Genomic DNA, 55,923 nt, shown 5'->3' with positions numbered 1-55,923 from the left:
GGATGCCCGTGAGAACCGTCTCGACCTAGAGTTGCCATGTGCGATTCAAGCGTCAGGGGCAGCTGGACCAGATGAACGCCGCGGTGGCCGATCTGGAATTGCCCGTTGCCGTGTACAAGACCTGCCCCTGGCAGCCACGGGATCTCGTGACCGAGGGCCTGCGGCAGTGGTTGCGGTGCTGCGGCGCGGCCATGCGGGACGGTCAGGTGATCGGTATGCCGTCGCACGCCGTCGACGAGGCCTGGCATGGCCTGATCCTCTGCACCGCAAGGTATTCGGCGTTCTGCGACAGCGCCTACGGCCAGTTCCTCCACCATCATCCCGAAGGCGGGGCGCCGGCCGATGCGGTGGCCGAGCCGATGCACGAGCAACTTCGGCGCACGGTCATCGCCTGGGAAAAAGTCGCCCGCCCCGATGAGGAATGCGTGCTGTGGGACCTCGACGAACGCGTCGGTGTCGATAAACCGTGGGGGATCCCCGGGGCGCGGGTCGACGAAATCAGATCGGCGTATCGGGATTTGCGCGTCCGAACGAGATGACGGGGACCGGTACACGCGATAGCCTGACCCGTTACGGACGCCGGTGAAAGGACAGACGAGCATTTTGAAGACCGAGCGACAGCGTTTCCAGCCGCCAGCGATCGTCGGCGGCATTCTGCTGGCCGGTGCGCTCGCTGCGGCCGGTCCGGCTGCGGCGGACCCTGCCACACCGACGACACCCGCACCCGGCCAGCCGGTAGTGGAGCCCGCGAGCGGTGCCAGCGGCCCGGTGGCCGCGCCGCCGATCGGCGCCCCGACCGTCCCTGAGATCGAGAACCCGCAGTACGGCGCGGGAAGCACGCCGGGCCAGCTTGGTTACCTTCGGGACATCTGGCACACCTTCCACAGCGGCAACCCGATCGAAGCGCTCACCATGCCGCCCGAGGAGGCACCCGGACCACCGCCCGGTGCCGGGCCGGCGCCGAAACTGCCGCCAGGCTTCATCTCGCTGACCGATCCGGGGTCATCGAACCCCATCGTCGACACCGGGCCCAAGGCCGGTGGACCGGCGCTGCCTCCGGGCTACTACCCGCTGAACGGCCCGCCGCCCCCGGGGTACTACGACGCCCCGGGTTCGGCGCCGGTGACTCCGGCGCCGGGTGGTCCCGGTGCGCCGCCGCCACCGGCCGCCGGATTTGCGCCCACCCCATCGCACTGAGTGCACGGGGTAATGTGATTACATACGCTAAGTAATCGCAGAGGAGCATGCATGTCGACCGTCAGAAAGACCTTGTCCGCCGCTGCCGTTGCGGGTTCGCTCGCCGCGGCCGCGCTCGGTTGCGGTATGCCGCTGGCCGCCGCCCAGCCGCCGCCACCGGCGCCCGGGCTGGGCGAGGAGCCGCCCCCATGGGCCCCGAAGAAGCCGGCTGAGGCGTGGGACGGTCAGCCCGTCGTCTGGACCTCGGCATGGGGTGGTCGCTGGGGCATCTGGATCAACGACGGCTTCATCCCGCTGACGTCGAACCCGGTCACCAACGGCGGGTAACCGCCGCAGTCACCATCGCGCCGCGACGTTGGTGCCGATCTGGTTGGCGATCTGGACCGCCGTGTCCGCCGGATTGGGACTGCACGTATTGACGTCGATGATGACGTTGTTCTTGTGTGCCAAGGCGCGGCCGCACGCCCAACCGGGTGCGGCCGCGTCTTGTTCTGTCGAGACCACGCTGAGGGTGTCGTGCGCGTTGGTGATCGGCCCCACGGTCCACTGCGACTGACTCTGGGTGTGCGTGTACTGCTTGCACGCCGGCCACAGCTGCGCTGACGTGTTGAAGAATTCCTGTGCCTTGTCCTGCGTCGGAAACAGGACCACAGCCTGCTTCAGGTAGTGGGTGAATTTGTCCCCGTCGTTCATGCTCTGCTCACGTTCGGCCCAGAAGCCGCTGCCCGCGTACACGACGGCCTCCGCGGCACCGTCGATGACGAGGCACTCGGGCGGCGCCATCGTGGTGCTGTTGTCCGACATGGTGGACTGGGCGCTGAGCACCGTCATGGCCGCCGACCCCATGGTCGCGTTTACCTGCTCGGGGTTGAGCAGCAGACCGTCCAGTTCGCGTTCGACGAGGGGCCGGGCCACCAGCGGCGGCGTGGTGACCGGCACCGCCGTGCCCGCGGTGCTACCACATCCTGCGGTCAGAACCGCGACCACGACGACCGTGACAGTGCCGACAGAGCTGCGCATATATCCTCCCGTCGCGGCACCGGCGACCTACTGACATGCTGCGCTGTCCTCCCCAGCGCGGCACTCCGACGTTTCCATTGTCGCGTCAGTTGAGGTCGGGGTCACCTTTGCTCGACGGTGTTTCGCGGTAACGATGAACCAAGTTCTTGATAACAGGTTCGGCGCAGCGCCGCAGCACGATGATCAGTTCGACACGTCGAGGATCTTGATCGCGAAGACCAGTGAGTCACCCTTCTCGATGCCCGCGCTCGGCTGGCCATCGGGGTAGCCGTCGGCCGACGTCATCGCGACGGCGACGGTGGACCCGACCTTCTGGCCGGCGATGGCCTTCTGGAAACCGGGCACGACGCGCATGAGAGAGAAGGTGGCCGGCGCACCGCGGTCGTAGGCACTGTCGAACTTCGAGCCGTCCCGGCCGTTGAAGCCCGCGTAGCAGACCGAGACCGTCGCGGTTTCCGGGACGACGGGTCCGGTGCCGGCCTTCAGCGTCTGCACCTGGGTCTGGTTCACGCTGAACGGCCCCTTGACGGTGACGACCGGCGCGGCGGTGTCGGTGGATCCGGTCACCGCAACGCTGCCGGTGGCGCCATTGAGCGTCCACTCGGGTGAGCCGGCCTGTCCTTCTGCCGTCGGGCAGGTCCGGGCGGCCGCGGTCGAGGAGTTGTCGAGGGCGGACACCGCGCTCGGGGTCGTGGTCACCAACGGCGCCTGGGTCGTCGTCGCCGCCGGCTTTTCATCGGAGCCACACGCGGTGAGGGCGACGGCGAGTGATGCGGCGCAGGCGGTCAGTGCAACGGTGGAAGACACGCGAGAGAAGTTCACCGGTGTCACGCTACCCGGACGGGATCGGGATGAGGACCGCGACCAGGAAGTCGGATTTGTCGGTGAACACCCGCAGATCCCAGGTGGACAGCAACACATCCGGGGTGAGGCCGGCCTGGCTGGCGTCCCGGAAGAACTGACCGAACTCGTAGTCGCGGCCCGCGCCGAAACCGATGACCACGCGGCCGTTGTCGGCCAGGTGGGCCCGCAGCCGGGAGAGCACCTGGACCCGGGTGCTCGGGGCGACGAACGTCATCACGTTGCCGGCCGACACGATCAGGTCGAACGGCTCCGGAATGCCACGGGACGGCAGGTCGAGTTCGGCGAGGTCGCCCACCAGCCAGCGTGGTCCCGGGTGATCCTCCTCTGCGGCTGCGATGAGAGCGGGGTCGACGTCGACTCCGACCACATCGTGTCCGGCCGCGGCGAGGTAGCCGCCGATGCGGCCGGGGCCGCAGCCGGCGTCGAGGATTCGCGCGCCGCGGGCGGCCATCGCGTCGATGAGGCGGGCTTCACCGACGAGATCCTCACCCGCGCGGGCCAACGCCCGGAACCGTTCGATGTACCACTGCGAGTGGCCGGGATCGGCTTCGACTTTCTGCATCCACAGGCTCTGCTCGACCATGCGTCCATTGTCGCAGCCCGGAATTCACCGGCTGCCCACCACGCTCTTGGCGATCAACATCGTCGCGGCCTCACGGATGTGGTCCGCGTCGATGCCTGCCCAGCCGAGCAGCTCGCGGGACGTACCGGACCCGGGCATCCCGCGAACCGCCAGATGCGCGAGACGGATATCGGCAACATCGTGCGCGGCGAGCGCATCGAGAACTGCCGACCCGAGACCGCCTTCGGGATGGTGATCCTCGGCGACGACGACGCGGCCACCGGTGGCGCCCACAGCCGCGGCGACGGTGGCCGCGTCCAGCGGTTTGATCGAGTAACAGTCGATGACCCGTGCGGCGATGCCTTCGCCGGCGAGTTGGTCTGCGGCGCTGAGGCATTCGTGTACCGTCACGCCGGCGCCGACCAGGGTGACGTCGTCGGTCTCGGATACCCGCAAGAGCTTGGCGCCGCCGACGGGAAACTCCTCGGTGGCGTCGTACAGCACCGGGTAGGCGCCGCGCGTGGTGCGCAGGTAGCAGATTCCAGGTGTCGCGGCCATCGATTGCACCAACGCTGTGGTGCTGGTGGCATCACTCGGGTACAGCACGACGGCGTCGTGGACGGCACGCATCATCGCCAGGTCCTCGAGTGCCATCTGCGAGGGGCCGTCCGCGCCGATTTCGACACCGGCATGGGAACCAACAAGTTTCAGGTTCGCATTCGATATCGCGCCCATGCGAATGAAGTCGTAGGCGCGTGTCAGGAACGCCGCGAACGTGGAGGCGAACGGGATGTATCCGCGGACGCCGAGGCCGGTGGCCGCGGCGACCATCTGCTGTTCGGCGATGAACATCTCGAAGTAGCGGTCGGGGAATGCCTGCGCGAATTCGCCTGCGTGGGTGGAATTTCCGACCTCGCCGTCGAGTGCGACCACGTGACGATTGCGACTGCCGACGGATACGAGCGCAGCACCGTATGCCTTTCGCGTCGCGACGTCGTCACCGAGTTGGTAGCTGGGGAGGTCGACGGGCTCGACCGCGTCCCAGTTCTCGGTCGGCGCGGGCGCCGGTGGCTCGAGGCCGCGCACGATCACCCGGCGCCGGCCGCCGAGTTCGGCGATCGCCCGTTGGGCCATGTCCTCTGGGAACGGTTTGCCATGCCAGTCCGGGCTGTCCTCCACCTCCGAGAACCCTTTGCCCTTGATGGTTCTGGCGATGATCACCGTCGGCCGGTCCTCAGCTTCTGGAGCGGTCACGCTTGCCATCGCTTCGTCGATCGCGGTGAGGTCGTGTCCGTCGACCACGAGTGTCCGGGCGCCGAAAGCCTGGCAGCGCCGCGCGTAGGCAGCGACGTTCCAGCCGAGGTCCGTCGCGCCCCGTTGTCCCAGCCTGTTCACGTCGATGAGGGCGACGAGGTTGTCGAGTTTGTAATAGGACGCCTTGTCGAGCGCTTCCCACATGGAGCCTTCAGCCATCTCGCTGTCGCCGCACAGTACCCACACCCGGTAGGAAAGACCGTCGAGGTACTTACCGGCGAGCGCGAGTCCGATGCCGTCCGGCAGTCCCTGGCCGAGTGAGCCTGTCGCGACATCCACCCACGGCAACACCGGGGTGGGATGGCCTTGTAGGCGCTGTCCGAACCGGCGATAGCCGTCGATCAACTCGTCGTCGGTGATCGCACCGACGGCCGCGAACGCCGAATACAGCAGCGGCGACGCGTGGCCCTTCGAGAAGACGAGGTGGTCGTTGGTGACGGCGGCCGGATCGCGCCAGTCGTAGCGCAGATGGCGGGTGAGGAGGACGGCGATGAGATCCGCGGCCGACATGCTCGACGTGGGGTGACCGGACCCGGCGCTGGTACTGGACCGGATCGAATCCACGCGCAGCCGAGCGGCAAGTTCGGCGACGGTGTCGATGGGGGTAAGCGGCGGCGGAGCTGGTGGTGTCGTGTTCACACCGAGCACATACCCGGTGTCACGGTCGGTACACGCGGTTCACGGCAGGCACCGCGTGGACTCGACGATATCGGCGTCCATATTCCGGTGCATCATGGCGAGTGCCGCCTTACCGAGTTCTGGGTCGATGTGCGCGACCGCGTCGGCCGGCACCACGACGTTGTAGTGCCGCAGGTAGCCGTCGAGCGCGCTGTAGAGGATGCACTGTTCGGTGACCTGGCCCGTCAGGATCAGCGTGCCGACGCCGCGCTGCCGCAGCAGGTAGTCGAGTGCGGTGGCATAGAAGACGCTGTGCCGCACTTTGGTCAGGAAGGTGCTTCCGTCCGTCGGGACCAACGGCCTGACGAGCTCGGGGTGGCGTCCGGCGAGCGCGATGTCGACGATTTCCTGCCGGCCGGCACTGAAGTCTTCGTGGTTGTCATTGACGTACAGGACATCGACACCGTCGTGCTCATGTGCCTCGGTGAGGAGCCGTTGCAGCGGATCGAGAATCTCGGCGACGTTCCTCGCGAGGTCTTGGCCGTCTTCGTGCCGGTAGTCGTTGAACATGTCGATGATCAGCAGAGCGGTCTCACTCATCGATGGTGCATACCCGGACGTCTCCGCGGGCACACCTGCCGTCGTCACTGCGCCGCATCGCGCAGGATTTGTTGCAGCCCTTGCATCGGGTCCGTGGCATCAGGCGGCGGCAGGGGTGGTGGAAGTGTCGACGTGGCGTCCCCGGATACCGGTGGTGGTGCCGGTGGTGGTGCCTGCGGAGGCGGTGGTGGCGGTGCGGCCGGCGGCCGGCCCGTCGCCGCGAGCTTGGCATCCAGTCGGGGCATGGCTTCCGCGCGGATCCGGTGGCGCTCGGAATCGGTATCGGTATTGCCCGCAAAACAGTTGGCGGGCGCGTGTTCGACCACGTCTCTGGCCGCGGTGTACTGACGGGCAGCAGCGTCGCGGTCGTCCGATGCGGCAGCCTGGTCCCCGAGGGTTTCCCGAACCAGCTCGAGGTTGACGCGGACCGGGCACGATCGTTCAGCCGGCGTCCGAGCCAGGGCGTCGCCGAATTCGCTGTCCGCGTCGCGGAGCCGGTGCTGCAGCACCGCGAGGCTCCCGCCGGCATAGGACACCCGGGCAGGTTCGATGACGTTGAACCGCCGCAGGATTGAGATGTCGGCGGACAGCGCCGCGGTGTCGCGGTTCGCGTAATCGGTGACCACCGAGTCGCCGACCACGGCGACCGACGCGAGCTTCGCGGCGAGGATCAGTACACCCGCGACGACGGGTGCCGAGCCCAGGAGGAGCCGGCGACGCAGCTGCGGTCGGCCGGTTTTCACAGCCGGACTCGATCCAGTCGGGACCGGGCGGCTTCCCGCATCGTCAGAAACAGCTCGATGAGCAGGAGCACGGCGGCAAGCCCCGAGAGCGCCCAATAGAGTTCCGTGCCGCTGCGGGCGGAGCCGGTGGGCTGTTGGACGGGGCGGGTGACGTCGGTGAGCGTGTCGGCCGGCAGCCCCGCGTCTGCGCGCTGTACGTACGGCACCCCGATCTGTTGCGCGACGGCACGCAGGGTGGGTACCGCGTCGTCGCCGTAGCCGATCACCGCTCCGCCGGTGACCACACCCTGCGGCAGGTCGAATTCCCTTTGTGGGGTGGCGGATTCCGGTGTTCCGGCGCCGAGGTAATAGACGAGGTTCTTGGCATCCGGGTACTGCTGGACTGCGCTGAGCAGCTGATAGCGCAGCACCGTGCTTGCCGCGCCGGCATCGGCGGGCGGCAACTCGGGTGCGCGAGAGGTGACTGGCGTCGTCACGACGGGCTTCAGGCTCCACGCATCGGCCGACAGCGGCCATTCCAGCGCTGGGCCGGAAGCGAATCCGATGACGGCGAACCGGGCCGACGGGTAGCGGTCGATCAGTTGCGTGATGTCGGCGCTCGCCTCGGCGGCGCGTCCGCGCCCGTCGGGTCCCGGTGCCGCCATGTTCGACGAGCGGTCGACGACCAGGAAGATGTTCGGCTCGAGCGCACCAGCGGTCTCGGGCGGGGGCACCGTCGCGCCGATGGTTGGGCGGGTTGCGGCAGCGATCAACAGCAGCACGGTCACCCCGAATCCGGCCCAGCGCCACGTCCGCCAGCCGGCGTGTTCGGTGCTCCGGCGTCGCCACCATGCCGCGCCGAACACTGCCAAGAGGGCCACCAGGAGTGGAACGTCCGGCGTCTCGGTCGGTTTGGCGGCAACGTTTGTCCGATCCGCCGGAGGGGGATGGCGGGTGATGTCGCGCAACGACGCACCGACATCGGTGGCGGAGTGGGACCTGCCGCCGGAGTCGTGTACGAGCCCGGAGACCGTGCCTGCCCCGTCGCCGATGAGGAGTGCGTTGACCTGGATCTTGCCGGCGGCAGCCAGGTCCCGAAGCGCGGCGCCGCCGAAGAGCCGGCCCGGTTCACCATTCGATGCTTCCGGTCCGACGTAGATGAGTGACCTGCGTGGTGTCGAGGTGGCAGCGGACGGCGGGAACCCGGCCATGCACAGCGCGAGCAGGTCGTCGATGTTCGGGGTGTAGCCGGCGTACCGCACCGGAGCGACAAACGGTCTGGCGTCGCTGCTCTTTGTCTGACGGGCGTAGGCGGTGAACTGCGCGGCAACGTACTGGTAGTCCCGGGTCAATGGGACGACACGGCGATTGGCAGACGTCAGCCCGATCCGTTCCGTGGTGAATTCGCGGGCGGATTCGGCGAAGAACTGCAGCGCCGCGGTCACGGGGGCATCGGAGACCGGAGCTCCGACACAGATCATGATGTCCTGCGGCGCAGCAGCTTCGGAGCGGCGCTCCAGTGTGGGCAGTCCGGTCGGTCGCGCCGTGGCCACGACGGTGGCGCCGAATCCCACCACGAGCAGCGCGACGGCGGACCACACCGAGATCGTGTTCCGGCGTTGTGCCCGCCGATATTCGGGCAGGCGCGTCAGGCGGCCGGTGTTGGCGAGCGGCCGCATGTCACCGGGTCGATGGCGGTGCGGCCAGAGCACGGCGAATGCCACGCACGCCGCGAGCGCGACGCACCCGATGATCGCTGCAAGCCGCCAGATCAGCTCCATCGCATGACCAGCGCTTCGGCAGTCGCGCAGGCTTGGCCGACATCGACATCTGAGCTCGGATTGAATTGCACGTCAACGAGTTCGGACAGCAATGGTGCGGCAGCACTCGCTGGGCCGGCCGCGATGGCGCCGACGTGCATGTACTGGACGCCCAGCCCGGTCGCCGCATGCAGGAACCGTCGGACTTCCCGGCTCAGCGCCGCCCCGGCAGCCGGCGCGGAGAGGTAGCCCGATCGATGGCGCCTGGCAATGCCGCGGATGTCCCGGACCGCGCGGCGCTTGATCATCTCGTCCCGCACCGTGCGGATCAACCGCACGTCGCCGATCCGTTCAGAACTCGACGTCGCCATGAAAAGCCAGGCATACCAGGCGATCACACCGAGTACGAGCGCGCCCGAGAGCCACGGCCACCACGCGGAGTAGGGCTCGGGACCGATCACGTAGCGCAGGAGATCGTCATCTGGCACGTGCGTAGACCCCCGTCATCGCCGTCAACGCCGATTTGATCTGGGCGCTCGCGTCGATTCGCGCATGTGGCACGCCGGACACGGTCAAGAACTCCGAAAGATTCTGTCGGCGTTCGTCTTCCGACCGCCGGTATGCTGCGGCGACACTGCGGTCGAGTGCGGACGGCGGCAAGAGGAACTGCCCGTCAGCGGCGTCGTAGCTCCGGCCGGTGTCGGCTTCCACCGGCGGCATGTCGGTCACCAGCGCCCACAGCACGTCGTGCCGGGCAGTCAGTGATCGCAGCACATTTCCCAATGCGTCACTGATGTCAGGCTCGTCGGACACGATGAACACCAGCAGCCGGTGGCGGTAATGCGTTGCGAGCCAGCGGAGTTGGACGAGTAGATCGCTGCGTGCGGGCGATCCGTCGGTCAACTGCAGGTAGTGGTGCAGCATGCGCTCGATGTGGGTCTCGCCGCGGCGCAGCCGGGTGTCGATGCAGCCACGGCGGTCGCCGGTGACCAGGCCGATCTCGTCGGATCGACGCAACGTCATGAGTCCGATCGCGCCGATGACATGCACGACGATGTCCTTCTTGAACTCTCCCGATGGGGCGAGCGCCGTCACGTTGCGGCCGGCGTCGGCGACCACCACGATCTTGTGGTGCTTCTCGGATACGAATTGTTTGATCAGGGTGTGTCCGGACCGGGAACTCGCCTTCCAATCGATGTCCCGGACATCGTCGCCCGGGACGTAGGGACGCAGTTCGTCGAACTCGAGGCTCCGGGTGTGGATCAGCGCGTAGCGGCCACCTTCCAGGAGGCTGCCCGGGTCGCGGCCGATGTGAATTCTCGCGGCGTCGAGGTGTTTTCCCATGTCGGCCTCACGGCACCGGGACCGTCTGCAGCACCGCGTCGACCACGGCGTCAGGCGTGATCCGGGCGCTCGCGGCCTCGAAGCCGAGAATCAGCCGATGGCGCAGCACGCGGTGAGCGAGAATCGAAATGTCCTCGGGTACAACGTGTCCGCGGTCGTGGATGACGGCGAGTGCGCGTGCGGACCGGCAGAAGGCGATGGTGGCGCGGGGGCTCGCGCCGTATTCGATGAGTCGGGCGAGGTTGGACGGCAGGTGTTGGGCCGGGTCACGCGTGACCGCGACCAGTCGGCTTGCGTAGGCGACGAGTGCGCGGTCCAGGTGGACCGAACGAACGATCTCCTGCGCGCGGCGAACGTCGTCGAGGGATACCACCGGGGCGGGATGACGATCGCGGTCGTACCGCCCGGCGTCCATGCGGTCGATGATCTCGATCTCGTCGGTGATCGATGGGTAGTGCACGAGCTCTTTGAGCATGAAACGGTCGGTCTGGGCCTCCGATAGGGGATAGGTGCCTTCCTGGTCGACTGGGTTCTGGGTCGCGATGACGAGAAACGGCTCGGGTAGCGGGTATTCGACGCCGGCGATTGTGGTCTGGCGTTCCTCCATCGCCTCGAGCATTGCGCTCTGCGTCTTGGCGCTCGAGCGGTTGACCTCGTCGAGCAACACGATATTGGCGTGCACCGGGCCCAGCTGGGTGGTGAACGAGTTGGTGTCCGCCTCGAAGATCTGTGTGCCGATGATGTCGCTGGGCAACAGATCCGGCGTGCACTGGATGCGGCGGAAGCTGCCGCCGACCGATGCGGCCAGGACCCGCGCCGCGGTGGTCTTGGCGAGGCCGGGCACGCTCTCGATCAGCAGGTGACCACCACCGAGCAGGGCGACGAGCATCGTTTCACGCAGGTGCTGCTGGCCTACGACCTGATGCGAGAACGCCGATGCCACGGCGCCCACGATGTCTCGAGCTTCGGCGATATCACTTTGGCCGGGCTGCATGCGAGGTAGCGTCATCGGTCCTTCCGGTTTGCAAGAATCGAGTTGTGGCTACCCCGACTCCGGTATCCCAAAACCCGAGGCCAGGACCGGTGATGACACCAGACAGCGCATTTGACGATTTCATCGACTTGCTCGACTACCCGATGTTCGTGGTCACGGTACAGGCCGAAGACCAAACCGGCGGTTGTCTGGTCGGTTTCGCCACGCAAGCCAGCATCGACCCACCGCGATTTCTGGTCGGGCTGTCCACGTCGAATCGCACGACGTCGATCGCGCGGACGGCCACGCACCTGGCCGTGCACCTGCTGCCGCGCGAGCAGTTGAAGCTGGCCGAACTGTTCGGCAGTGAGACGGGTGATGACGTCGACAAGTTTGGGCAATGCGACTGGCACGTCGGGCCGGCAGATACGCCGATCCTCGATTCCGCGGTGGCGTGGTTCGTCGGCGAGATCATCGGGAGATTCGATATGGGCGACCACGTCGGCCATCTCCTGGCACCTGTCGCCGGCGGTACCTCCGGAACCGAACGCCGGCCGGTGTACTTCGACGATGTAAAGGATCTCAGCCCGGGGCACGGCGCGTAGACAGGGATGAAATGACCGGTATCGCAGGCAAAGTCGTCGACATCACCATCCGGCCGACCGTGCAGGGTTAGCGGCGCTAGCGCGCCGACAACCGCCGGGCGATCTCGCCGTAGCGCTCGAAACGGTCGGAACCACCGAGAGCGTTGTAGAGGACGACGCGGGTGGCAACACCCTCGTACTTGGCAATCAGCTTGTCCGCCAGTTCATCCCACGTGGATTCGGTGGCGAACGCGGCGATGTGGTCGTCGGTGATCTGCGCCATCATGCCCGCCATATCGCCCGCCTTCTGCTTCTCGCGCAGTCGTGCGGTGGTCCCTTCGAAACCGGCTTCGTCCCAGATGAACGCGTAATTCGGCGTGCTGCCGTAGAAGCTCATGCTGGCGCGGACGAACTCGCGTTCGTTGTGGCGTTCCTCGTCGGTGTCGCCGACGATCGTCATGGCCGGGATGATCGTGTCGATATCGGCGGGGGAGCGGCCCGCTTTCTCGGCTCCGGCAGCCACATTGGGCAGCACATGGCGCGCGACGTAACCCGGCTCGCCGAGTGGGTGAATGTGCACGCCGTCGGCGACCTCACCGGCCATGCGCAGCATCCACGGATTCACCGCGGCGATGTCGACCTTGGGATCGGGCGCATCGATGGGCCCGGGGCTCCACTGGGGCGTGATGAAGTCCATGTCATAGAAATCGCCGTGATGGTCCAGCTTGCCGGTGCGGAACGCTGTGAAACAAGCCTTCACCGCACGAACGTAGTCGCGCAGTCGCGGGCCCGGCTGCTCGAAGGGCATGCCGTAGCGCCGCACCACATGTGTCCGCACCTGGGTGCCGAGACCGAGCCTGAACCTGCCGCCGGTGGCTTCCTGCAGTTCCCACGCCGACGCCGCCGTGACGAAAGGGCTGCGTGGAAACGCGACGGCGACACCGGTGGACAGCTCGAGTCCGGGAGCGGCCTGCGATGCGACCGCCGCACTCAGGTATGCGGTCCGTCCGGTCTCGGTCAGTAACAGGCCGGAGAATCCGGCTGCCTGAGTGCGCTGGGCAAGTACGCCCATCTGAGCCAACGGCTGCGGAACGGTCATCACGTCGATGTGCACAGCGGCAGCCTACGGATCGCGGCACGTGTCAGGGGTCGGGTGTACATTCGAACGTATGAGCGAAGCCTTCGAGCCTGGCGCCGACGAGGCGGCGTTGTTGGGTCGCATGGCTGAGCTCGAGCAGGCGAAGGGGGCTGCGGCGGCCGAGCAGGCGCGGTTGGCGGCGGCGTTGGAGGCTCGGCGGGTCGAGGCCGCACGGGCGGGTGGGCCGCGGGTGTCGCGGGCGGCGCTGGGTTCGGAGGTGGGTTTGGCTCGGGGCGAGTCTCCGCACCGGGGCGAGCGGTTGATGGCGATGGCCAGGATTCTGGTCGCGGATATGCCGAGCACGCTGGCGGCTTTGGAGTCCGGCGTGTTGTCCGAGCATCGGGCTGAGCTGATCACCAAAGAGGCGGCGTGCCTGTCGGTGTTGGATCGCCAGCTTTTGGATGCGGAATTGTGCACCGACCCTGCCACCATCGACGGAATGGGCGACGCCGAGATCGCCGCCCAGGTCAAACGGATCGTCTACCGGCTGGATCACGACGCTGCACTGGAGCGGGCGCGCCGGGCCCCGGCCGGGCGACATGTCCGGTTCCGTCCCGCGCACGACGGCATGGCCACCGTGAGCGTGCGACTGCCCGCCGCCGAAGGCCGCGCCATGCACACCGCCCTGTCCGACGAGGCGGCCACCACGCTGGCCTCGACACTGCCGGGCCACATCGCGCGGATCCACCCTGCGGCCTGAGGGCAGGTACTAGCGTCTGGACAGCGGCAGTTCACTTCGGAGGGGGAGGCGTCATGCGGGTGCTGGTCACGGGCGGTACCGGTTACGTCGGCGGCTGGAGCGCGAAAGCCATTGCGGACAAGGGACATTCGGTCCGGTTCCTGGTGCGCAACGCGGACCGGTTGCAAACCAGTGTGGCCAAATTGGGCGTCGACATCTCTGACCATGTGGTCGGCGACATCACCGATCGCGACTCGGTGCTGCGCGCGCTGGACGGATGCGACGCCGTGCTACACGCCGCGGCGCTGGTCGCCACCGACCCGAACCAGACGGCGCAGATGCTGAGCACCAACATGGACGGTGCGCGCAACGTGCTGGGTGGCGCCGCGGAACTGGGCCTTGATCCGATCATCCACGTGTCGAGCATCACCGCACTGTTCAACCCCGACGTGGACAAGCTGGAGGCCGACCTCCCGGTGTTCGGCGGCACGGACGGTTACGGACGGTCCAAAGCCCAGGTCGAGATCTACGCCCGCGGCATGCAGGACGCCGGGGCTGCCGTGAACATCACCTACCCCGGCATGGTCATGGGTCCACCCGTCGGAGACCAGTTCGGCGAAGCCGGCGAAGGTGTGGCCCAGGCACTTCAACTCGGGGCGATTCCCGGGCGCAGTGCGGCGTGGACCGTCGTCGACGGGCGGGACCTGGCCGATCTCCACGCGGCATTGCTGGAGCCGGGCAAGGGACCCCGCCGCTACATGGCCGGCGGCCATCGCATCCCGGTGGACGAGTTGGCGCGCCTGCTGAGCGAGGTCGGTGACAAGACCATGCTCTCCGTTCCGATTCCCGACACCGTCCTGCGGATGGCCGGTCAGGTACTTGATCGGCTCGGACCATTGCTGCCGTTCCAGACGCCGTTCACCGAGGCGGCGATGCAGTACTACACCCAGATGCCCGACTCGGACGACACCCCGAGCGAGCGCGACCTCGGTGTCACCTACCGTGATCCGCGCATCACCCTGGCCGACACCGTCGCCGGCTTGCGCAGCCTGGGCCGCTGAGGCGAATGATGGCTGAGGTCAAGAAGTTTCAGGTCACGTTCGACTGCGCGGAACCTGAGCGCGTGGCGCGGTTCTGGTGCGATGTGCTGGGCTACGTCGTACCGCCGCCGCCGCGGGGATTTGCTTCGTGGGACGACTTCGATCGCGCTCTGCCACCCGAACACCGGGGCTCGAAGTTCGCCTGCGTCGACCCCGGAGGTGTCGGCCCGCGCCTGTTCTTTCAGCGCGTTCCCGAAGGCAAGGCGGTGAAGAACCGGGTGCATCTGGACGTGCGCGTGGCCACCGGGCTGGTCGGGGACGACCGCCTCGCGGCGCTCGAGGCGGAGTGCGAGCGGCTGCTCGCGCTCGGCGCGGTCCGCGTGCGATTGCTTCCCGCCGACGACATCAACGAGTCGTGCATCGTCATGCAGGACGTGGAGGGAAACGAGTTCTGCCTCGACTGACGGCAGGCGCTCGTTCAGCGATTGCCAGGAACTGCTGATACCTTGCGGGCCGTGTCCGTGCTGAACCGAAGAGCCTTCTTGGCCGGCCTCGGGGCAGCCATCACCATTCCGCCCGTCGTGGCCACCATCGAGGTGGCACGAACGGCGCTGGCCACCGCTTTGACGGCGCCCCGGGCCGCGGCCGCCCCGCACGCGCCGGAACTGTTGGGAGCGGCGGCGACAACCAGGCCGGCGCTGCTGCCGCCGCCTCCGGCCGCAGCCCGCATCGCCCTGCCCGGGACCGGTGTACTGAGCGTCCTGCCGGGCCAAGGTGACCTGCTGGCCCTCACGGTCGACGACGGCGTCGACAGCAACGTCGTGCGGCTGTACACCGAGTTCGCGAAGGCCACCGGCGTCAGGCTGACGTTCTTCGTCAACGGCACGTACCGGTCGTGGACCGACAACGCGTCACTGCTGCGACCGCTGGTCGAATCAGGCCAGATCCAGCTGGGCAACCACACCTGGTCGCACCCGGACCTCACCACGCAGTCACCGGCACAGATCGCCGACCAGATTCAGCGCAACCATGCCTTCCTGTCCAGCACGTACGGTGTCGACGCGCGGCCGTATCTGAGGCCGCCGTATGGCCGGCACAACGCGGCTGTCCGTGCCGTCGCCGCCGACCTCGGCTATACCGTCACGACGATGTGGACGGGCTCCCTGGCCGACTCGACGGTCATCACCGAGGACTACATCGTGAAGATGGCCGACACGCATTTCCGGCCGCAGAGCATCGTCCTCGGCCACCTCAACCATGCCCCGGTGACCCACGTCTTCGACCGCCTCGCCGACGTCGTCCGCAACCGAAACCTGCGCACCGTCACCTTCAACGACGTGTTTCTCCCGAGCCACCCGACGCCGTAGGCCGGCCGTCGCATCTGAAGAAAAGAAATGCGGCGACCGGTTCAACGGCGTAGATGTGGTGAAGCGGGTTGGCCACGACAAGAGGGGTGCCAGGGTGAGGCAACAGGTTGCGATCGGTGCGGTGGGTATGGCGGTTGTGCTGGGGGTCGCCGGCTGTAGTGGCGAGAAGCCACCGTCGGAGACGACGAGCTCGACCAGCAGCACAACCAAGACCACGTCATCATCGGCATCGACTACCACGACGACGGCCTCGCCCACGCAGCCGCCGACAGGCAATCCCCCGGCCGGTCAGGCCGAGGTGACCGTTGATGGGGTGCGTCAGAACATCACGGGAAATGTGGTCTGCACCAACGCGGTCGGCAACTTCAATATCGCCATCGGACAGAAGGTTTCGGGAGTGGCGGTGGTGTTGACGCCCGACGGCGCGACGGTGCACTCGGTGATCCTGGGCAACGTCAACGGCGTCATCCTCGGCTACCAGCAGGGCATGTCGGGCGGTCAGGCCACTGCGTCCAAGGACGGCAACACGTACATCATCAGCGGTAGCGCGACCGGGGTGACGGCAGCGCTACCGCCCGTGATGGTGACCAAGCCCTTCGAGATTCGCGTTACCTGCAGCTGAGGGTCACGCCGCGATCTGGGTGACGTTGAGGTGCTTGTGCGCCTCAGGCCGGGGCCGCCCCATCATCGAGTGCGATCGGCCGTAGGCGAAGTAGAGCACCACGCCGATGACCATCCAGACGAGGAACCGCAGCCAAGTCTCCACTTCGAGGTTCAGCATCAGCCACAGGCAGGACAGCGCCGCCAGGATCGGGACCACGGGGACGAAGGGCACGCGGAAGCCGCGCTTGAGATCAGGCCGGGTCCGGCGCAGGATCGGTACGCCGATCGCCACCAGGATGAACGCGACCAGTGTGCCGATGTTGACCATGCCCGCGAGTGTGCCGAAGTCCACGAACGCCGCCAGCACCGCGCACACGACACCCACGATGACGGTCAGTCGCACCGGGGTGCCGTGCTTGCCGGTGTGTGAAAGCCGCTTGGGGAGCAGGCCGTCGCGGGACATCGCGAACAGGACGCGGGTCTGGCCGAGGAACATCACCATGACGACCGTCGACAGGCCCGCCAACGCGCCGATGGAGATGATGTTCTTGGCCCACGTGTCACCGTGGAGGGCGAATGCCGTTGCGAGGGTGGCGTTCTCCCCTTGGAGCTGGGTGTACGGGACCATGCCGGTGAGGACGAAGGACACCGCGACGTAGCAGACGGTGACGATGGCCAGCGCGCCGAAGATGCCGCGGGGGACGTCGCGCTGCGGGTTGCGGGTCTCTTCCGCCGCGGTGGCGACCACGTCGAAGCCGATGAACGCGAAGAACGCGATGCTGGCCGCGGTCAGCAGGCCCAGCCACCCGAAGCTCGTACCGCCAGTTCCGGTGAGCCAGGCCAGCATTGACTGATGTACGCCGTCGGCCTTCGCCGAGGGCTGCGCCGCCGGGATGAACGGCGTGAGGTTCGAGGCCTTGAAGTAGGTGGCGCCGACGACGAGGATCAGCACGATCACCGCGAGCTTGATCGCCACGGCGACGGCCGAAACCCGCGATGACAGTTTGGTTCCGGTCGCCAGCAGGACGCCGACGATCGCGATGATGACCAGTGCACCCCAGTCGAACTTGACGGACCCGAGGTGCACCACCGGCGACACCGTCCCGCCGAGTACATGCCCGAGGTATTGCGACCAGCCTTTGGCGACAACGGATACCGCGAGTGCGAACTCGAGTATCAGGTCCCAGCCGATGATCCACGCGACGAGCTCACCGAAGGTGGCGTAGGCGTAGGTGTAGGCGCTGCCGGCGACGGGCACAGTCGAGGCGAACTCGGCGTAGCACAGTGCGGTGAGCCCGCAGGTGATCGCCGCGATGACGAAGGCGACCGACACGGCCGGCCCTGCCATGTTGCCCGCGGTCTGAGCGGTAAGGGTGAAGATGCCGGCGCCGATGACGACGGCAACGCCGAAAACCGTGAGATCCCTTGCCGTCAGGTCTTTGCGGAGCTTCGAATCGGGTTCATCGGTGTCCCGGATCGACTGCTCGACCGACTTGGTGCGGAAAAGCCCGCCGCCGGCGCCCATCAGATGGCCCCGTCGAGCCGCTGTTCGGCGAACAGGTTCGCGGCGGCGCCGATGCTGATGCCCGCCTCGTGTGCGGTGGCGATGATGTCGCGGCACCGGTCGAAGATGCGGGTCACGTCGGCCTCGACGGCGGTGCGGTCCGTGCCGTGCAGCTCACCGGCGACCTGGATGAGGCCGCCGGCGTTGGCGACGAAGTCAGGTACCCAGGTGATCCCGCGACGGCCGAGCAATGACTCGACGTCCGGCGTCGCGAGCTGGTTGTTCGCGGCACCGCAGACCAGCTTCGCCTCGATGGTTTCAGCGCTCATAGGCGTCAGAGTAGCCCCGAGGGCACACGGAGCATAGACATCGACCGGGGCGTCGGCAACTGAATTGACGACGCGCACCGACGGGTGATCGATCGTCAGGCGCTGCAGTGCCGCGTCGTTCACGTCGGTGGCGAATACGTCGGCACCGTCGGCCAGCAGCAGGGCGATGAGTTCCCGGCCGACCTTGCCGACACCCTCGACGCCCACGGTTCGGCCCGCCAACGTCGCTGCGCCCCAGACTGATTCGGCGCCGGCACGCATGGCGTTGAAGACACCCAGTGCGGTGAGGCGGGCGCTGTCACCCGAGCCACCGGCTCCGGTGCTGCGGCCGGTGACGTGCGAGGTGTACTTACCCATGATGTCGAGATCATCGGTGTTGGTGCCGACGTCTCCCGCGGTGACGTACCGTCCGCCGAGGGTGTTGACGTAGCGCGCGAAGGCCGCGAACAGCGCTTCGCTCTTGTCGCTGGTCGGGTCGCCGATGATCACGGACTTTCCGCCGCCCAGGTTCACCCCGGCCGCCGCGGCCTTGTACGTCATGCCCCACGACAGTCGCAGGACATCCTCGAGCGCCTCGAATTCGTCGGCGTACGGATACATGCGGCAACCGCCGAGAGCGGGGCCCAGCGCCGTCGAGTGGATGGCGATGATGGCCTTGAGGCCGGACTCGGCGTCCTCGCAGAACACGACCTGCTCGTGGCTGCGGGAGCTCAACTTGTGCGAGCGACCGAAGACTCCGGCGGGGGTGGACACTGTCACTACGGATTCCTTTCTGCTGCCGCATGTTTGGCGGCATGTGTTGACACTGCCGCAGGTGTGACGGCAGGACAGCTGAGGTGGTGGCCGGTCAGGCCGGGATGCCGAGCTCGCGCAGGCGTGCCCAGTACAGTTCGACGTTGCCGAGTTTGACATCCTCGTAGCCGCGGACCATGTCGGGCAGTCCGGCTGCCTCGACGGCCGTGGCGTAGTTGTCGGCGGTCAGCTCGCTGGCGAGGCGCAGCACCATGGCCGTGTAGTGAGACAGCAACTGCCGCTCCACTTTCCGGACGTGGGCGTAACCGAACGGGTCCAGCTTGGTGCCGCGCAGCACCTTCGCCTTTGCCAGCAGCTTCAGTGCCCCATGCGATTTCGGTCCGAAGCCGACCTTCTTCGTGCGGCCCATGGCGCGCAGGGCGGGCGGATGCAGCTTGTAGGTGAGGTTCTCCCCACCGGGCACCTGCGCCTGAACGTCCGCCAGGAACGCCGGGTCGACCAGCAGCCGCGCCACCTCGTACTCGTCCTTGTAGGCGGTGAACTTGTACAGCCCGCGCGCCACGGCCTCGCTGAACGCAGTGTTGTCGGTGATGGTGCGCTCCAACTGCCACACAGCCTGGACCGTCTCGACATAGCGCCGCGCGACCTTCGCGTTCTGGTAGCCGACCAACTCTCCGGCCCGCAGTTCGACCAGCCGGCGCACCTCACCGCCGAACGTGGTGCTGGCAAGCAGTTCCGGGCTCGCGACGGCGGGCGCGGACTTGGGTCGCGCGGCGTCGACCGCGGCGGCGAACGCGGCTGGATCGGCGACCGCGACGCGGCCCCAGCGGAACGCCGCCACGTTGGCGGCGACCGCGACACCGTTGATGCCGATGGCCTCTTCGATGCTTGCTTCGGGCAGGCGCAGGCCGCCGGTCTGGAAGGCGGCGCCGACCACCAGGAAGTTGGCCGCTGCGGTGTTGCCGAACAGCGCCTGGGCGGCGGCGAGTGCGTCGAAGTGGGTCAGCGTGCGGGTGGCGGCGGTCAGCCGGTCCAGCAGCAACCGGGTTTCCGGGTAGGCGACCGACTTGTCGTACACCATGTCGCCGGTTGGGGTCTGGCTCGTCGAGGCGACCGCGATGGTGCGTTCGGCACTGCCGTAGGCCAGGTTCCGGTTGTCGGTCGCGGTCAGCAGGTCGATCGCGATGATGCAGTCGGCACTGCCCGAGGTGAGCCGGTTGGACGGCTCCAGGGCGCCGGTCGAGAATCGCAGGTGCGACACCACCGGTCCGGCCTTCTGGCTCAGGCCGATCTGGTCGAGGCTCTCCACCTCGTAGCCCGCACGCAGTGCGGCGGTCGCAAGCACCTGGTTGACCGTGACGATGCCGGTACCACCGATGCCGGCGAGCAGGACGTTCTGCGTGCCGGTCGGCGCCCCGAACCCAGGATCCGCGACCCGTGGCGGCTCCGTCGCGCTGCGCCGGGATGTCTTGCGGCCCTTCTTGTCCGGCGTCAGCTCGACCGTGACAAACGACGGGCAGTCGCCGTCGAGGCACGTGTAGTCGGTGTTGCACGAGGTCTGGTCGATGCGGGTCTTGCGGCCGAACTCGGTGTCGACCGGCTGCACGGACAGGCAGTTCGACTTGGTGCCGCAGTCGCCGCAGCCCTCGCAGACCGCCTCGTTGATCACCACGCGGGTGTTGCGGGTCGGCAGGGTGCCGCGCTTGCGCTGACGGCGCGCGTCGGCAGCGCAGTGCTGGTCATAGATGAGCACCGTGACGCCCGGGATCTCGCGCAGGACCTTCTGCGCCTCATCGAGCCGGTCGCGGTGCCACAACAGCGTGCCCTTGGCGAGAGCTTTCTTGTCGTGCCGCTTGGGTTCATCGGCGCAGATGATGATCTGCTTGACGCCCTCGGCCGTCAGCTTGTGGGTGAGTCCCGCCACGACCAGCCCGCCTTCGACGTCCTGCGCGCCGGTCATGGCGACCACTTCGTTGTAGAGCAGTTTGTAGGTGATGTTGACCCCGGCCGCGATGCAGGCCTGCACCGCGAGCTGTCCGGAGTGGAAGAAGGTACCGTCGCCGACGTTCTGGAACAGGTGCGGCACATCGGTGAACGGGGCCTGCCCGATCCACTGGCTGCCCTCGCCGCCCATCTGGGTGAGGCCGACCACGGCGCTGTCGCTGCGGCCGGACATGGTGACCAGGGTGTGGCACCCGATGCCACCGCCGCCGATGGAGCCCTCCGGGATCGCCGTGGATCGGTTGTGTGGGCAGCCGCTGCAGAAGTACGCGGTTCGGTTGGCGGACAACACTTCCAGTGACAGTGGCGGGGGAGCGGTGCGCTTGAGTTCGACGTGATCGCGCAGTACCCGGCGCAGCGGGGTGAGCAGGCGGGCGGCGGTCAACTCGCCACCGAGCGGGAACAGCGGCGCACCGGCCGCGTCGTGCTTGCCGACGATCTGCGGGGCATCAGCAGTGCCGTAAAGGATTTCCCGGATCTGCGTTTCGATGAATGCCGTCTTGTCCTCGACGACGATCACCTGCTCGAGGCCGCGCGCGAACGCGAGCACCGACTGGTGTCCGACCGGATACGGCATTCCGATGCGCAGCAAGCGGATTCCCGCACGGTGCAGGGCCGCGTCGTCGACGCCGAGGTCGAGCAGGGCCTGGCGGACCGCGTCGAAGGTGGTGCCGGTGGCGGCGATGCCGACCTTCGCGCGCGCCGGATCGACCTCGATTGCATCCAGGCGGTTGATGTCCCCGAAGGCACGGACGGTCGCCCAGCGCGGCCCGTAGAGGTCGGCTTCGGCGAGCAGGCTGTCGGCGGGAGCGGCCATCGGCCGCTGGACGTACGTGAACGGCTTTCCGTCCCACAGGATTTCGGGTGCGGTGATGTCGATGTCGGCGACGTCGGCGTCGACGGTCCACGCGCCGTCAGCGACGTCGGCGACGATCTTCATCGCCACGACGCAGCCCGAGGCCCGCGACAGCGCGACGCCCTGCATGCCCATCGTGATGATCTCTTCGGCGTTGCGCGGGAACAGGACCGGGATGCCGAGGGCGGCCAGGGATCGCTCGCTCACGGCGGGGACCGTCGATGATTTGGATGCGGGGTCGTCGCCCACCAGCAGCAGGACGCCGCCGCGGGGGTTGACGCCGTACATGTTGGCGTGGCGCAGCGCGTCCGTCGCGCGGTCGACGCCGGGGCCCTTGCCGTACCAGACGCCGATGACGCCGTCGTGCGTCGCCTTGCCGGCGGGGAGGTCGGTCTGGCTGCCCCAGACCGAGGTGGCGGCGAGTTCCTCGTTGAATCCCGGCGTGAAGACGACGTCGTGCTCGGTCAGCACGCCCGGCATGCCGAGCAGCATCTTGTCGACGCCGCCGAGAGGGCTGCCCTGGTAGCCGGAGACGAAGGTCGCGACGCGGCGGCCGGCGCGGAGGTCGCGGACGTGCTGCTCGACCATCATGCGGGCGATGGCCTGGACCCCGGTCAGCAGGACGGGGCCGGCGCCGGCGCGGTACCGGTCGTCGAGGTCGTAGGGCGCGGCGGGTTCGGCCGCTGCGAGTTCGGATCGGGACAAGACACTGGTCATCGACAACCTCCACACTTTCCGGCACTCAGATCGCCAGTCGCAAACGCGAACTATTAGCAATCAGTGCAGCGAAATCTGCCCCTGTGGGTGATCTACGTCAACAGTCGGCGAAAAAGTTGATCAGACTGCTCAATTGTGACGTGGCGCACTGTGACGCACGCATCATTTTGTTCGACGGTGCGTCACGTGCTGCACCAGCGGCAGTGACCGGTACTCGACCGGAGTCGCCATCGCGAGCATGGTTTCGGAGTGCTTGACGCCGTCGATCCGGTGTACCCGCTGGATGACGCTGAGCAGCTCTTCCTGCGTCTGAGCGGCGATCCGGGCGAGCAGATCCGCCCGCCCCGTCGTGGCGTGGACCTCCAGCACATGCGGGATGTCCTGCAGGGCTTCGATGATGGCGTTCATCTTGGTCTGGTCGGTCTCGATGAAGACCAGCGCATGTACCGCGAACCCGAGCTGCGACAGGTTGATGTTCGGCGGGTAGCCGCGGACCAGGCCGGATTCTTCGAGCCGCTTCATGCGTGCCTGCACGGTGTTGCGGGCGACCTTGAGCCGCGACGCCAGCTCGAGGATCGGCGTCCGCGGGTCGGCGGCCAGCTCCGACAGCAGCGCGGAATCGAGTGCGTCGAGCTTGATGGTCATGCCGCATTTTCCCACGGGGGCACCGCGGGTCACGCCGATTCGGCGACGCTCACCTGCGCTTCGCATCGGACATCGAAGTTGACGGAATTGGCGATGAAACACAGGTGATGCGCCCGCTCGTGGACGCTCGTGAGTGCCTCGCGGTGCCGGTCGTCGGTGATCTCGACGACCGGGCGCAGCACCACCTCGGTGAAATATCCACCGCCATCCGGGGTTTGAGCCATGGTGCCCGACGGGTGATCGGTGTATCCGGTGACGACGATGCCCTCCTGGGAGCACAGCGCCAGGACCCACAGCATGTGGCACTGCGCAAGGGAGGCCACCAGGAGCTCCTCTGGGTTCCAGCGCTGCGGGTCGCCGCGGAACGCGGGGTCAGCGGTACCCGCGATGGTGGCCTTGCCGTCGGCGCTGACGTCGTGCGCGCGGTCGTAGTCGCGGTAGCCCGAGGTTCCGGTGCCGGTGTTGCCGGTCCACGTGACGTCGAGTTCGTAGTGTTGCGTCTTCGCCATGTCGGGCGTCCCCTTCGTCGGTACCCCTTCTGTTCTAGCGCACGGCCCCGAACATCAGTGCTTGCGACGCCCGCGGTCGCCCTTCTCCTTGCTCTCAGCCGACTTGGTCTCGGACGACTTGGCCGCCCGCTTGGCCTTCTTGGTCCCGGTTTTGCGTTCGGAGACGGCCGATTTCTCCGGCTTCTCGTCGGATTTGGTGCGTTTGGCAGACCGCTTCTCGGTGACGTCGGCTGCGGTCGGTTTCGCGGCGAGTCGTGATGCGGTGGGCCGCGGCGCGTGGGTGAGGACGTTGGCCAATCCCTGGACCGATGACACGACGTTGGCGATGGCGCTCACGGGGTTGCGTCCGCCCAACACCGTGCCTATTCCAGTGGTCGACAGCGTGGCGACGGCGTAGTAGACGCCGATTGCGGCCCTGGCCACCCTGACGACGTAGATCACCGGGGTCAGCGGCGCGAGGTGGGGCGCCAGCGTGGCCGTCACGGTCTTGGTGGCACCGGCAGCGGCGGCACCTGCCGATCCGATTCCGCCGACCAGCTGCCGCACCTGGGGCGACGACGACGCGCCGGGAAACGCGGCGACCGCGCTGACCAGACTCTGCAGATGTGCCGTCGTCGACGCCACCTTCTGCACGGCCTCGTATTGACCGGTGCTGGAGTCGACTTGTCCGCTCAGCACCAGCAGCGGAAAGTCCGGTGTCTGCCAGTAGATGACGTCAGTGGCGACTGCCTGGGCCGCACCGCCGACGTTGCCGACGTACTGAATCGGGTTGAATGCGGCATCAAAGGCCGCGGCCGTGAGGGCGTACCGGTGCTCGGCGCTGTGCACTGTCGTCGGGGGTGTCGTGGGGAGAACCGGTGCGGCACTGGTGACCACGACGGCGGCCGAGCACACCACAGACAGCGTTACGACCTGCGTCTTGACCCACATCAGAACGACCTCCTCTAGTCCCCGCCGCGGCGAGGTTTCCGAAAACCGAATCCCCGCTGAGGCTTCGGCGCTTTCTCTTTGGCTTCTTTGGCTTCTTTGGCGCTGCCGGCAGCAGCCGGTTTCGCAGCCGCCGCGTTTGGGCGGCGGACGTACGCGCGGTCGATCTGCGGCCGGAGCACAGCGTCGATGAGGGACGTGTTCAGCCCGGCAGCACGCAACGGTTGCGTGAGTGGCAGTCGCGCCGTGGGCACGACGTAATGCGTGGTGGTACCGCCGGCGGCGTTGGTGCGGACGGTCTTGAGTGTGCCCGGTGTCGCCGGGTTGGCCGCTGACCCGTAATCGGTGTGCACGAAGCCGATTCCCATGACGGCGTTGAGGACGGACAGACGTGTCGGCTTGTCCGGCCAATCCGAGAAGCCGTCGTATTCGCGAACGATCTCGGTGGTGGGGTAGGCGCTTGCCCTTGGCACGTTCGGCGCGAACAGTTGCAATGCCGGATTCTTGGTGGTGATGCCGCCCGTGGTGTTCTGGGGGTCGCCGAACGTCACGAATTGCAGATCGTCCGCGCGACGCCGGCCGAACGAATCCCGCAGCGACCGTGAGAGTTTCACGTAGTTCAGGACGATGGCGCCCTGGCTCAGGCCGGCGAGGGTGACGCCGGTGCCGTCGGGAACCGTGGAGAGGGAGGCGTTCACCTTGGTGGTACCGATGACGGCGTCCGCCGCGAACAGCAGGCCGGCGGGATACCCGATGCCGTGGATCGTGCCGCTGGAATCCAGGTAGCCGTCGGCCAGCCCGAGGGCCTCTCCGGCGGTCGGCGACACGCCGCACAGGCAGGTGCCCTGCAGATAGAAGGTGACGCCGGGATTCTCCTGCGCTGCTGCCGCCGACGGCTGCACACTGCCCGTCACGCAGAGTGCGACGACGAAACCTATTGCGCTGCAACGGTTGATACTGGACACCGGGCGGGTTCCAATCTGTGTACAGGGTGGATGTGCAGGGCAGCACCACTGGAGCGGCGATGCCGCGGTGGTGACTTGCTCGGGGTTTCGCTGATCAGTCAGCGGTGGTGCGTGTGATTAGGCCCTGCCGTCCCCGACTACCCCCGTTTGGTACCTCAGTACAACTTTGACCAGGGAAAATTAACACCGTTGCAGCATTCCCGCATGCGGTGAGACGCAGGTCACCGCATGCTCAGCGCCGGAACACCACCCAGCGCATCGCGGCGTACATGTAGACCGCCTCACAGCCGCCCGCGACCATCCGGGCGACGTGGTACTCGACGCCGAGCGCCGACAATCCGGTCGATACCCCCAGGATGAACGCCAGGTAGTTGACCGCGACCACCACGACGTACACCGCGAGTTGCGGACCGACCGCGCTGTGCGAGCTGAAGTTGAAGATGCGGTTGAGTAGATAGCTGAGCCCGAACGCGCACACGTATGACACCGTGACCGCCACTGCCAGTGGCGATCCCAGCCCATCCCGCAATCCGGTGAGCAACAACAGGTCGATCGCGAACGTGCAGCCGTTGATCAGCGCGAAGCCCAGGAATGTCGGAGCGACAACCGATTTGAGTCCGAAGGGCAGCCGGCTGACGGCCAGTTCGCAGCCGCGGTGGAAGCGGTCGACGGCGCGCTGCAGGCCACTCGCCGCGTCGACGGTCACGCGGGCACTGTGCCATGGGCCGGCATCGCCCAGGTAGCCGCGAGACAAACTCTGCGCTTCGGGCACCGGCAGCGTCCCGTAGTGTCCACACCGATGAGCGCCACCACCATCACGTCGGCGGTTGCGACCTTTGCCGCCACCAACATCGACGATCTCGTGGTGCTCGCGGTGTTCTTCGGCCAGGCGCGTGGCCACCGCAGCGCGGCGACGCGGGTGATCCTCGGGCAGTACCTGGGTTTCGCCGCCATCGTGGCGGTGTCGATATGTGCCGCCGTTGCCGGTGCGGCGCTGCTGCCGACCGCCGTCCTGCCGTATCTCGGGCTGCTGCCAATCATGTTGGGGCTCTGGGCCGCTTGGGCGGCCTGGCAGAACCGTGGCACCGATCCGTCGGAAGCCGAGGACGGGCGGGCGACGTCCGCGCCGGGCATCTGGCAGGTCGCCGGCGTGACGTTCGCGAACGGCGGCGACAACGTCGGTGTGTACGTACCGATGTTCGCGGTCGCCACCGCCGGCACGGTCGCGCTGTACGTCACGGTGTTTCTCGTCGGGGTCGGGGTCTGGTGCGTCGCCGGCCGCTACTTCGTGTCCCACCCGGTCGTCGCCAAGACGTTCTCGCGGTGGGGACACCTCATCCTGCCGGTGGTCCTGATCGCGGTCGGGACCACGATCCTCCTCGAAGGCGGCGTGTTCGCGCGGTGACCGCAGTAAGTTCACCCGGGTGACCAGCAAACGACTGTCGCCGCTCGATTCGATGTTCCTGGCGGCCGAATCTCCCGAGACCATGATGCATGTCGAGGGGCTCATGCAGTTCCGTCCGACCTCGGGCGACGCGGGCGACATCTTGGATCAACTGCGCGACGAGATCTACGGGTCGAATGAGATCGAGCCACCGTGGAACATGAAGCTGCAGACGCCGTGGTTCCTGCTGAATCCGTTGCAGCGGTGGGTCGAGGACCCGAAGTTCGACGTCATGTACCACGTGCGGCGCTCCGCGTTGCCCCGTCCCGGCGACCAGCGTGAGTTGGGTATCCTGATCTCCCGCTTGCATGCCCGGCAACTGGACCTGACGCGGCCGCCCTGGGAACTGCACATCATCGAGGGCCTCGACGACGGCAACGTCGCGTTGTACGTGAAGTTGCACCATTCGCTCGTCGACGGCTACACGGCGATGAAGACGCTCATCCGGTCGATGTCGACCGACCCGTCCGATACCGACACCCCGTTGTTCTTCCGGAATCCGGTGCCCAAGCGGGAGCGCCGGAAGGACGAGAAGGACAGCGGCCTGATACCCGATATCGGTGGGCTGCTGCGGTCCGTCACCTCGGAGTTGTCGACCGTCATCGATCTGCCCGCCGCGTTCGTCAAGCTGGCGGTGACCGCGGTCAGCAGCAGCAATCCGCTTGTCGGACCGGGCCAGGCGCCGCACACCATCTTCAACGGGCGCATCGGCCGGAGCCGTCGGTTCGCCACGCAGCAGTACGACATCGCGCGCCTGCGGGCCGTCGCCGACGCGGCCGGCGCAACCCTCAACGACGTTGCACTCGCCATCTGTGGCGGCGGACTGCGTGACTATCTCCTCGGACTCGACGCACTGCCCGAGAAGTCGCTGATTGCCATGCTGCCGGTCAACATTCGGCCGAAAGACGATCCCGGCGGCGGCAACGCGGTGGGCGCCATTCTCGCGACCCTCGGCACCGACCTGGCAGATGCCCGAGAGCGCATCGAGGCCATCAGCGCATCGACGAAAGCGGCCAAGGAGCAGTTGTCGGGCATGACCAGTGCGGCGATCCTCGCCTATACCGCGGCCCTGATGGCACCGTTCCTCGTACAGACCGGAGCGGCGACCCTGGGCGCCCCGAAAGTGGCCCCGGCGTCCTACAACGTCATCTTGTCGAATGTCCCCGGTCCTGACTATCCGCTGTACTTCCGGGGTAATGAACTCGTCTCCACCTATCCGGTGTCCATCCCCGTGCACGGTGTCGGCCTGAACATCACATGTCAAAGCTATTCGGGTACTTTGAATTTCGGCTTCACCGGCTGCCGCGACTCGATGCCGCACATGCAGAAGCTGGCCATCAAGACCGGCGAGGCGTTGGTAGCGCTGGAGCACGCCTACGGTCTGCTGTGAAAACAGTGTGTAAAAGCAATTGACCCAAGTGCCGAAACGAACCGTCACAGCGGGCCCAAGGGTGCTACCTTCACCGGACCAGCTAGCGCCGGAGAGTGGGTAGGAGATGAGCGCAATGACCACGCGATTCGCTCGCATGTCAATGGGGGCAGCAACGTTTGGCGTTGCATCTGCGGTGGCTGCCTTGATCAGCATGCCGATGGCGCACGCCGACGACCTCCAATGCTCGGACGGCCTGGTCGCCGCCGAAGGCACCTGCGTGCCCCCGGCCGATGCCCCCGCAGCCCCCGAAGCGGCACAGGGTCCGTTCAATGCGCCGGAATCGTCGCTCGACGATCCCAGCTTGTTCACACCGCCCTATCAGCTCACCGAAGATGAAGTGGCTTCGCCCGGATACAACGGCGGCGGGCGGCGGTAAGCCACTCGTGACCCAGACGGGGCACCCGAGCCGCCGCGGCGTACTCCTCGGCGCGAGTGCTGCCGGCGCCGGGATGGTCCTTGCCGCCTGTGGCGGCAAGGACTCGCCGTCGTCGGGTGGCCAGTCCACCGGCAGTGACACCAAGGCCGCATCCCCGTCGGTGAAGACGGCCGATGTGCCAGTGGGCGGGGGCGTGGTTCTCCCCGAGGCGAAGGTCGTCGTCACTCAGCCGAAGGCCGGTGAATTCAAGGCCTTCACCGCGGTCTGTACCCACAGACGGTGCACGGTATCGAAGGTTGCCGACGGCACCATCGACTGTCCTTGCCACGGAAGCAAATTCAGTGCCGTCGACGGCTCCGTCGTGACGGGGCCGGCTGACGAGCCACTGGCGCCGAAGACGGTGACGGTGGCCGGGGACACGCTGACCGTCGCCTGACCGCTACACCGAGCCGTCACAGCTGCGGATCCCTGCGGCGGCCGGCAGGCCCGGGGGATCCGGCTGCGGGTTGAAGCCGTGGATCACCCCCGGATTGGTGACCTGCGGATGGCCGACAGTCACCGGCTTGCCCGGAGGTTCCGGCTGCGGGTTGAATGCCTGGGCCGTGCCCGATGCCAGTCCGAAACCGAGCAGCGTCAGGCCGCCCGACAGCAGAGCCGTGCCCGCGGCCTTCTTGATGGTGGTGCTGGTGAACATTTTGTCTCCCTCTCGCTGGTTCGGCCTGCGTCGACCGTTGACAGCAATGGTGAGACGCGGCCCTTGGCGGATTCTTGGCAGATTCCTGCGGCCGGTGGCTATCGCCTCCATCCGCTGTGTGTCAGCATGGAAAACGCCGGTCTCAGTTAGCTGGAGCTGATATGGACGTCATCAAGCTGTGCCAAGCCAGACGGGTACCCCACCTCGCCGGGGTCGCCACGGTCGTCGCTTCCGTTTTCGTCAGTGCCCCCGCACCGCCGGCATCGGCCGATCCGTGCCCTGATGTCGAGGTCGTGTTCGCCCGCGGCACCGGCGAACCGCCGGGTGTCGGGATGGCCGGCCGCGCGTTGGTCGACGCGCTTCAGGCACAGGCGGGAAACAAGTCGATCGCGGTGTATCCGGTGAACTATGCGGCCAGCAGCGATTTCGGGAACCGGCTGGACTTCGTCCAGAGTGTCGTCGACGGGGTCAAGGACGCCGCCACGCACGTCGAAGCCACTGCGGCGAACTGCCCGAACACCAGGATCGTCCTCGGCGGATACTCCCAGGGCGCAGTGGTGTCGGGATTCGCGACCGCGAACGCGCTCCCGAAGGAGATCCCGGCGGATCTGGCGGAGTACACGTCGTACGCGCCCAAGCCGATGCCGCCGTCGATCGCGAACCACGTTGCGGCACTTGTCCTGTTCGGAAAGCCGTCGAGTCAGTTCATGACGGACATCGGCGCACCACCGATCGCGATCGGGCCGGCGTATGTGGCCAAGACCATCGAGTTGTGCGTGCCCGACGACACCATCTGCAACGGGGCGCCCGCCGGTGGGCCGTCGTTCGCCCACATCACGTACGGATCGAATGGCATGGCCGACCAGGCCGCGACCTTTGTCGTAGGACGGCTGTGACCACGTTCCTTCTGGTTCCGGGTGGTGGTTGTGATCCGTCATACTGGCGATTTGTAGTGCGCGAGTTGGCTGTTCGCGGTCATCGCGGAATCGCGGTCGACCTGCCGTGCGCCGATGATTCGGCCGACTTGAACACGTATGCCGACGTCGTGGCGGCGCAGCCGCACGATGACGGTGAACCGCCTGTGGTCGTGGCCCATTCGTTCGGCGGCTTCACCGGCGCGCTGGCCTGTCCGCGGGTCGATGCGGCGGAACTGATCTACGTCTCGGCGATGGTTCCCCGGCCGGGTGAATGCCCGGGGGATTGGTGGGGTGCCACCGGATGTGTTGCTGCGCAACGGGAAGCGGCCGCCGCGGGCGGGTACGACGTCAGCGACGCCGTTGCGCTGTACTACAACGGTGTCGATCCCGCGGTGGTCGGGGAGGAGATCGAACGCGCGCAATCCGAGACCCCGTCGCTGAAACCGTGGCCGGCGGAAGCACTTCCGCAGGTTCCGACGCGGTTCATCCTGTTCCGTGACGACCGCTTCTTCCCCGAGCGGTTCATGCGGGGCGTGGTCGCTGACCGTCTCGGGATCGAGCCCGAGGGCATGCCCGGCGGCCATATGGCGATGCTGTCGCATCCGGTCGAGCTTGTCGACCTGCTGACCGTTTCGCGCTGACGGCCGGGATCCGCTCAACCGCGCACGGCGTCACGGGCGCGGCGCAGGTATGCCTCTTCGACGGGGTTCGCGGTCAGGGCGGCGGCGCGGCCGTAGGCGTCGGCCGCCTCGGCGGCTCGGCCGAGGCGCGACAGCAGTGCGGCACGGACCGCGTGATAGACGTGGTAGCCGGCCAGGTCGAGCGCTTCGAGCAGGTCCAGCGCCGTCTGCGGGTCCTGCACCTCGGCGACCGCCACAGCGCGGTTGAGGGCAACAACGGGCGTCGGGGCGATGGCCATCAGCTGGTCGTACAGCGCGAGAATCTGGCGCCAGTCGGTGGCGGCAGCGGTCGGCGCGGCACTGTGCACGGCGTTGATGGCGGCCTGGATCTGGTAGGGCCCGGGCTGGTTCCGGCACAGGCAGCGGCGGACCAACGCCTGCCCCTCGGCGATGAGACCGCGGTCCCACCGGTTGCGGTCCTGGTCGGCGAGCAGAACCAGATTTCCGTCTGCGTCTGTGCGCGCCGCGCGGCGGGCATCGGTCAGCAGCATCAGCGCGAGCAGTCCCCACACCTCGGGCTCGTCCGGCATCAGCGCGGCCAGCAGCCGGCCGAGCCGGACCGCCTCGCCCGTGAGATCGGGTCGCACGAGATCAGCACCGGAACTGGCAGTGTGTCCCTCGTTGAAGATCAGGTACACCACGGCGAGGACCCCGTGCACGCGCTCGGGTAGGTCGCTGTCATGCGGCACCCGGTAGGGGATGCTGGCGTCGCGGATCTTGCGCTTGGCGCGCACGAGCCGCTGCGCGACAGTGGTTTCCGAGATCAGGAAGGCTCGGGCGATCTCCTTGGTGGACAGACCACCGAGCAGGCGGAGCGTGAGCGCGACCCGGGCTTCGAGAGCCAGAGCCGGGTGACAGCACGTGAAGATCAGGCGTAGCCGGTCGTCGTGCACGGGGCCTTCTTCGAACTGCTCGTCATCGGCCGCCGGATAGAGCCTCGCCGCCTGCGCGTGCCGTTCACCGCGAATGGATTCCCGGCGAAAGCGGTCGACGATCGTGTGTGCGGCGGTGGTGATGATCCATCCGGCGGGGCTCGGTGGCGGGCCGGCCTGCGGCCAGCGGTCCACCGCTTTGGTGAAGGCGTCCTGGACCGCCTCCTCGGCGAGGTCGATGTCCCCGAATCGGCGGACCAGGACAGCCACCGCGCGCCCGTACTCCCGCCGGAACACACCGGCGATCTCTGCGGGCGGCAGCTGCGGCACGGTCGCGTTCAGCCCCTCAGGTCGCCCCGGAACGGGCGAACCTCGATGGGCAGGAGCCGCACGGCTTCCGCCTGCCTGCGCGCCCAGCCCAGCGCCGCGTCCAGATCGGGCACGTCGATGATGGTGAAGCCGCCCAGGTGCTCCTTGCCCTCGGCGTAGGGGCCGTCCGTCGTCAGGATCGCGCCGTCGCTGACCCGCACCACCGTCGATGCATCGGGGTTGTGCAAGCCGCCGGAGAACACCCACACGCCCGCGGCTTTCATGTCGTGCTCGACCGCGTCCAGCGCATCCATGATGGGTCCCAGCACCTCCGGGGGCGGCGGGTCGCCGACTGGCTGATGCATGGCAAGTAGGTAATGCATGACCGTCACTCCTCGATCTGGGGGCAGCCGGTTGCCACCCTTCACCTTGTACACGAACGGCTACCCCGGATTTCGACAGACACGGGATTACCCTCGACAAGCGTGACTTCCGTGCAGCGGCCCGTGCCGCCCATGACTGCCGACGAACGCACCACGCTCGAAGGCTGGCTGGACTTCTACCGCGCGACGTTGGCGTCGAAATGCGACGGCCTCGACGATGATCAGCTGCGCACCGCGTCCGTGCCGCCCTCCGAGCTGACGCTGCTGGGACTGCTGCGGCACGCCGCGGAGGTGGAGCGGAACTGGTTTCGCCGGGTGCTCGCCGGTGAGCAGGCACCACCGATTTTCGGGCCCACGGATCATCCCGAGGGCCACGACGGCGGATTCGAGCTGTCATCGGAGTCGTCGTACCCGGTCGCGTTCCGGATCTGGCAGGGCGAGATCGCCCATGCGCGTGCCAACTGCGCGGCACGTCGGCTCGATGAGGTCAGCCCGTTCATGGGCGGCGAGGTGAGTCTGCGCTGGATCTACACGCACATGATCGCGGAGTACGCCCGCCACTGCGGGCACGCCGACGTCATCCGCGAGCGGATCGATGGCGCGACCGGCGTCTGAGACGCCGGGTCAGAGGACGTAGAGCATCTCCTGATATGTCGGCAACGGCCAGAGGTCGTCGGCCACGACACTTTCCAGCGTGTCCGCGGCGGCCCGGATCGCCTCCATGGCGGGCAACAGCGCGACCTGCGCGTGCTTGGCTTCGTCGTAGGCGGACGTGGCCGAGTGATCTGCCAGCGCCGTCTTCAGCGTTGCCAACGCGTCGCTGAGGGTGCTGATCGGCTCTGAGATCGACTGCAGCAGCGTCAAACTCGGTGTCATACCCGCCGCCGTCAACGCCGCGACGTTCTGCGCGAGCTCGGTCTGGTAGCGAAGTGCGGCCGGCAGGATGATCGTGGAACCGATCTCGAGCGCCAGCTTGGCCTCGACGCCGATCGTCAGGGCATATTGCTCCAGGCGCACCTCGTAGCGGCTGTGCAACTCCCGCTCGTTGAAGACGCCGTACTTCTCGAAGACTGCCACCGCCTCGGGCGTGATCAGTTCCGGGATGGCATCCAGCGTCGTCTTGAGGTTCGGCAGCCCGCGGGCGGCCGCCTCGGCCTGCCAGTTCTCCGAGTAACCGTCGCCGTTGAACACCACGGCACCGTGCTCGGTGACGATGTCCGTCAGCAGCTTCTGCACCGCGGCGTCGAATTCCTCACCGTCGGCGACCGCCTTCTCCAAAACGGTTGCGCAGTAGTCCAGCGAGTCGGCCATGATGGTGTTGAGGACGATCATCGGCACCGCCACCGTCTGACCCGAGCCCGGCGCCCGGAACTCGAATCGGTTGCCGGTGAACGCGAACGGGCTGGTGCGGTTGCGGTCACCGGGGTCGGTCGGCAGCACCGGCAGCGTGTCGACGCCGATGATCATGCTGCCCTTGCCCTTCGACGATGTCGCAGCGCCCTTGGCGATCTGCTCGAAGACGTCGGCAAGCTGATCACCCAGGAAGATCGAGATGATCGCGGGCGGTGCCTCATTGGCACCCAAGCGGTGGTCGTTTGTCGCCGAGGCGACCGAAACCCGCAGGAGCCCAGCGTATTTGTGCACGGCGCGGATGACGGCCGCACAGAACACCAGGAACTGGGCGTTCTCGTGAGGCGTGTCGCCCGGCACGAGCAACGACCCCAACTCGGCGTTGCCGACCGAGAAGTTGACGTGCTTGCCCGAGCCGTTCACCCCGGCGAACGGCTTCTCATGGAACAGGCATTCCATGCCGTGCTTCTTGGCGATGGTCTTGAACACCGTCATCAGCAACTGCTGGTGATCGGATGCGATGTTGGCGCGCTCGAACATCGGGGCCACCTCGAACTGCCCGGGGGCGACCTCGTTGTGGCGCGTCTTGGCGGGGATGCCGAGTTTGAACAGCTCCCGCTCGGTGTCCATCATGAAGCCCAGCACCCGGTCGGGGACGGCGCCGAAATAGTGGTCGTCAAACTCCTGGCCCTTGGGCGGTTTGGCTCCGAACAGCGTCCGGCCGGCGTTGATCAGATCGGGCCGCGCGAGGAAGAAGTGCCGGTCGACCAGGAAGTACTCCTGCTCGGGACCGCAGAACGAGACGATCTTGTCCAGGTCCTTGTGACCGAACAACGTCAAGATGCGCTCTGCGTGGATGCCCATGGCCTGCTGGCTGCGCAGCAGCGGTGTCTTGTAGTCCAGCGCCTCGCCGGTCATCGACACGAAAACCGTTGGGATGCAGAGTGTGTTGCCGTTCGGGTTCTCCAGGATGTACGCCGGGCTGGTCACGTCCCAGCCGGTGTACCCGCGGGCCTCGAACGTGGACCGCAGACCGCCGGACGGAAAGCTCGATGCGTCGGGCTCACCCTGCACCAGGGTCTTGCCGGCGAACTCGGCCAGTGCCTGTCCGTCAGAGACCGGTTCCAGGAAGCTGTCGTGCTTTTCGGCAGTCAGGCCGGTCATCGGATAGAACACGTGCGCGTAGTGCGTCGCGCCCTTCTCCAGCGCCCAGTCCTTCATCGCGGCCGCGACGGCATCGGCGACCGTCGGATCGAGCTTGGCGCCCTTCTCGATGGTGGCGACCACCGATTTGTAGATCGCCTTGGGCAGGCGTGCCTGCATCTCGGCCTTGGTGAACACGTTCGTGCCGAAGATCTCGCCGGGCGCTTCAGCAGGGTCGAAGGTGTACGCCGGGGGCGTATAGGCCTGGACGCCTGCGATCGCGCGCAAGCGGGTGGCGTTTCCGCTCAATGGAATTCCTCTCCCCACGTGAATGACCGCTTCACCCTAGGGACGCCTCATGGCAGGAGTGTTACGTCGATGTCAAGGGCGGCGTTCAATACGCGTCAGGCGCGGCGACCGACATCCTGGCTCAGAATCTTGGGCCAGGTCTCGACGTCCTCCGGGGTGTGAGCGAACGTCAGGGTCGACCGCGGCATCAGCGCGGCAAGGGCCTCCGCGGTCGAGGCGGGATGGGCCGGATCGTCGATCCAGGCCAGAATGGTGGTCGGCACGTCGATCCGCGCGATGGCTTCAGGCGCCGGCAGGTCACTCAACGCGGCACCGCGAAACAGTGACGGCAACAGGGCGTCGGCGACATCGGGCACCGTTTCGGGCGCACCCACGGTGGCCGGCGGCCGGGTCGCGCCGCGCGTGGCGGCAATGAATGCCCCGACGCCCTCGGTCTCGATGAGCGTGGCCGCGGCCTCGTAGTTCGCGGCCTGTGCGCGCCGGGTCTCCCACGCGGTGGCCGGCACCATCAACGTCAGACCCGTGAACCGTTCTGGTTCGCGGGCCGCCGCGTGCAGCAACGTTCCGGTGCCCATCGACGGGCCGACCCCGTGCACCGGTTCACCGGGAAACCACTGGTCGAGCAGCTTCAGCAGGTCATCGGCGAGCTGTTCCCAGCGGTAGTCCTCGGGGACTTTCCGACCTGTCGACTTGCCGTGGCCACGCGCGTCATAGCGCAGCAGGCGTGTGCCGCTCAGCCCCCTGCCGAGGTCGAGATTGAGCACCCGATCGCGTGCGCGGCTGGAAGTGAGTCCGTGCAGCTGGACAACGGGGTGGCCACCTTCGTCGCTCAGTTCAACCGCAAGATCGGCTCCGGGAACTGCGAAAGTAGGCATCAGGCAACTCTTTCCGTAACCGATCGCCTCGCCGTGGAGTCGACCCGCCGACCGAGCATTCAGGCTATCTGGGGCGCTAGGGTACCGCCATGCGGCTCACGAACGTCTCGCACCTGCGACTGCCGTTCGGGCGTCTGTGGGGCTATGACGTCACGGTGTCCGCACCGGGCCGCGGCCTTCCGGTGTCCTTTGACCAGCGGATTCACGTGGCGGCAGGGGCCCGCCCGGGTTCGTGGATGGCGTTGTCCATTCGCCTGCCGGCGCGGGTGAGCCGCGAATCCCTGGCCGACGCATGGTTGGCGGTGGTGGCGCGCCACGGCACATTGCGGACCGCATTCTCGGCGGCGCCGGACGGCGATCCGCAACTGTATGAGATCGATGTCAGTCCCGGCGGTTGGGTCGAGCACGAGATAGCTGCCGGCCAGGCGGTCAACGACGCCCTACGGGGCGTTCTGGATGCGGCCTGCTCGCCGTATCAGCAGCCCTCACATCGGTTGTGTCTGTTGGAAACCGCGGCGGCACTGACCGTCGTGATAGCCGCCGACCACAGCCACGTCGACATGTGGTCGATGCTGGTGATCGCCCGGGATCTGCTGGCGCTGCTCGGCGATGCGGGCGTCGGACGTGCGGCTGCGCTGTCGCCGGCACCTGCATTTGTCGAACACACCCAGGCACTGCTCGATCGTCCCGCGGCGCCCGACCACGTCCGGGAGACCTGGGCACGCATCATCGCCGACAGCGGAGGCGTGATGCCGCGATTTCCGCTGCCGCTGGGCGAACCCGAGCTGGGACCGGAACGTGTCGAGGTCCGGGATGTGTTCGACGTCGATGCCGGCGCGGCGTTCGCCGTGCAGGCCCGCAACGACGGAGTGTCGACCCTCGCGCTGGCCGTGGCTGCGATGACGGCGGTGACCCGAGAGCTGGCGGACGCGCCGCTCCGCGCCGTTTTCCCGGTACACAGTCGCTTCGACACCACCTGGCACGACTCGGTGGGTTGGTTCATCACCAATTCGGTACTGGAGTCGACCGTCGCCGAACCACGCGCCGCGGCCAACGCTGTCAAAGAAGCAGTGCAGCTCGGATCGTGGCCGTTGGCGGATGTGCTGTCCCCATGGGGCGGCATGCCGATGTCGCCCGGCATGTTCGCCATCTCGTGGCTGGACCTGCGGCGGCTTCCCGTCCGCATCGATGACGTCGGCCTGGACGCTCAGTACGTGAGTGCCGCTATCCAGACCGACGGTGTCATGCTCTGGTTCATCCTCGACGAGTCCGGCCTGCATCTGCGGTGTCGCTATCCGGACACCCCGGAGGCGCGAACGAATGTCGGGGCCTGGCTCGACCTCTTGGTGACGCGACTGCAGGCGCAAGCACGGACGTCGGTTCGGGGACTGCTGCGCGTGGGGGACCGCTGTTTCCGGGTGGAACGGGCGGCGCGTGACGACGTCGCGTCGATCGTCGCCCTGCTGTCCGACGACGAATTCGGTCAGGACCGCGAAACCGCTGACCTCGAAGACTACGAGGCGGCCTACGACGTCCTCGTCCGTGACCATGCCAATTACCTTGGGGTTGTTCGCAACGGTTCCGACGTGATCGTCGCGACCGTCCAGTTGACGTTGATTCCCGGGCTGTCCCGTGGGGGTTCGACCCGACTGCAGATAGAAGGATTGCGGGTCACCGCTGCCGAGCGTCGAAAGGGGCTGGGTACGGCGCTGGTGGAGTGGTCGCACGAGTACGGCCGGGCGCACGGTGCGCGGCTGGCACAGGTGGCCACGGACGAGGCACGCGAACCGGCCCGGGCGTTCTACGACCGACTCGGGTACCACGCCGCGCACGTCGGCCTCAAACGCAGCATCTGAATTGGCGCGGCCGACCGCCGGTGAGCAGCCCCGCCACGAGAAGTGCTGCGCCACTGGCGCCGACGGTCAGCGGCCAACCGAATGAGACCACGGCCGCCGCACCGAATGCTGTGCCGAGGCTGCCTCCAACGAAGTAGACGAGCATGTACGCGCTGTTGAAGCGGGCCGGTGCGGACGGATCGATCGCCAAAACGGTGGTCTGATTCGCCACCTGCGCCGCGAACAGGCCGGCATCGAACGCGGCGAGAGCGGCCATGGTCGCCCAGGGACTGCTCAGCCCGAAGGCAAGGACCGGGCAGGCGGCGCCCGCCACCGCCAGACCCACCAGGATCACCGGCCGGAAACCCAATCGGTCCGTGTAGACACCGGCAACGCGCGTCGCGAAGATTCCCGCGATACCTGCCACGGCGTAGAGCCCGATCTGTTTGGCAGACAACAAGTATGGTTCTTGCGACAACGCGACGGCGATTCCGGACCAGACCGCGCAGAACGCGAAGAACCACAGGGATCCGCGCAGGGCGCCGCGGCGTAGCACCCCGCACCGCAGGAGGAGCCCGGGCACCGACGCCAATTCGGCGAGGTAGTTCCGCTCGATCATTCCGGCCGCGGTCGGCAGGAACAACAGGCATGTACCGGCTACCCCCACGGTGGCCGCCGCGACGGCGAGAAGCATTGCGTGCCAGCCGATCACGTCTGCCAACCAGCCTCCGGCGATCCGGCCCGCCAAGATTCCCGCCGAGATGCCGGCGGTGACGATACCCAGAATGGTCGCACGCCGACGCTCGGGCGCGAGCCGTCCGACAACGGAACTCAGACCCGCACCCACAGAGGAACAGGCACCGGTCAGCAGGAGCCCCACCCCGAGCAGCCACACGGTGCCGGAGACGGCCGTCAACGTGAGTGCGCCGCCGAGCCCCAGGAACTGCGATGCGATCACCCGGCGTGGCGAAAACCTGTCCACCAGGGGGACCAGGAGGGCGAGCCCCAAGAGGTAGCCGACCGGCCCGCAGGCCAGCGCGGCCCCGACCGGCGTCGGACCAGACCCGAGCGACCGCGCGATGTCGGCGATTGCCGGTTGCAGCGGGTAGATCGTCGCAGTCCCCAAGGCGGCGGCCAGCGACATGAAAAGGACTGTGGTGCCGGTGATTACCCGGACTTGTTGTGCAGTTGTGGTCACGCGTCGACGTTATTGGCGACGCCACGCGCAGCGCTGGCGGAAATCCGCCATCGCAGTCGGCTAGCTCTTCCAGACCACCTTGTCAGTGCCGCCGGCATCCCGGTATACGACGCTGTCGGGCGCGGTGCCATTACAGACGTCGAAGTAGACTCGACCCGTCACGTAGCTGCCCGCGGCGATCGGCTGGTTGGGTAGACCGTCCACCTCGTTGCCCTTCATGTCCGCATATGTCGAGCTGTTGACGGCCCGCGCGTTGAAATCGGAAATGTTCGGCGTCGGCGCACCGCTCACGGCGCGCGCTGTGACGTCCGAGTACCAGATGCCGTCGTTGTGGCCGCTCGGCTGCAGGTTGACGACGGTGTACTCGATCGCCCCACCGGGGCTCGGAATCTCCGCGCGCTGGCCGAACATGACCGCTGTCGGGTCCGCGATTGCCGGGGTCGCCGCCAGGATTCCGGCGAAGGCGATGCCGGCAGCGGCCGCCATTGTTTTCGATGCGATGTGCGAGAACGCCACGTCAAGCTCCTTCCGTCACGCTCCTGTTTCAGGGGGCAACTGTCTTTGGTTCTCCTGAAGGGGTATCCAGAGACAGCGATGGCGAAACTGACTGGCGTGAAGACCGGGCCTGCCGCCGGGGAGGAATTGCCTGGATTGGGCACCGGCGCCTCTGCAGAAGAGGGCGCCCAGGGTATGGCCCTGGCGGCGTATGGCCCAGCCTTCGTGGTGGAGGTACCAACCGGCTCACGTGACTGTTTCAGCGGCTGCAGCTTACGGAGGGCTGCGCTGCACGGGCGTCATGCGACGCACCGGCGTGCGCCGTGGTCGCCGACGGGTGTACTCCAAAGACCGACCAGCGCACCGGGGCCCGTGCAGGGCGCACCCGATCGCCGGTGGCGTCGGCTGCTGACGGCAAGGAGCTTCGGCGGCGCAGAAGATGGCGTCGACTTCGGCGATCAGCGCTATCACCATCGTGGGGTCGTCCACACCCAGAGATTGGGCCAGCTCTTCTGGCGCGATGGTGTCAGGCGCCGCCGGCGCCGCAATCGTGCTGTACTGCATCACTTTTCACCTCCTTGCACTGTCGGCATGGCACCGACCATTCAAGAATGTGTCGCAGCGAATTCCGTCGGCCGGGTGCCGATGCCGAGCTGGACAGCGGCCCAGCCCGGCATCGGCAATTCGACGCGGTCAGGCGTGCACCGGCTCCTTCTTGTTCGAGGTGTCGGTGACGGGGCTGCCGTCTTCGGTGATCACTCGGTTCTCGTCGATGGCCTTGGCGTTGCCGGCTCTGCTGACGGTGATCTTGCGGGGTTTGGCCTTCTCGGCCACCGGGATCACGAGCTGAAGCACGCCGTCGCGGTATTCCGCGGTGATGCGCCCGGTGTCAAGGTTGTTTCCCAGCACCAGCTGTCGAGAGAAGACGCCGCGCGGCCGCTCGGCGGCCAGCATCTCGCGCGACGAATCCACGGGCGCCCGCTCGGCGCGCACAGTCACCACATTGTTCTCGATGTCGAGGTCGAGCGAGTCGGCATTGATGCCGGGCAGGTCGAACTCGACGTGGAACTCGTCGCCGTCGCGCCAGGCGTCCATGGGCATCGCGGCCGGCCGGGCTGCGGTGCCAAGAACCTCTTGGGTGAAGCGATCCAGGTCTCGGAACGGGTCAGTACGCAGCAGCATCGTGGCCACCTCCATCTGTCCTTTCTGTTGTGCCATCTATGCGCTTCCAGCTCGATTATCTGTTTCGGCTGGCATAGATTTGTTTTAGCACTCGACGCTAGCGAGTGCAAGCAAGTAGCAACAGAATTTTTCGCGCGATCTCGTGATGGTTGCAATCGCGCAAAGGTACGGCAGCACCCCCGCGGCGTGCGGAAAGATGCGTGTCGGTGCGTCGTAGTCTGAGCGCGATGACTGGACCGGACTCTCGTGTGAAGCGCTGCCGCGCAGCGCTTCACGTCGTCGTGTCCGCATTGACGGTCATCATTCTCGGACTCGCCGGGACTGCGCCGGCGCACGCAGCCGCAGCCGGAGTGCGGTTGGTGGTGCAACACACCTGGCAGGACGGCTTCATCGCGCGGTTCGTTGTCACCAACTACAGCACCGTGCCGATGGCGGATTGGAGGATCGAGTTCGACATGCCGATGGGGCAGTCGATCTCGCATGCGTGGAGCAGCACCTTCACCCAGTACGGCACGCACTATGTGATCAGCCCGGTGAGCTGGAACCGCGTGATTCCGCCAGGTGGTAGCGCGAACGGCGGTATCCGCGGCGTACTGAGTGGTACCTACACGCCACCGTCGAACTGCGTGCTCAACGCCCAGGTCTACTGCTCCTAGTGTGATGGCGGTCTGATGACGAGCGGGGCCCTGACGGACTGGCTGCTGGACTCGGACCCGGCGCTGCGCTGGCAGGTCGAGCGCGATCTTCTCGGGGCGCCGGCGGCGGCGTGGGAGGCAACCCGGTCACGGATCGCGACCGAGGGCTTCGGCGCACGTCTGCTCACACTGCAGGACGCGGACGGCCAGTGGGCCGGGGGTGCGTTCTTCCCGGCGGATTACGACTTCGAGGACCCAGACCCCGAGGTAGGCCAGCCCTGGACAGCCACGACGTGGACGCTGAATGCACTGCGCGAGTGGGGACTTGACGCATCGGTGTTACGGGATCGCCGCACCGCCGAGTTGCTCGACGAGCACTGCCGCTGGGAATACGACGACCTGCCCTACTGGTCCGGCGAGGTCGATTGCTGCATCAACGCCTGGACCGTGGCCAACGGCGTGTGGCTGGGCGCGAACGTCAGCGGCCTCGCGGGCTGGTTTCTCGAGCATCAACTGCCGGACGGCGGGTGGAACTGCGACTGGGTCGAGGGTTCGCGCCGCTCGTCGTTCCATTCGACGCTGAACTCGCTGAAGGGGCTGCTCGCGTTCGAGACCGCCACCGGGGGCGATGCCGACATCCGCGCAGCGCGCCGGCGCGGGGAGGAGTACCTCCTCGAACGCCGGTTGCTCAATCGATTGACGACGAATCAACCAGTAGGGCAATGGATCAACGATTTCAGCTATCCGATGCGGTGGTCCTACAGCGCACTCAACGTAGGTGAGTACTTCCGCTGCGCCGTGCTGCACGATGGCACTGCTCCGGATCCCCGAATGAGCGGCGCGGTCGACATCGTTCGGGCTGCCAGGCAGCCCGACGGCACCTGGCTGCAGACGGGCCGCCAGCCAGGGCGGGTGTGGTTTGAAGTCGATGTACCTGCCGGGCAACCGTCGAAATGGCTCACCCTCTACGGGACGCGACTGCTCAACTGGTGGGACTGCGCGACATAGACGCGGTGAATACCCCGCGGGGCAACAACTTTCGCTCTCAGTTGCGCGACGCGCGGAAGGCCCGCGGACTCATCCCGTGCCAGCGGCGGAACGCCTGCGAAAAGCTCGACAACTCGACGTAGCCGAGTCGACTCGCCGTCTCGGCGACCGTCAGGCGGCCGCCGATCAGCATTTCCTCCGAAAGCCGCTGACGGATCTCGTCGAGTAGCTCGCGGTACGACGTGCCCTCGGCGCCGAGCCGGTGACGCAACGTCCGCGGGCTCATCAGCAGCGCATGGGCGATCTCGTGAGCACTGGGCGGCTGTGCCGGGGACGCCAGCAGCAGGTCGCGAACCTGGCCCGACAGCCCGGTCCGGCTGCGCCGCTCTTCGAGGAGACTGCGGCACTGCTCCTGTGTCGCGGCAGAGTTGTAGGAGTTGGCCTGAGGCAGGGGGGCGTCGAGTACGCCGACGGGAAGGATCAGCAAGTTCTCGGAGGCGCCGAACTCTGGCTCGGTGTCGAAGGCGGCGAGGTAGCGGTCGAGGCTGGCCGGACGGGGATGGGTGAACTGAACCTTGAAGGGCGGCAGGTCCTCCGATAGTTCCCGCTTGACGACGGAGATGGCCGTGGCCAACCGGTCAATGTCGAACCGGCGGACGCGGTCCGGCGTTCCCGGGGCCTGCAGGACGAACTGGAACTGCTCGCCGATCACCCGGGTACTGAAAGTGGAAGAGGCAAACGTGAGATCGAGATAACGCCCGCCGACCTCGATCGCGCTGCGCAACGTCGGGCTGCTGATCAACGCGAACCCGAAAATGCCGTAGGTGGCGAGCCGGTAGCGCAGGCCTACTTCGACGCCGAGGTCATCGGGATAGCCAAGGGCCTCAAGTAGATTCGTGACAACTGTCAGCTCCTGGCGTGCGGTGACCTCGGTGCCTGGTTGCTGTAAACCACGAACGGTCAGCCGCGAGCCGGCCAGGCATGTTTCCGGGCTGACACCGCGTTCGCCGGCCAGGCCGAGCAGCACGCCGACGCTTGCCGGTGTGCGGGGGATGTCCCAATCAACCACATTGCCAAATCTAGTAAGTAGCGGCGCCAAGATCATTTCGCTTCGCCGAATTCACTGCGGGAGTTGGCTCAGAGCCGCCCTCGGCATTGCCACTTCGAGTAAGTATTCAGCCGCTTAGGGTCTCCCAGCTGCACGTTTCGGTTCGTAGCGTCATTGCCAACGAACAGTCGATCCGCGGGCCTGTACGCACGGTCCGAATTCCAGATCTGACAAGACGGAGGAATCATGAACATTCTCGATCAGGCAATCACCAAGGCGCAGGAAGCGATCCTCGATCCGGTGCGCAGTCGCGCGCAGTCGACGATCCCGATGCCCTTGCAGATCAAGGGCATGCACCTCTACCAGAAGACGAAGAAGTCGGTGGTCGGCGACAAGACGCCGGTCTTCGTCGAGAACCCGATTCCCCCTGTCGAGGATGTGGCGCTGGCGGACATCGACGTCAGCAACCCGTTCATGTTCCGCCAGGGCCGCTGGCAGTCCTACTTCAAGCGCCTCCGTGACGAGGCGCCGGTGCACTACCAGCCGAACAGCCCGTTCGGGCCCTTCTGGTCGATCACGCGCTACGACGACATCGTCACCGTCGACAAGGACACCGAACGGTTCTCCGCGGAGCCCCAGATCATCATCGGCGATCCGCCCGAAGGTCTGGACGTCGAGATGTTCATCGCCATGGACCCGCCGCGTCACGACGAGCAGCGCGGAGCGGTACAGGGCGTGGTAGCACCCCAGAACCTTCAGGAAATGGAAGCGCTCATCCGGACCCGGGTGCAAGAGGTCCTCGACGGGCTGCCGGACGGTACGCCGTTCGACTGGGTCGATACGGTCTCGATCGAACTGACTTCGCGCATGCTGGCGACCCTGCTCGACTTCCCGTACGACCAGCGCCGCAAATTGGTGTACTGGACCGACACCATCGCCGGCAGCGCCTCGGCCACCGGCGGCGAGTCCGACATGGATGAGATGTTCGCGGCGGCGGCCGATATGGCGCGCGGTTTCAGCGCCCTTTGGCACGACAAGAAGGCACGGTTGGCGGCCGGTGAGAAGCCCGGCTTCGACCTCATCACGCTCATGCAGTCGTCCGAGGACACCAAGGACCTGATCGACCGCCCGATGGAATTCCTCGGCAACCTGATTCTGCTCATCGTGGGCGGCAACGACACCACCCGCAATTCGATGACCGGCGGCGTGCTGGCCCTGAACCAGAACCCCGAGGAGTTCGCGCGGCTGAAGGCCGATCCGGGCCTCATCACCAAGGCGGTCCACGAGATCATCCGATGGCAGACCCCGCTCGCATACATGCGTCGCGTCGCCAAGCAGGACACCATTCTCAACGGGCAGTTCATCCGCAAGGGCGACAAGCTCGTCATGTGGTACGCCTCGGCCAACCGCGATGAGCGCAAGTTCGAGAACCCGGACGACTTCATCATCGGCCGCCACAACGCCCGCCATCACCTGGCATTCGGCATCGGCATCCACCGCTGCATGGGCAGCCGGCTGGCCGAGCTGCAGCTCAAGATCCTCTGGGAGGAACTACTGGCCCGATTCGAAGACATCGAGGTCGTGGGGGAGCCCGAGTACACCCAATCCAACTTCGTGAAGGGGTACTCCAAGATGATGGTCAAGGTAACCAGGAAGCAGCCTGCCGCCACGGTGTGATGAGAGGACAGAGATGGGCTCGTTCGATGTACTGCTGGACGACGAACGGGCCCAGCTCGACGCCTTCCTGGAGGACTATCGCCGTGCCATCGAGCTCACCCTCGATGGCCTCACCGAGGAGGAGTCCCGCCGACGGCTCGTCCCGTCGGCGACGACGCTGCTCGGGTTGCTCAAGCACGTCACCTGGATGCAGCGCGTCTGGTTCGAAGCATGCGTCGGCGGCACTTCTCGTCAGTCCCTCGGCCTCGTGCAGAGCGTCAACGAGTCCTTCCAGCTCACTGACGACGACACCATCGCCTCGATCCTGGCGGCTCACCGTGATGTCTGTGCGACAGCGCGGGCGGTGGTTGCTGACCTTCCGCTGGACACCGTCGCCACGGGGCACCAGGCCGGGCCGCGAACCTTGCGCTGGGTCATGTTGCAAGTCCTGCGCGAGCTGGCACACCACTGCGGGCACGCCGACATCCTGCGCGAACAGGTACTTGCCAGTCGCGGGTGATCAACGCGCATATCCTGGTTCGTAGACGCCGCGCGTGCGACGCCCGGACCTCCGGGAGGCAGCGATGTTCGAGGAAGCGCAGTTGTATGCGCCGGTGACGCGCTCGGGAGATGACGTCACCGTCCATCTGGCTGCCGACCATCCTGGCGCCGTCGACCCGGAATACCGCGCCCGCCGCAACGCAATTGCCGCGCTCGCCATGGATTGGCGGCCCGGGACGCCGCCGCCCGTCGCGACCTACACCGACGACGAGCAGGAGGTCTGGCGCATCGCGTGCGCCGAGCTGCACCGGCTGCACCAGCGCCGGGCCTGCACCGAGTACCTGCAGGGCCGGGAGCGTCTCGGACTACCCGAGGACCGGATCCCGCAACTCATCGAGGTCAATGAGAAACTCGGGCCGCTCACCGGCTTTCAGTACGTGCCCGCGGCCGGCCTGGTGCCGCTGCGTGAGTTCTACGGACTCCTCGCCGACGGGATCTTCCATTCCACGCAGTACATCCGGCACCACTCCGTGCCGTTGTACACCCCCGAGCCTGATCTGATCCACGAGGTGGTCGGGCACGGCAATTGCCTTGCGCACGAGCGGTTCGCGGCGCTGTACCGGCTGGCCGGACAGGCAGCGCAGCGGGTGCAAACCACTGAGGCACTTGAATTCGTCTCAAAGGTCTTCTGGTTCTCCCTCGAATTCGGGGTGGTGCGTCAGCACGGCGAAGTCCGCACCTACGGCGCCGGCCTGCTGTCGTCGTACGGGGAGATCCAGCAGATCGACGTGGCAGATCTGCGGCCACTGCACATCGCGCGGATGGGCGTGCAGACCTACGACATCACGCACTATCAACCGATCCTGTTCTGCGCCAGAGGATTCAGCGAGATCGAAGATGTCGTCGGCGGCTTCTTCGCCGACGTCGATGACGACATGGTGCAGCGCCTGGTGCACGACGCCGCTCAGGTCACGGGTAGTTGATCGCCGGTTCGACGACGCCGACGCACTCACCGAATCCGATGGTTGCCGCGCCGGGTCGCTGAGCCCTTGCCTTGAGCGTGATTTCGTCACCGTCTTCGAGGAACATGCGCATTTCCCCGTTGGGCAGCGTGATCGGGACGGTCCCGCCACGGCTGAGCTCCAGCAGGCTTCCTTCCGACCCCGCGTCGGGTCCGGAGAGCGTGCCACTGCCGAGCAGGTCGCCGGGCCGCAAGTTGCAGCCGTTGCTCGTGTGGTGTGTGACCAGTTGTGCGACGGTCCAGTACATGTGACGGCTCGACGAGTGGGAGATCAGGGCTGGTGCGTCGCCGTCTGCGCGCATCCGCGCGGTGCTCAGTTGGACCTCCAGCTCGATGTCGAGGCCGCCGCCGGCGCGGTGCCGCGGGCTGTCGAGGTAGGGCAGGGGAGCGGGGTCGTCGTCGGGGCGATCGAACGGAATCCGGAACGGCGCCAGTGCTTCTGGAGTGATCACCCACGGCGAGACGGTGGTGCCGAAACTCTTGGCGAGGAACGGGCCAAGCGGCTGGTACTCCCAGGCTTGCACGTCGCGTGCTGACCAGTCGTTGAGCAGGCAGTAGCCGGCGACGTGGGATTCGGTGTCATCGATGCCCACCGGCGTGCCGAGGCGGTTCCCCGGGCCGATCCACACGCCGAGCTCCAGCTCGAAATCCAGGCGGTGAGTAGGTGCCAGCACCGGCGCCGGCGCGTCCGGAGCCATCAGTTGCCCGTACGGCCGGGTGACGGACGCGCCGCTGACCCGCACGCTCGAGGAGCGCCCGTGATAGCCGATCGGGACCCATTTGTAGTTGGGGAGAAGGGGATTGTCGGGCCGGAACAGGGCACCGATGTTGCGGGCGTGGTGGATCCCGACGTAGAAGTCGGTGTAGTCCCCGATGTGGGCGGGCAGCAGGACGTCGACGTCATGCAGTGAGGTGAGCAGCGCTGCCACTGCCCGCTGATGCGGCGCACCGTCGACAAGCAGGGCGTGTAGCGCCTTACGGAGAGCTGTGCGGGGACCAGATCCCAAGGCGAACAAGGTGTTCAACGTTCCGTCCGCCGCGGCCTCGGCCGCCGCCTGCGCCTCGCCGGTGAGCAGCCCGGACGTGGCGAGTCCACCCAGGTGCAGGACCATGTCGCCAATTCGGACAACACCGTACGGTTCGCCGTCGGGACCGGCCACTACACCGAACGCGAGATTCTGGAGCGGAAAGTCACTGTCGGGGCCCGCGGAGGCGACCCAACTCCGTTGGCCGGGATCATGCGTGAAATCCAGTGCTGGCGTAGGTATGGAGCCGGTCATGGCAGGCAGGCTACATCCGCTTCTGTGCTTGGGCAGCCGCTTGGCTGGGCAACCCTGCCAGTTCTCGCTGCGCGCCTGCTTACCTAAGTATTGTCAATTGCGCAGTCTGAACTGAACAGTTTAGACTGTGCATATGGGTCAGGTGAGCGAATCTGCGTTGACTGCAGCGCGCGATGTGCGCGTGACATTCGGCCGATTGCGGCGTCGGCTGCGGCAATTCGCCGCAGCCGACGACCTGACGCCACCGCAGACCGCTGTGCTGCTGCGCCTGGCCAAGGACGGCCCGGCCTCCACCAGCCAGCTCGCCGGCGCGGAACGCGTCCGACCGCAATCGATGGCGGCGACGGTGGCCGGCCTGGACCAACACGGCCTTGTGGCGCGGGCCCCGGACCCCACCGACGGGCGGCGGCAGCTCATCACCCTCACCCCGCAGGGTCACCGCCGCGCCGAGATTGATCGCAAGGCGCGGGAGGGGTGGCTCGCGCGCGCGTTCGAAGACCGCTACACCGAGGCCGAGCGTCTCACTGTCATCGAGGCGCTGGCACTGCTCGACCGGTTAATCGACGACGAAAGGAATTGAAGGGCAATGAAACTGGGCATCCACTACATCGACTTCTTACCCGGCGATGTGACACAACTCCAGCCGACGCTGGCCGCCACGGCGACGGCCGCGGAGGACGCCGGCTTTGCGTTGCTCACACTGGCCGACCACTTCTTCCAAATGGAGAACATCGGGCGCGCCGAGGACCCGTTTCTCGAGTGCTACACAACTCTGGGATATCTCGCCGGGATCACCGCGCGAATCAACCTCTCCACGTTGGTGACCGGGGTGACCTACCGCCACCCCGGCGTGCTGGCCAAAACGATGACGACCCTGGACGTGCTGTCGCAAGGCCGGTCACTGTTCGGACTCGGCGCGGCCTGGTACGACCGCGAACACCACGGCCTCGGCGTCCCCTATCCCAAGCTGTCCGAGCGGTTCGAGATGCTGGAGGAGACGCTGCAAATCTGCCTGCAGATGTGGAGCGACGACAATGGGCCCTTCGAGGGCAAGCACTTTCAGCTGGGCGAGACTCTGTGCTCCCCGCAACCGGTGCGGCGTCCGCCCATCCTCATCGGCGGTTCCGGTGAGCGCAAGACACTTCGGCTCGTAGCGCAGTACGCAGACGTGTGGAACAGCACGGCACCGATCGAAGAGATTCCACACAAACTCGACGTGCTGCACCGCCACTGCGACGACGTTGGTCGCGACCCATCTGAAATCCAGTTGACCGCAGGGTCGTTCGATGATCCATTGGCTGATGTCGACGAGTTCCTCCGCACCCTCGACAGGTGGGCCGAACTCGGTTTCGACCTCATCATGACCGGCCCGCTGCCCGGCAACCCCGACCCTGCAGGCTGGGTTCGGCGACTCGGCGACGAAGTCATCCCGCGCCTGGCGGGGTAGCCGCTATCACGGCCGGCCCGGGTCGAATCGCTTGGTCAGACCGATCCAGCAGTCTGCGTAATCCTGTTGCCGCTGCGGTGAATTCGCGGCGTAGGCCGTGACCTTCTGCGGGAACCGGGTCTCGAACATGAAGGCCAGCGTGTTCTCCTGCTTCACCGGCTTGAGCTCCTCGGTGCTGGCAGCCTGAAATGCGGTGGCGTCAGGGCCATGTGGGGTCATGCAGTTATGCAGGCTGACGCCGCCGGGCGCGAACCCGTTTGGCTTGGCGTCGTACACACCGTGCACGAGTCCCATGAATTCGCTCATGACGTTCATGTGATACCACGGCGGCCGGAAGGTGTCCTCGGCGACCATCCACCGCTCGGGGAAGCAGACGAAGTCGACGTTGGCGGTTCCCGGCGTCTCGCTCGGCGAGCTGAGCACCGTGAAGATCGATGGGTCGGCATGGTCGAACAGCACCGGGCCGACGGGGGAGAACCGCCGCATGTCGTACTTGCAAGGTGCGTAATTGCCGTGCCAGGCAACCACATCCAGTGGCGACTGGGCAACGTCTGCCCGCCACAGCGTGCCGCCCCATTTCACATACATCGCGGACGGGACGTCACGATCCTCATAGGCCGCGACCGGTGTCAGGAAGTCTCGTGAATTCGCCAGGCAGTTGGCGCCGATCGGGCCGCGCTCAGGGAGAGTGAAAGGGCTGCCGTAGTTTTCGCACAGATAGCCGCGCGCCGGACCATCGGGGATCTCGACGCGCATCTTCACGCCGCGGGGGACGACGACGATCTCACACGGTTCGGCGTCGATGATCCCGAACTCGGTGCAGAACCGGACATTGCCGCGCTCCAGGACGAACAGCATCTCGGCGTCGCCGTTGTAGAAGTACGCGTCCACCATCGACGACGTGATGGTGTAGATGCTGCACGCGAATCCGCTGCGCGTGTTGACGTCCCCACCGGTGGTGACGGTACGGACGCCGGTGATGAACGTCGTGTCCTCGTCCGCGGGATCCGGCATCGGCGTGGGATTCCACCGCATCTGGGCAATGGGAACGGCAGGAGCGTCGTCAGGTGCCGTGCGCCAGTGCGCAGTGGGGACGGCGGTGAAGTCACCCCAGTGGGCCACGCTCGGCCGAATCCGGTACAGCCAGGATCGCTTGTTGGCGGCGCGGGGTGCGGTGAACGGTGACCCGCTGAGCTGCTCGGCATACAGGCCGTAGGCGCACCGCTGCGGAGAGTTGCGGCCGACGGGCAGCGCCCCGGGCAGCGCTTCGCTTTCGAAGCTGTTGCCGAAACCGCTTTGGTACTCGGCCATCACAGATTCCCGCGCTTTTCCTGCTCACGCTCGATGGACTCGAAGAGCGCCTTGAAGTTGCCCTTGCCGAAACCCAGTGAGCCGTGGCGTTCGATGAGTTCGAAGAACACGGTCGGCCGGTCTCCCAACGGCTTGGTGAAGATCTGCAGCAGGTACCCGTCTTCGTCACGGTCGACCAGGATGCCGCGCTGCTGCAATTCTTCGACGGGTACCCGCACCTCGCCGATGCGGGCTCGTAGTTCCGGGTCCTCGTAGTACGCGTCCGGGGTGTCGAGGAACTGCACGCCCTGCCTGCGGAGCTCGTCGACGCTGGCCAGGATGTCGTTGGTGGCCAGCGCCAGATGCTGAACGCCCGGACCACGATAAAACTCGAGGTACTCGTCGATCTGCGACTTGCGCTTCGCCACGGCCGGTTCGTTGAGCGGGAACTTCACCCGGTGGTTGCCGTTGGCGACCACCTTCGACATCAGCGCCGAGTAATCGGTGGCGATGTCGTCGCCGATGAACTCGGCCAGGTTCACGAACCCCATGACGCGGTTGTAGAAGCCGACCCACTCGTCCATCTTGCCGAGCTCCACGTTGCCGACGACGTGGTCCAGAGCCTGGAAGAGGCGCGCGGGAGCACCGTCGCGTCTGGCCCGACCGCTCGTCGCCGGCTGGTAGCCGGGCAGGTAGGAACCGCTGTAGCGGGTCCCGGCGACGTCACGCTGGACCAGCGTGTGGCGGGTCTGCCCGTAGGTCGCGATGGCCGCGACGCGCACAGTGCCGTGATCGTCCGAGATGTCGTGCGGTTCCTCGATGACGGTGGCGCCGGCCACCTTGGCCTGTGCGATGCATCTGTCGACATCGGGCACCTCCAAGGCGATGTCGACGACGCCGTCGCCATGCCTGGCGTGGTGAGCGATAAGGGGGCTGTCGGGGCTCACCGCACCCTTCAGCACGAACCGGACCGACCCCGAACGCAACACGAACGCCTTGTGGTCGCGATTGCCGTTTTCGGGCCCCGAGTACGCAACGAGTTCCATGCCCCACGTCGATTGGAAGTAGCTTGCGGCCTCTGTGGCATTGCCCACCACGAAAACGATGGCGTCCCAACCGGTTACGGGGAACGGGTCGTCAGTCGGGTCGTACTCCACGAGGCCCACCAGCTGTTTGAGCTGGTTGACATCGAGCCGGGCCTGCTTCTCCTGGTCGGTCAGGGCGCTCTGGTTCGCCATGTAGACATTCTTCTCCCAAAGGCGGGATTACTCGATGAATTGGCCGCCGTGTTCAGTTACGGCTGCGTTCGCCTGCTGGAACCTCGGCGAGCGCGCAGTGGTACGGGTGATTCTGGGGCTCTCCGGTCGGTGCTTCGATCAGCAGGTCATCGGAGATGGTTGCGTACGCCAGCACTCCACCGAGCGCCGCGAGGCCGGCCGAGATCAGCATCGCCGTGTGGAAGCCGGCGGTGATGGCGGTGGGTGATCGGAAAGCATCGCCGGTCAGGCCGGAGAGCGGGGGCAGCAAGGCGACGGCCAGCAGCCCCGCGGTGCGCGCCACTGCGTTGTTGACACCGGAGGCCACGCCGGCGTGGCGCTCGTCGGCGGCCGCGAGTGCGGCGGCCGTGACCGGTGCCACCGTCGCCGCGAGCCCCAACCCGAAGACGACCACGGCCGGGAGCACGACGGTGCTGTACGAGGCGCCCGGGCCGATGCGCGTCATCAGCACCATGCCGGCCGCGATGACAAGTGGACCGATGGTCAGTGGCAGTCGTGGGCCGATGCGCTGGGCGAGCGCGCCCGACGCCGACGACAGGGCCAGCATGATCGCCGTGACCGGCAGCGAAGCAGCACCGGCGGCGACGGGGGAGTAGCCGAGCGCGGTCTGCAGAACGACCACGAGCAGGAAGAAGACGCCGCCGAGTGCGGTGTACACGACGAAGGTCACCGCATTGGCACTCGTGAACTGCCGTGAGGAGAAGATGCCCAGCGGCAGCATGGGATTCGCGGTGCGCCGTTCGATCACGACAAAGGCGACCATGGCCGCGGCACTGAGTAACCCGGCCGCGAGAACGACCGGCGAATCCCAGCCGCGGTTGGGCCCTTCGACGACAGCGTAGGTCGCGCCGGCCAGACCGGCAGTCGCTGTCGTAGCTCCGGCGTAGTCGATGCGGCCGGCGGTCGACGGGTCGCGACTCTCGGGCACGTGGCGTACCGCGAGCCACGCGACCACGCAGCCCAGCGGCACATTGATGAGAAAGATGGCGCGCCAACTGATTGCCTGCACGAGGTAACCGCCGAGCAGCGGGCCGATCGCCGCGGCGACGCCGCCCAGCGCCGACCATGCGCCGATCGCCTTGCCGCGGTCGGTCGGTATGAACACCGACTGGATGATGGCGAGGCTGCCCGGCGTCAGCAGCGCGCCGCCAATGCCCTGCAAAGCCCGTGCGGCGATGAGCATTTGGGCGTTCGGGGCCACAGCGCAGATCGCTGATGCCACCGCGAACCACGCCACGCCGACGACGAATACCCGCTTGTGGCCCAACCGGTCACCAAGGCTGCCCGACAGCAGGATCAACGCGGCCAGAGTCACCGAGTAGGCGCTGACCACGAGCTGCAGCCCGCCGACCTCGGTGTTCAGGTCGTGGCCGATTGCCGGTAGCGCCACGTTGACGACGGTCGCGTCCAACTGCGCCATGCCGGATCCCAGCACCGTGGCGGCGAGGATCCAGCGTCCCGCTGCGCTGCCGAGGCGGACACCAGACGATTTGATTGCGAGCATTCGAGTTCCCCATTTATCGCTGTCGTGCTGTGAGTGTCCGTGATCCTTCATCCGCGTGCAGCGGGTTCGGGTCGCACTCGCGTTACATCGTCCGGCCATGTTGTTGCGCCCATGCATGCTCTAATGGTCGCCATGGCAGGTCTGGCGGAGGGGAACGTCGATCCGGCATTCGCCGCTGTGCGCGATATCTTCGAAGCGAGCTTCGCCGACGGACAGAACTGGGGCGCGGCCGTCGCGGTCGTGATCGACGGCAGACCCGTCGTCGATCTGTGGGGTGGGGTCGCTGACACGCGTACCGGCCAACCTTGGCAGCGGGACACGGCTTGCGTCACCTTCTCGTGCACCAAAGCGATAACCGCCACGGCTGCGCTGATGGTGGCGGAGCGCAACGGTGTCGACCTGAAAGCACCAGTGGTGAATTGGTGGCCCGAGTACGGCGCGGCGGACAAGAACGAGACCACAGGTGAGCAGCTGTTGTCGCACGCGGCCGGACTACCCGCTGTGGAGCGCCCCGTTTCAATCGAGCAGGCTGCCGATCCCGAACTGATGGCCGGTCTGCTCGCCGCTCAGCACCCGTTGTGGGAACCGGGATCGCGGCACGGTTATCACGCGTTCACGTTCGGGTGGCTGGCCGGCGAGATCGTGCGTCGGCACGCCAAAACGACGGTGGGCGAATTCGTCCGGTCGCACATCAGTGGAGACCTCATGATCGGCGCCAGTCGAGCCGCGCTCGCCGGCATCGCCCGGACCGGGTTTCCTGATGCGAGCGAACAGCAATGGGCGACGGACACCACCGCAATCCCCGCCACAACGGTCGCCCGGCTCGTCGCGGCGTATCGCGACCCACAATCCTTGTTCACCCGCGCGACCGCGAATCCACCCGCGCGCTACAACCATCCCGACGTTCTGGCAGCAGGTTGGCCGGCGAGCGGACTGATAACCACTGCGCGCGCACTGGCCGATTTCTACGCGCAACTGGGTGCCGGCGAGCTGTTGCATCCGGAGAATCTGAACGACGCAATCTGCCCGCGGCACAGCGGTTCTGATGCCGTCATGGTTCTCGATTCCAGCTACGGCCTGGGGTACATGCGACCGTCTCAGCTGTTCACTTTTCCCGACAACGCCGCACCTGGCGTGTTCGGGCATCCCGGCGCCGGCGGCGCGTTCGCCTTCGGTGACATCGACAATCGCCTCGCGTTCGCGTTCGTGCCCAACCTCCGTCGCGACGCTCTCGCCGGCGATCGTCGGGCAGTCGATCTCGTCGAAGCGACCTACGCCGCGCTCTGAACCAATTACTTCTGGCTTTCCCGCTTTCTGACGGCGCGCAGCCAGGCCCAAAGGGCGATCAAGGGGATCACAAGTCCGCCGATACCCAAGAGCAGGAATCGCGTCGGGCCTTGGATGTTGCTGACCAGCCAGTCGAAGTTCTGCCCGAAGAAGCCGGTCACGAAAGTCAGCGGCAGGAAGATGGTCGCGAGCACGGTAAGGCGTTCCATCGTGGTGCTCTGTTGAACGCTGACGCGAGTCTGTTCGACTGCGACGACGGCAATGTTGGCCTGCAGGATGGTGGCGAGCAGATCGCGCTGCGCCGATACCTCTTCGTTGATCAACTGCAGGCTGTCGTGAACGTCGCGCAGGTAATGCACCACTTGCGTATCCGCGGCATCGCGCTCGGCGGCGGTCAGGACTGACAGCAGTGGGTGGACCGCGCGGTAGAAATTGCTGACCTCGCGACGTAGGAGGTAGATGCGTTCGGTGGGGGCGACCGCGCCGGAGAAGACCGTGCCTTCGACTTCCTCGATGTCGTGTTCGAGGCCGGCCACCACCGGGCCGTAGGCACGCACCACCTGGTCGAGCACCGCCCACAGCACTGACGCGGTACCGACCTTGAGAAGGTCTGGATGCTCTTGCAGGCGCGCCCGGGCGGCATGAAGCTCACTGGCTACCCCTTGCCGGACAGTGATCACGAAGTTGGGCCCGACGAAGATGCTGATTTCGCCGAAGTCGACTTCCTCGCGTTCGTCGTCGTAGCGGGCGGTGCGAAGAATCACCAACTGCACGTCGGGCTCGAAATGCTCGATCTTGGGACGTAGGTGGAACGTTCCGGCGTCCTCGACCGCCAGCTCGTGCAGGTCGAAAGCGTCGCGGACGCGCGCCATTTCGTCGGTCGTCGGTTCGAACATCCCGAGCCA

59 protein-coding genes and 1 pseudogene (2 of these 60 only partly in view) are annotated in these 55,923 nt (G+C 66.7%); 26 read left to right on the top strand and 34 right to left on the bottom strand.

The genetic code is table 11. The features are described from left to right. The 4 genes from QRN63_RS10675 to QRN63_RS10660 form a co-directional block, all read left to right on the top strand. A protein-coding gene (locus QRN63_RS10675; RefSeq protein WP_285030740.1) for a cytochrome P450 crosses the window boundary here: on the top strand, positions 1–29 show its 3' portion. 1,171 nt of this gene lie to the left of the window's left edge; only the last 29 of its 1,200 coding nucleotides appear in the window; the start codon falls outside the window, past its left edge; it ends in the stop codon at positions 27–29. Between the two features lie 42 nt (positions 30–71). Further along, positions 72–539 (top strand): UCP032817 domain-containing protein, encoded by a 468-nt coding sequence (locus QRN63_RS10670; protein WP_285030763.1) that lies wholly within the window; start codon positions 72–74, stop codon positions 537–539. A gap of 64 nt (positions 540–603) precedes the next feature. After that, the gene (locus QRN63_RS10665) at positions 604–1,197 is read left to right on the top strand and encodes a hypothetical protein (RefSeq protein ID WP_285030739.1); all 594 of its coding nucleotides are present in this window, start codon (positions 604–606) and stop codon (positions 1,195–1,197) included. A 51-nt stretch (positions 1,198–1,248) separates the two neighbouring features. Further along, positions 1,249–1,524: a hypothetical protein gene (locus QRN63_RS10660; protein WP_285030738.1), complete on the top strand. Its 276-nt coding sequence runs from the start codon at positions 1,249–1,251 to the stop codon at positions 1,522–1,524. Between the two features lie 9 nt (positions 1,525–1,533). Here QRN63_RS10660 and QRN63_RS10655 read toward each other — a convergent pair whose 3' ends face one another. The 10 genes from QRN63_RS10655 to QRN63_RS10610 all read right to left on the bottom strand — a co-directional run bounded on the left by QRN63_RS10655 (position 1,534) and on the right by QRN63_RS10610 (position 11,010). Next, positions 1,534–2,217, bottom strand: coding sequence for a sensor domain-containing protein (locus QRN63_RS10655; RefSeq protein WP_285030737.1), 684 nt, complete (start codon positions 2,215–2,217; stop codon positions 1,534–1,536). Positions 2,218–2,400: 183 nt separating this feature from the next. Beyond that, on the bottom strand, positions 2,401–3,024 hold the full coding sequence (locus QRN63_RS10650; protein ID WP_410506052.1) for an FKBP-type peptidyl-prolyl cis-trans isomerase: 624 nt from the start codon (positions 3,022–3,024) through the stop codon (positions 2,401–2,403). A 25-nt stretch (positions 3,025–3,049) separates the two neighbouring features. After that, positions 3,050–3,664, bottom strand: a complete 615-nt coding sequence (locus tag QRN63_RS10645) for a class I SAM-dependent methyltransferase (protein ID WP_285030736.1) — start codon at positions 3,662–3,664, stop codon at positions 3,050–3,052. A gap of 24 nt (positions 3,665–3,688) precedes the next feature. Next, positions 3,689–5,596, bottom strand: coding sequence for a transketolase (locus QRN63_RS10640; protein ID WP_285030735.1), 1,908 nt, complete (start codon positions 5,594–5,596; stop codon positions 3,689–3,691). 39 nt (positions 5,597–5,635) lie between these two features. Further along, positions 5,636–6,175, bottom strand: coding sequence for a cysteine hydrolase family protein (locus tag QRN63_RS10635; protein WP_285030734.1), 540 nt, complete (start codon positions 6,173–6,175; stop codon positions 5,636–5,638). A gap of 44 nt (positions 6,176–6,219) precedes the next feature. Then, positions 6,220–6,918, bottom strand: coding sequence for a hypothetical protein (locus QRN63_RS10630; protein WP_285030733.1), 699 nt, complete (start codon positions 6,916–6,918; stop codon positions 6,220–6,222). Beyond that, complete coding sequence (locus QRN63_RS10625) at positions 6,915–8,678, bottom strand: vWA domain-containing protein (RefSeq protein ID WP_285030732.1); 1,764 nt, start codon at positions 8,676–8,678, stop codon at positions 6,915–6,917. Before QRN63_RS10625 ends, QRN63_RS10630 begins: the two co-directional genes overlap by 4 nt. After that, positions 8,669–9,145 (bottom strand): hypothetical protein, encoded by a 477-nt coding sequence (locus QRN63_RS10620; protein WP_285030731.1) that lies wholly within the window; start codon positions 9,143–9,145, stop codon positions 8,669–8,671. The genes QRN63_RS10625 and QRN63_RS10620 overlap by 10 nt, the downstream gene beginning before the upstream one ends. Continuing rightward, entirely contained in the window at positions 9,135–10,001 is an 867-nt protein-coding gene (locus QRN63_RS10615) for a DUF58 domain-containing protein (RefSeq protein WP_285030730.1), read from the bottom strand. The genes QRN63_RS10620 and QRN63_RS10615 overlap by 11 nt, the downstream gene beginning before the upstream one ends. A gap of 7 nt (positions 10,002–10,008) precedes the next feature. Then, positions 10,009–11,010, bottom strand: a complete 1,002-nt coding sequence (locus QRN63_RS10610; protein WP_285030729.1) for an AAA family ATPase — start codon at positions 11,008–11,010, stop codon at positions 10,009–10,011. Positions 11,011–11,087: 77 nt separating this feature from the next. On the opposite strand from QRN63_RS10610, the gene QRN63_RS10605 reads away from it, so the two are divergent. Beyond that, complete coding sequence (locus QRN63_RS10605) at positions 11,088–11,579, top strand: flavin reductase family protein (RefSeq protein ID WP_267317574.1); 492 nt, start codon at positions 11,088–11,090, stop codon at positions 11,577–11,579. Positions 11,580–11,655: 76 nt separating this feature from the next. Here QRN63_RS10605 and QRN63_RS10600 read toward each other — a convergent pair whose 3' ends face one another. Then, positions 11,656–12,672 carry a TIGR03617 family F420-dependent LLM class oxidoreductase gene (locus tag QRN63_RS10600; protein ID WP_285030728.1) on the bottom strand — a complete coding sequence of 339 codons (1,017 nt, stop codon included), beginning with the start codon at positions 12,670–12,672 and terminating at the stop codon, positions 11,656–11,658. Between the two features lie 55 nt (positions 12,673–12,727). On the opposite strand from QRN63_RS10600, the gene QRN63_RS10595 reads away from it, so the two are divergent. The 5 genes from QRN63_RS10595 (at position 12,728) to QRN63_RS10575 (ending at position 16,404) form a co-directional block, all read left to right on the top strand. Further along, positions 12,728–13,396 (top strand): DUF222 domain-containing protein, encoded by a 669-nt coding sequence (locus QRN63_RS10595; protein WP_285030727.1) that lies wholly within the window; start codon positions 12,728–12,730, stop codon positions 13,394–13,396. 53 nt (positions 13,397–13,449) lie between these two features. Further along, entirely contained in the window at positions 13,450–14,436 is a 987-nt protein-coding gene (locus QRN63_RS10590) for an NAD-dependent epimerase/dehydratase family protein (protein WP_285030726.1), read from the top strand. An 8-nt stretch (positions 14,437–14,444) separates the two neighbouring features. Further along, positions 14,445–14,879: a VOC family protein gene (locus QRN63_RS10585; RefSeq protein WP_285030725.1), complete on the top strand. Its 435-nt coding sequence runs from the start codon at positions 14,445–14,447 to the stop codon at positions 14,877–14,879. Positions 14,880–15,083: 204 nt separating this feature from the next. Next, complete coding sequence (locus QRN63_RS10580) at positions 15,084–15,782, top strand: polysaccharide deacetylase family protein (protein WP_502888108.1); 699 nt, start codon at positions 15,084–15,086, stop codon at positions 15,780–15,782. A 94-nt stretch (positions 15,783–15,876) separates the two neighbouring features. Continuing rightward, positions 15,877–16,404: a lipoprotein LpqH gene (locus QRN63_RS10575; protein WP_285030723.1), complete on the top strand. Its 528-nt coding sequence runs from the start codon at positions 15,877–15,879 to the stop codon at positions 16,402–16,404. Positions 16,405–16,407: 3 nt separating this feature from the next. Here the strand turns inward: QRN63_RS10575 and QRN63_RS10570 are convergent, their stop codons facing one another. The 8 genes from QRN63_RS10570 to QRN63_RS10535 all read right to left on the bottom strand — a co-directional run bounded on the left by QRN63_RS10570 (position 16,408) and on the right by QRN63_RS10535 (position 26,297). Further along, positions 16,408–17,910, bottom strand: a complete 1,503-nt coding sequence (locus tag QRN63_RS10570; RefSeq protein ID WP_267317568.1) for an amino acid permease — start codon at positions 17,908–17,910, stop codon at positions 16,408–16,410. Beyond that, positions 17,910–18,971, bottom strand: coding sequence for a Glu/Leu/Phe/Val dehydrogenase dimerization domain-containing protein (locus QRN63_RS10565; protein ID WP_285030762.1), 1,062 nt, complete (start codon positions 18,969–18,971; stop codon positions 17,910–17,912). Before QRN63_RS10565 ends, QRN63_RS10570 begins: the two co-directional genes overlap by 1 nt. Before the next feature lie 94 nt (positions 18,972–19,065). Next, complete coding sequence (locus tag QRN63_RS10560; protein ID WP_285030722.1) at positions 19,066–22,545, bottom strand: indolepyruvate ferredoxin oxidoreductase family protein; 3,480 nt, start codon at positions 22,543–22,545, stop codon at positions 19,066–19,068. Between the two features lie 162 nt (positions 22,546–22,707). Further along, positions 22,708–23,190, bottom strand: coding sequence for an Lrp/AsnC family transcriptional regulator (locus QRN63_RS10555; protein ID WP_267317566.1), 483 nt, complete (start codon positions 23,188–23,190; stop codon positions 22,708–22,710). Positions 23,191–23,219: 29 nt separating this feature from the next. Beyond that, positions 23,220–23,699: an OsmC family protein gene (locus tag QRN63_RS10550; protein ID WP_285030721.1), complete on the bottom strand. Its 480-nt coding sequence runs from the start codon at positions 23,697–23,699 to the stop codon at positions 23,220–23,222. A 54-nt stretch (positions 23,700–23,753) separates the two neighbouring features. Next, positions 23,754–24,629, bottom strand: a complete 876-nt coding sequence (locus tag QRN63_RS10545) for a hypothetical protein (protein ID WP_285030720.1) — start codon at positions 24,627–24,629, stop codon at positions 23,754–23,756. Positions 24,630–24,643: 14 nt separating this feature from the next. Next, positions 24,644–25,591: a PE-PPE domain-containing protein gene (locus tag QRN63_RS10540; RefSeq protein ID WP_285030719.1), complete on the bottom strand. Its 948-nt coding sequence runs from the start codon at positions 25,589–25,591 to the stop codon at positions 24,644–24,646. 232 nt (positions 25,592–25,823) lie between these two features. Beyond that, entirely contained in the window at positions 25,824–26,297 is a 474-nt protein-coding gene (locus tag QRN63_RS10535; RefSeq protein WP_267317562.1) for a GtrA family protein, read from the bottom strand. A 93-nt stretch (positions 26,298–26,390) separates the two neighbouring features. On the opposite strand from QRN63_RS10535, the gene QRN63_RS10530 reads away from it, so the two are divergent. The 4 genes from QRN63_RS10530 (at position 26,391) to QRN63_RS10515 (ending at position 29,279) form a co-directional block, all read left to right on the top strand. Beyond that, positions 26,391–26,996, top strand: a complete 606-nt coding sequence (locus QRN63_RS10530; RefSeq protein WP_285030718.1) for a cadmium resistance transporter — start codon at positions 26,391–26,393, stop codon at positions 26,994–26,996. A 19-nt stretch (positions 26,997–27,015) separates the two neighbouring features. Continuing rightward, the gene (locus QRN63_RS10525) at positions 27,016–28,425 is read left to right on the top strand and encodes a WS/DGAT/MGAT family O-acyltransferase (RefSeq protein ID WP_285030717.1); all 1,410 of its coding nucleotides are present in this window, start codon (positions 27,016–27,018) and stop codon (positions 28,423–28,425) included. 175 nt (positions 28,426–28,600) lie between these two features. Continuing rightward, positions 28,601–28,843, top strand: coding sequence for a hypothetical protein (locus QRN63_RS10520; protein WP_267317559.1), 243 nt, complete (start codon positions 28,601–28,603; stop codon positions 28,841–28,843). Positions 28,844–28,850: 7 nt separating this feature from the next. Next, complete coding sequence (locus QRN63_RS10515) at positions 28,851–29,279, top strand: Rieske (2Fe-2S) protein (protein ID WP_285030716.1); 429 nt, start codon at positions 28,851–28,853, stop codon at positions 29,277–29,279. Positions 29,280–29,282: 3 nt separating this feature from the next. On the opposite strand, the gene QRN63_RS10510 is transcribed toward QRN63_RS10515, so the two are convergent. Beyond that, entirely contained in the window at positions 29,283–29,537 is a 255-nt protein-coding gene (locus QRN63_RS10510) for a hypothetical protein (protein ID WP_285030715.1), read from the bottom strand. Positions 29,538–29,698: 161 nt separating this feature from the next. Between QRN63_RS10510 and QRN63_RS10505 the strand changes: the two genes are divergently transcribed. Both QRN63_RS10505 and QRN63_RS10500 read left to right on the top strand, forming a co-directional pair. Beyond that, the gene (locus QRN63_RS10505) at positions 29,699–30,433 is read left to right on the top strand and encodes a cutinase family protein (protein ID WP_285030714.1); all 735 of its coding nucleotides are present in this window, start codon (positions 29,699–29,701) and stop codon (positions 30,431–30,433) included. Continuing rightward, the gene (locus QRN63_RS10500; RefSeq protein WP_285030713.1) at positions 30,430–31,095 is read left to right on the top strand and encodes an alpha/beta fold hydrolase; all 666 of its coding nucleotides are present in this window, start codon (positions 30,430–30,432) and stop codon (positions 31,093–31,095) included. Before QRN63_RS10505 ends, QRN63_RS10500 begins: the two co-directional genes overlap by 4 nt. 14 nt (positions 31,096–31,109) lie before the next feature. Here QRN63_RS10500 and QRN63_RS10495 read toward each other — a convergent pair whose 3' ends face one another. Together QRN63_RS10495 and QRN63_RS10490 are read right to left on the bottom strand one after the other, a co-directional pair. Then, positions 31,110–32,336: an RNA polymerase sigma factor gene (locus QRN63_RS10495; RefSeq protein WP_285030712.1), complete on the bottom strand. Its 1,227-nt coding sequence runs from the start codon at positions 32,334–32,336 to the stop codon at positions 31,110–31,112. 8 nt (positions 32,337–32,344) lie between these two features. Further along, positions 32,345–32,680 (bottom strand): YciI family protein, encoded by a 336-nt coding sequence (locus QRN63_RS10490; RefSeq protein WP_267317553.1) that lies wholly within the window; start codon positions 32,678–32,680, stop codon positions 32,345–32,347. A 150-nt stretch (positions 32,681–32,830) separates the two neighbouring features. On the opposite strand from QRN63_RS10490, the gene QRN63_RS10485 reads away from it, so the two are divergent. Next, positions 32,831–33,313 (top strand): DinB family protein, encoded by a 483-nt coding sequence (locus QRN63_RS10485; protein WP_285030761.1) that lies wholly within the window; start codon positions 32,831–32,833, stop codon positions 33,311–33,313. Positions 33,314–33,322: 9 nt separating this feature from the next. Here QRN63_RS10485 and QRN63_RS10480 read toward each other — a convergent pair whose 3' ends face one another. Both QRN63_RS10480 and QRN63_RS10475 read right to left on the bottom strand, forming a co-directional pair. Continuing rightward, positions 33,323–35,500: a glutamine synthetase III family protein gene (locus QRN63_RS10480; protein ID WP_285030711.1), complete on the bottom strand. Its 2,178-nt coding sequence runs from the start codon at positions 35,498–35,500 to the stop codon at positions 33,323–33,325. A gap of 95 nt (positions 35,501–35,595) precedes the next feature. Further along, positions 35,596–36,375: an alpha/beta fold hydrolase gene (locus QRN63_RS10475; protein WP_267317551.1), complete on the bottom strand. Its 780-nt coding sequence runs from the start codon at positions 36,373–36,375 to the stop codon at positions 35,596–35,598. A gap of 89 nt (positions 36,376–36,464) precedes the next feature. On the opposite strand from QRN63_RS10475, the gene QRN63_RS10470 reads away from it, so the two are divergent. Beyond that, complete coding sequence (locus QRN63_RS10470; RefSeq protein ID WP_285030710.1) at positions 36,465–38,231, top strand: GNAT family N-acetyltransferase; 1,767 nt, start codon at positions 36,465–36,467, stop codon at positions 38,229–38,231. Here the strand turns inward: QRN63_RS10470 and QRN63_RS10465 are convergent. From QRN63_RS10465 to QRN63_RS10450, 4 genes are all read right to left on the bottom strand, one after another. After that, positions 38,215–39,408 (bottom strand): MFS transporter, encoded by a 1,194-nt coding sequence (locus QRN63_RS10465; protein ID WP_285030709.1) that lies wholly within the window; start codon positions 39,406–39,408, stop codon positions 38,215–38,217. The two genes, QRN63_RS10470 and QRN63_RS10465, sit on opposite strands and share 17 nt — an antisense overlap. A gap of 60 nt (positions 39,409–39,468) precedes the next feature. After that, the gene (locus QRN63_RS10460; RefSeq protein ID WP_285030708.1) at positions 39,469–39,924 is read right to left on the bottom strand and encodes a DUF1942 domain-containing protein; all 456 of its coding nucleotides are present in this window, start codon (positions 39,922–39,924) and stop codon (positions 39,469–39,471) included. A 252-nt stretch (positions 39,925–40,176) separates the two neighbouring features. Next, the gene (locus QRN63_RS10455; protein WP_267317547.1) at positions 40,177–40,470 is read right to left on the bottom strand and encodes a hypothetical protein; all 294 of its coding nucleotides are present in this window, start codon (positions 40,468–40,470) and stop codon (positions 40,177–40,179) included. Positions 40,471–40,596: 126 nt separating this feature from the next. Continuing rightward, positions 40,597–41,085 carry an Hsp20/alpha crystallin family protein gene (locus QRN63_RS10450; protein ID WP_267318014.1) on the bottom strand — a complete coding sequence of 163 codons (489 nt, stop codon included), beginning with the start codon at positions 41,083–41,085 and terminating at the stop codon, positions 40,597–40,599. A gap of 227 nt (positions 41,086–41,312) precedes the next feature. Between QRN63_RS10450 and QRN63_RS10445 the strand changes: the two genes are divergently transcribed. Continuing rightward, positions 41,313–41,741 (top strand): cellulose-binding domain-containing protein, encoded by a 429-nt coding sequence (locus tag QRN63_RS10445; RefSeq protein ID WP_285030707.1) that lies wholly within the window; start codon positions 41,313–41,315, stop codon positions 41,739–41,741. Between the two features lie 15 nt (positions 41,742–41,756). Next, on the top strand, positions 41,757–42,728 hold the full coding sequence (locus QRN63_RS10440; protein WP_285030706.1) for a squalene cyclase: 972 nt from the start codon (positions 41,757–41,759) through the stop codon (positions 42,726–42,728). Between the two features lie 37 nt (positions 42,729–42,765). On the opposite strand, the gene QRN63_RS10435 is transcribed toward QRN63_RS10440, so the two are convergent. Beyond that, the gene (locus QRN63_RS10435; protein ID WP_267317544.1) at positions 42,766–43,776 is read right to left on the bottom strand and encodes an AraC family transcriptional regulator; all 1,011 of its coding nucleotides are present in this window, start codon (positions 43,774–43,776) and stop codon (positions 42,766–42,768) included. A 225-nt stretch (positions 43,777–44,001) separates the two neighbouring features. On the opposite strand from QRN63_RS10435, the pseudogene QRN63_RS10430 reads away from it, so the two are divergent. The 3 genes and pseudogenes from QRN63_RS10430 to QRN63_RS10420 form a co-directional block, all read left to right on the top strand. Then, positions 44,002–45,405: pseudogene (locus QRN63_RS10430) on the top strand (cytochrome P450); the annotation flags it as partial. Positions 45,406–45,445: 40 nt separating this feature from the next. Further along, positions 45,446–45,931 (top strand): DinB family protein, encoded by a 486-nt coding sequence (locus QRN63_RS10425; protein ID WP_285030704.1) that lies wholly within the window; start codon positions 45,446–45,448, stop codon positions 45,929–45,931. Between the two features lie 64 nt (positions 45,932–45,995). Further along, positions 45,996–46,895 (top strand): phenylalanine 4-monooxygenase, encoded by a 900-nt coding sequence (locus QRN63_RS10420; protein WP_285030760.1) that lies wholly within the window; start codon positions 45,996–45,998, stop codon positions 46,893–46,895. Here the strand turns inward: QRN63_RS10420 and fahA are convergent. Next, complete coding sequence (fahA, locus tag QRN63_RS10415; protein WP_285030703.1) at positions 46,882–48,213, bottom strand: fumarylacetoacetase; 1,332 nt, start codon at positions 48,211–48,213, stop codon at positions 46,882–46,884. The genes QRN63_RS10420 and fahA overlap by 14 nt on opposite strands. A 133-nt stretch (positions 48,214–48,346) precedes the next feature. Here fahA and QRN63_RS10410 point away from each other — a divergent pair, with 133 nt between their 5' ends. Continuing rightward, the gene (locus QRN63_RS10410) at positions 48,347–48,793 is read left to right on the top strand and encodes a MarR family winged helix-turn-helix transcriptional regulator (RefSeq protein WP_267317540.1); all 447 of its coding nucleotides are present in this window, start codon (positions 48,347–48,349) and stop codon (positions 48,791–48,793) included. 6 nt (positions 48,794–48,799) lie between these two features. Further along, positions 48,800–49,660, top strand: a complete 861-nt coding sequence (locus tag QRN63_RS10405; protein ID WP_285030702.1) for an LLM class F420-dependent oxidoreductase — start codon at positions 48,800–48,802, stop codon at positions 49,658–49,660. Between the two features lie 6 nt (positions 49,661–49,666). Here the strand turns inward: QRN63_RS10405 and hmgA are convergent, their stop codons facing one another. Genes hmgA through QRN63_RS10390 form a run of 3 tightly spaced genes read right to left on the bottom strand, consistent with a single transcriptional unit; the run spans position 49,667 to position 53,731 of the window. Continuing rightward, complete coding sequence (hmgA, locus tag QRN63_RS10400) at positions 49,667–50,971, bottom strand: homogentisate 1,2-dioxygenase (RefSeq protein ID WP_285030701.1); 1,305 nt, start codon at positions 50,969–50,971, stop codon at positions 49,667–49,669. Next, entirely contained in the window at positions 50,971–52,188 is a 1,218-nt protein-coding gene (gene hppD, locus QRN63_RS10395; protein WP_267317537.1) for a 4-hydroxyphenylpyruvate dioxygenase, read from the bottom strand. Before hppD ends, hmgA begins: the two co-directional genes overlap by 1 nt. A 52-nt stretch (positions 52,189–52,240) precedes the next feature. Beyond that, positions 52,241–53,731 carry a DHA2 family efflux MFS transporter permease subunit gene (locus QRN63_RS10390; protein WP_285030700.1) on the bottom strand — a complete coding sequence of 497 codons (1,491 nt, stop codon included), beginning with the start codon at positions 53,729–53,731 and terminating at the stop codon, positions 52,241–52,243. A 132-nt stretch (positions 53,732–53,863) separates the two neighbouring features. Here QRN63_RS10390 and QRN63_RS10385 point away from each other — a divergent pair, with 132 nt between their 5' ends. Further along, positions 53,864–55,018: a serine hydrolase domain-containing protein gene (locus QRN63_RS10385; protein WP_285030699.1), complete on the top strand. Its 1,155-nt coding sequence runs from the start codon at positions 53,864–53,866 to the stop codon at positions 55,016–55,018. 5 nt (positions 55,019–55,023) lie between these two features. On the opposite strand, the gene QRN63_RS10380 is transcribed toward QRN63_RS10385, so the two are convergent. Further along, on the bottom strand, positions 55,024–55,923 hold the 3' portion of the coding sequence (locus tag QRN63_RS10380) for a magnesium and cobalt transport protein CorA (protein WP_267317535.1). 102 nt of this gene lie beyond the right edge of the window; only the last 900 of its 1,002 coding nucleotides appear in the window; the start codon falls outside the window, past its right edge; it ends in the stop codon at positions 55,024–55,026.

This window comes from Mycolicibacterium sp. lyk4-40-TYG-92 (assembly GCF_030209435.1).
GTDB lineage: Bacteria > Actinomycetota > Actinomycetes > Mycobacteriales > Mycobacteriaceae > Mycobacterium.
The sequence above is the reverse complement of the archived record's forward strand: the minus strand, read 5'-3'. Positions and strand labels throughout refer to the sequence as shown.

Coding starts and splice junctions, on each gene's coding strand:
- fahA (WP_285030703.1), bottom strand. CDS start 48,213: ATGACCGGCTCCATACCTACGCCAGCACTGGATTTCACGCATGATCCC.
- QRN63_RS10635 (WP_285030734.1), bottom strand. CDS start 6,175: ATGAGTGAGACCGCTCTGCTGATCATCGACATGTTCAACGACTACCGG.
- hppD (WP_267317537.1), bottom strand. CDS start 52,188: ATGGCGAACCAGAGCGCCCTGACCGACCAGGAGAAGCAGGCCCGGCTC.
- QRN63_RS10490 (WP_267317553.1), bottom strand. CDS start 32,680: ATGCATCAGCCAGTCGGCGACCCGCCGCCCCCGGAGGTGCTGGGACCC.
- QRN63_RS10385 (WP_285030699.1), top strand. CDS start 53,864: ATGGCAGGTCTGGCGGAGGGGAACGTCGATCCGGCATTCGCCGCTGTG.
- QRN63_RS10610 (WP_285030729.1), bottom strand. CDS start 11,010: ATGACGCTACCTCGCATGCAGCCCGGCCAAAGTGATATCGCCGAAGCT.
- QRN63_RS10615 (WP_285030730.1), bottom strand. CDS start 10,001: ATGGGAAAACACCTCGACGCCGCGAGAATTCACATCGGCCGCGACCCG.
- QRN63_RS10475 (WP_267317551.1), bottom strand. CDS start 36,375: ATGCCTACTTTCGCAGTTCCCGGAGCCGATCTTGCGGTTGAACTGAGC.
- QRN63_RS10405 (WP_285030702.1), top strand. CDS start 48,800: ATGAAACTGGGCATCCACTACATCGACTTCTTACCCGGCGATGTGACA.
- QRN63_RS10470 (WP_285030710.1), top strand. CDS start 36,465: ATGCGGCTCACGAACGTCTCGCACCTGCGACTGCCGTTCGGGCGTCTG.
- QRN63_RS10595 (WP_285030727.1), top strand. CDS start 12,728: ATGAGCGAAGCCTTCGAGCCTGGCGCCGACGAGGCGGCGTTGTTGGGT.
- QRN63_RS10485 (WP_285030761.1), top strand. CDS start 32,831: ATGACTGCCGACGAACGCACCACGCTCGAAGGCTGGCTGGACTTCTAC.
- QRN63_RS10560 (WP_285030722.1), bottom strand. CDS start 22,545: ATGACCAGTGTCTTGTCCCGATCCGAACTCGCAGCGGCCGAACCCGCC.
- QRN63_RS10590 (WP_285030726.1), top strand. CDS start 13,450: ATGCGGGTGCTGGTCACGGGCGGTACCGGTTACGTCGGCGGCTGGAGC.
- QRN63_RS10550 (WP_285030721.1), bottom strand. CDS start 23,699: ATGGCGAAGACGCAACACTACGAACTCGACGTCACGTGGACCGGCAAC.
- QRN63_RS10570 (WP_267317568.1), bottom strand. CDS start 17,910: ATGGGCGCCGGCGGCGGGCTTTTCCGCACCAAGTCGGTCGAGCAGTCG.
- QRN63_RS10545 (WP_285030720.1), bottom strand. CDS start 24,629: ATGTGGGTCAAGACGCAGGTCGTAACGCTGTCTGTGGTGTGCTCGGCC.
- QRN63_RS10585 (WP_285030725.1), top strand. CDS start 14,445: ATGGCTGAGGTCAAGAAGTTTCAGGTCACGTTCGACTGCGCGGAACCT.
- QRN63_RS10445 (WP_285030707.1), top strand. CDS start 41,313: ATGACTGGACCGGACTCTCGTGTGAAGCGCTGCCGCGCAGCGCTTCAC.
- QRN63_RS10645 (WP_285030736.1), bottom strand. CDS start 3,664: ATGGTCGAGCAGAGCCTGTGGATGCAGAAAGTCGAAGCCGATCCCGGC.
- QRN63_RS10425 (WP_285030704.1), top strand. CDS start 45,446: ATGGGCTCGTTCGATGTACTGCTGGACGACGAACGGGCCCAGCTCGAC.
- QRN63_RS10510 (WP_285030715.1), bottom strand. CDS start 29,537: ATGTTCACCAGCACCACCATCAAGAAGGCCGCGGGCACGGCTCTGCTG.
- QRN63_RS10605 (WP_267317574.1), top strand. CDS start 11,088: ATGACACCAGACAGCGCATTTGACGATTTCATCGACTTGCTCGACTAC.
- QRN63_RS10655 (WP_285030737.1), bottom strand. CDS start 2,217: ATGCGCAGCTCTGTCGGCACTGTCACGGTCGTCGTGGTCGCGGTTCTG.
- QRN63_RS10390 (WP_285030700.1), bottom strand. CDS start 53,731: ATGCTCGCAATCAAATCGTCTGGTGTCCGCCTCGGCAGCGCAGCGGGA.
- QRN63_RS10420 (WP_285030760.1), top strand. CDS start 45,996: ATGTTCGAGGAAGCGCAGTTGTATGCGCCGGTGACGCGCTCGGGAGAT.
- hmgA (WP_285030701.1), bottom strand. CDS start 50,971: ATGGCCGAGTACCAAAGCGGTTTCGGCAACAGCTTCGAAAGCGAAGCG.
- QRN63_RS10505 (WP_285030714.1), top strand. CDS start 29,699: ATGGACGTCATCAAGCTGTGCCAAGCCAGACGGGTACCCCACCTCGCC.
- QRN63_RS10530 (WP_285030718.1), top strand. CDS start 26,391: ATGAGCGCCACCACCATCACGTCGGCGGTTGCGACCTTTGCCGCCACC.
- QRN63_RS10660 (WP_285030738.1), top strand. CDS start 1,249: ATGTCGACCGTCAGAAAGACCTTGTCCGCCGCTGCCGTTGCGGGTTCG.
- QRN63_RS10450 (WP_267318014.1), bottom strand. CDS start 41,085: ATGCTGCTGCGTACTGACCCGTTCCGAGACCTGGATCGCTTCACCCAA.
- QRN63_RS10440 (WP_285030706.1), top strand. CDS start 41,757: ATGACGAGCGGGGCCCTGACGGACTGGCTGCTGGACTCGGACCCGGCG.
- QRN63_RS10555 (WP_267317566.1), bottom strand. CDS start 23,190: ATGACCATCAAGCTCGACGCACTCGATTCCGCGCTGCTGTCGGAGCTG.
- QRN63_RS10670 (WP_285030763.1), top strand. CDS start 72: ATGAACGCCGCGGTGGCCGATCTGGAATTGCCCGTTGCCGTGTACAAG.
- QRN63_RS10410 (WP_267317540.1), top strand. CDS start 48,347: ATGGGTCAGGTGAGCGAATCTGCGTTGACTGCAGCGCGCGATGTGCGC.
- QRN63_RS10625 (WP_285030732.1), bottom strand. CDS start 8,678: ATGGAGCTGATCTGGCGGCTTGCAGCGATCATCGGGTGCGTCGCGCTC.